Below are 57,671 nucleotides of genomic sequence, written 5' to 3'. Positions count from 1 at the left end.
GGTAACGTGTTAAACGATTCATGAATAATAGCTCCTTTTAATTAGAAAATTGAGGAATTAAATTTGGTTTAAAACCAAATAATGTAACCTTCTTTAGTTTAAAGGAAAAAATCTTTAATTATAGGCTTCGATTAACTTTTTATGGAAACGTGTTTTTGAGTAATTTGTTTTTGATATGCTTTTTAAACAACTTGTAGATGATAGGTGACGTATGTAATCGCATATCGAGAAAGAAAAGTGTAAAAAGGAAACACGACGTATCGATGTCGCACTTCCTTTCTACTACTCCAATTTACTTATATTTTTTTCGAATCGCTTTACTGAAACCATCTGCATCACGATTCCCGACGACGTAGAAGTCAACGCTCGCATCTTTCTTGTACAATTTCTTATTGATTGACATCTTATATGAACCATTACTGCGTGGCTTAGCCTTACCAAGTAGTTTCCATGATTTGCTCGACTTATGGTAGACGTAAGCTTCGACACGGACATCCTTGTTCGACACAGATCCGCTTACAGTCCGAGTCGTGCGTGTCAGTGTTTTTGTATCGACGGTTGCTGCTTTTGGAATGAACGTCCGCACCGTGAGATCGATTGGATCGAAGTCGTACGAAATCGGATCTTGTGGCTCTTCTGTTGTATCGCCATCATCCTCTCCCGGCTCGTCTCCTTCATCGCCGTCGTCATCATCATCACCTGGTTCGTCTCCTCCATCGTCATCGCCGTAAGAAGCGGCACGCGTTACGTAATACTCGTCCCAGCCATCGTCCATTCCATCATCATCGCCTGTGTAATCATCAACGCTTACGACTTCAAGGAAATAGTTCGGTGTGACGTCAGAAGAGCTGTCTTCGTCCTCCTCATCATAGTCATACTCATCGGAATCAGATTGATGGTAGTCGTAGAAATCCTCGCCGATCAATCCTTCTTCGGGTAACTCGATTGAATAGTTCCCATTCGTATCCGCTTTTGCATGAGCGACTTCTTGGAGATCTTCTTCCTCTGTGTCATCCGACTGTAAGACGACGATGGATCCGGCAGGTGCCTTTCCTTTTAGGACTTCCGTCCGTGTATGGATGTTTTTCGTTTCTACCGTGAATTCGTCCGTCGCCGCTTCAACAGGCGAAAGATAGACTGCGCTACTGAGACCAAGCGTCACGAGTGCTGTCCATGTCATACTTTTTTTCATCGTTAAACGCCTCCTTTTTCTGTAGTATAGCAAGGAAATTACTGGATATATTTTCAGTTTTAAATGATAAAGAAATGAGATTTTAAAAAACATCAATTTAGCGAAAATCAAAAATCCCTCTGTACTGAAACACATACAGAGGGAAAAGGAATCTTATTTTTTTGCTGGAACCTTGATGAGGGATGGTACCGGTTTAGGCACGTCTTCGAACTTTGCGAACAAGACGACGAGGTGTTCGTACTTGTCTGGCGTTACGACAGCCTGATTTCCTTGAATCGTCACGATGTCTGGATGAGAGGATGTCCAGCCGTCAATGGATTTTGCTCCAATGCCAAGAACACCACCGTAACTTTTTGGCAGAGATGCTGATTTTCCTAATGTGAGTGAATCGACGATCGGATCGACGATGCTTCCTAAAAGATTGAGTAAGCCACTTAATAAGGAGGTGCGAACGTCTTGTGTAGACAACGATAAGCTGCTAGATGTATTTCCGGTTGCAGCTGAAAGTGTGAATGGGGCTATCTTTGAAGTCACTAGCACTTTACCTAAAGTTGTCATCAAACTTTCGTTACTAGACGACCAATTAAGAGGTGAACCGTTCAACGATTTAGGTAACTTTAAATCGAGATACACGTTCAGCGTCGGACTAGCAGTAGCGATGCGGGCGAGATCTTCTTTAAGGATCAAACTGAGATTTCCGGCAATCGTTCCATTGAATGTCTTACTTTTTAGAACGCCGTTTTTTGTGATCCATGCCGTCAACGTAAACGCCTGTGAAGAAACTGCTGGGATGATAGTACCTGTATTTGTGATGGCATTGGTATTACTAGAGGTCCATGTGATCGGTAACTTATTGACTTCAGTCGGCAAGTTGAGTGGTAATTTCAAATCTGTTAGTGAAGAGAGGGAGAGATCTTTCACTGCCTGATTTAGTTCCGCTTCTAGAGTCCATGGAACTTCAATTTCAGGAAATGATTTTTCAGCAGTCACACCATCTTTCTCTACTTGAACCGTGACGACAATGTTTTTGGTCGTATCGCCTCGAACGATGACTCCGCTACTCGATAATACACCTGGATCATCAGACGAGAGGGATAATTTTACTCCTGTAGGAGGTTGAATTACTAGATTTTCTGTTAATTTAGTCGGAATGGTGAGGTTCTTAAGATATGACTCTAATAGATCCCTGACAGATAAACCTGCCTGTGGAACCACTAAATTAGAGAAGGTTTTCTGTAATGTGGAACTTCCTTTTTTAGCGGTTATTTTAAGTGAGACGAGCTCATCTTTAATACCTGGAATGACGATTCCATCGTTTGAAAGTACATTCGTTTTGTCTGAAGATAACGAAACTTCAATTCCGGTAGGTGGCTGGATATTAAGATTATCATTGAGTAAAGAAGGAATTGATAGTTGATCGAGATACTTTTGTAATACTTCGTTATCTGTCAATCCACGTTTCGGTACTGAAATGTTCTCAAATTGTTTCGAGAGCGATATCCCATTTTTCGAGGCGATGACAGTAATATCAGTCGTTCGATCTACGATATCGCGTGTCAGGATTCCGGTACTAGATAACAGCGAAGTAACGGAGGACTCGACACTAACGGTTATTCCTGCAGGTGGATTTAATGAAAGATCAGTTTCAAGTGATTTCGGTATCGAAACACCATTCAAATAGTTCGTCAGTTCTTCTGTGACTGTCAGAGGACGTGCGGGTACTGAGAGATTTGAAAACATCCTCGTCTTTGAAACACCATTCAGCATAGCTGTCACACTGACCGTAACAGTTTGAGCAGTGTCTGCTTGTTTAATAACGCCTGACGTTGCGACAATATCAGGTTGAGAAGAGGTCAGGTATACAGTCATTCCTTCCGGTGCGAGAGGCAACTGAATGTTTCGATTCAACGGACTAGCAATCTCGACTTGATCCAAATAAGTATCGATCAAGGCATCCGGTAACACCTCTTGTTTTGGGATCGTGATCAGTGGAAACTCCTTCTTACGAATGATTCCGTCTTTTGACGCCGTCACCGTCACGGAGACAATCTGATCAGTCAGACCGCGTGTCACGCTTCCAGTATTTGAGAGGATAGCTGTATTTGTTGAGAAGAGAGAGGTATCGATTCCCGGTGTCATCGGGGTTGGCAAGTAATAATCAGTTGTCAAAGGTGACGGGATTTCGACCGTTCTCAAGTAATCATCAAGCAGATCGGACGTCGCGTTTTCTTTCTTTGGAATGGTCAAGTTCGAGAAAGTGCGTAATTTAGTAACGCCGTCTTTTGTCGCAATGACTGTTAATGAGACGATCTTATCCGTTTGACCACGGATGATTTGTCCTGTATTTGACAGGATGGATGTATTGGTTGAAGAAAGTGTCGTTTGAATTCCTTCAACTGTCGGAAGACTTACGTCACGCGTCAACGTACTCGGGATATCGAGTTTGTTCAAGTAATCTGCTAACAGTTCGTCAATCGCCGTATCTCGTTTCGGGACTTGATAGTTCCAAAAACTACGTGTACGTGTCACGCCGTTTTTCGTCGCCGAAACAAGAAATGAGAGGGATTGATCGGTCAGTCCACGTGTCACTTTCCCCGTCGACGAGAGGACATCTGGAAGAGAAGAGGTCAGAGAAAGTGTCGTTCCCGTAGCGGCAGGTAAGACTAAATCCCTTGTTAAAGGATTTGGGAATGTCAGACGACTCAAGTAATCGTCTAAGAATAAATCCGTCGCATTGTCAACTTTTGGGACAGTGATATTCGAGTAGAGACGTGATTTTTCGAGACTACCTTTTGAAGCCTTTAACGTGAGTGTGACGAGTTGATCTGTCAGATCACGGCGTACTTTACCATCCGGTGTGACGATTTTTTCGTTTGAAGACACTAATTGGAATGTTATACCTTCTGCTTGCGGTAACTGAATGTCCTTCGTCAACGGACTTCCCAGTTTGAACTTGTCGAGAGTAAAGTCAATCAGCTCCTCATCCGTCAGGTCACGTTTCGGAATCGTGACGCCCGAGAAAGAGCGCGTTTCTTCAAGACCATTCAATTTTCCGACGATCGTGAACGCGACGTCCCGTTCTTGATCTGTACGAGTGACTTGTCCGGTAGGCGATAGATTGCCGTCTGTGGAGCGAATGCTAAACGTGGCCCCATCCATTTGTGGCAACTGAATATTTTGGAGGAGCAGATTTGGAATCGTGATTCCTGAAAGCAATGCCTTCAGGATTTTTCGTGAGTCGTCCGGTGCTGGAGGCGTGACGACGTTACGAATCGTCACAGTGGAAGGCGCTGCATTTTGCGATCCACTTAAAATCGAGACATCATAGCGTCCAATCGGCAACACATTCGTTTCGATCCGGAAGTATCCTTGGCGATCACGTTTCAGTGGATACATCGATACACGGTCTTTATCGTCGATCAGGTACAGGTGATGTGTCATACCTTTTGCCGGATAGAGGATCCGACCGGTGACAAGCAGTCGGCGACCACTTTCAAATGGCGTATACTTCACGTTTTCATGTTTGACATCTGAGACGCGCAATGTATTTTTTCCGGCAATCAAGACATTTCGTCCGACGGCTGTGTACTTCACGCTTTTCTTTCCGAAGGACGCTGTCGTCGTCCGTGTCCATTTGAGTGGATACGAATAGCGCTGTCCACCAGCGAAAATCGTCGATAGTCGTTCTGGAAGGTTGGCTGATTGATTTTTCCCGACCGTCTTAACAACGGGTGGAAGAATTGATTTCGGATAGTTTTTGATCGTAACGTACCAGTAGGCACTTTTAGACGTTCCCGAAACATTTCCTTTAATTTTTTGTTTTCGATTAATGATTTTTTTATCGAAGCGAACATTACTCCACTTTACGGATCGTTTTACTTTTTTTCCGTTCGCAAGTTTTACACGAACGGTCTTCGGTGGAGAAAGAGGTTTGACCGCAAACACGTCACCGCCATAGTGAACAGTTGATGCAGGACGGTATACTTTTTTGACGCTGCTTGATTTAGCGGCAGCAACGGATTGAAATGAGGCGGGGAAGGAAAGCAACAGACAGAGAAGAACGATGAGACTCTTTCGCATGACCAAACCTCCCTAGAAAATGTAGTGTCCAGGCAAATGATTGGCTCTCAGGTGTTGAAATTCCCTTGTTGTATGTAGACAAGAAAAGTAGAAAAATATGCGATGAACCTAATGAGAAGCTAGGTTCACCGCATATTTAGTTTAAACAGAAACGCACATCATTAACGTTTTGAAACTTTGATAATGATTGGAACTGGATTACTAAATCCTTCGAAGTTTGCATAGAGGACAACTACGTGATCATAGTCATCTCGTTTAAGCGTCAAGTTATTTCCTTGAATCGTTACGAGATCCGGATGAGAGCTACTCCATCCAGTGATTTTACGTTCTCCGATACCCAGTAAGCCAATACCGCCATACTTGTCTGGCAGTGTGACGGTATCTTGATTCCCAGTGAGACCATTGAGGACCGGTTTCAGAACATCTCCAAGTAAGTCAAGTAACCCACCGAGTAGACCGCCATTAGGGCGTTGAATAGCAAGATTCAACGTTTCTGACGTCCCTCCAGATGTTGCTGTCAGTGTGAATGGCGTTGAACTAGAGTCGTTCAAGATGGCACCTGTGCTACTTAATAACGATGGTGCACTCGAAGTCCAAGTAACCGCTGAACCATTCAATGAAGTCGGAAGGTTGAGGTTGTAACCGACGTTCAGCGTACCGACGCTCGACTTGATTTTAGCGATATCATTTTTAAACGATAGCCCCAGATTAGCTGCGACTGTTCCTGCGAATGTTTTCGTTTTCGTGATACCACCTTTTGTGACGCTTGCTTTGAGTGTGAAGTTTTGTAAGTTCAATGCCCCTTTCACGACACCGTCGTTCGAGATGACGTCCGGATTGTTTGAAGTCCATTGAACCGCAATTCCTTTCGAACTACTCGGTAAATTGACGTTACCCGTTAAATTCAATAGATTCAGATTGATTGCATTCAGCGCAGCATCTAGCTCTGCTGAAAGACTGAGTGGCACAAGAATATTCGTAAACGTCCGCGATTTCGTGATGCCGTCTTTAGAGACGTTAACCGTCACAGAAATCGTTTTATCGACATCTGGTGGAGTCAGAATACCTGAGTTCGATAAAATATTTGGGTCTGACGCACTGATTGATAAGTTTACACCAGCTGGTGGTGTGAGCGACAAGTTCGTTGTCAACGGACTGCTAATTGTCAAACCAGACAGGTAAAGATCAAGTAATTCATCTGTCGTTGCATCTTGTTTTGGAACCGTTAAGTTCCAGAAATCACGTGATTTCGTGATACCGTCTTTTGTGACCGAGACGACGATCGAGACCGTTTGATCCGTCATACCGCGTGTGACGACACCTGTGTCTGAGATGACGCTAGGTTTAGTTGATGTGATCGAGACTGTAGCACCCGGAAGTGCTGGAAGGACGATATTTTTCGTCACCGGACTCTTGATATCGAGTTTATCGAGATAATCTTGCAACAGGCTATCTGTCGCATTGTCGACTTTCGGGACGAGGATGTTCGGGAAGCTCTTCGTTTTCGTCAAGCTGCCTTTCGTCGCGCGTAACGTCAAGTCGACTTGTTTATCTTCCATTCCGCGTTTGACGATTCCGTTGCTTGAGACGACGGCTTCATTCGACGAAATCAGCGAGAACGAGATTCCTTCAGCCGTTGGTAATGTGATATTCGTTTTGAGTGGATTGGCGATTGTGAAGTTCTGAAGCGTGAAGTCGATTAACTCTTCATCCGATAAATCTTTTCGTGGAACGAGGATGTTCGAGAACGATTTGCTTTCCGTCACACCACCGAATGTCGCCTTGATCGCAAAATTGACGGTTTGATCGGTCGCGCCACGCGTGACTTTTCCGCTGCTAGAGACAGCTGAGTTGTCTGAATCGACCGCGAACGAGACACCATCGACTTCTGGGAACTCGATGTCACTTAATAGGGGGTTCGAGACGTTGATGACGAGAAGTAACTTTTGAAGCAGTTCCCGTTTTTGTTCATCCGTTGGTTCCGTGATCGGTTTTTTGATCGTAATCGTGACGGATTTCGTCTTTTTCGAACCCGACAGGATGTAGACCGTGTAGTCTCCTGGTGCGAGTTCCTGACTTGTCACGTAGTAGTGACCTTTTTTGTCGAGCTTGAGATACATCTTCGTGCTCTCACCTGTCTTTTTATCCGTAATGACGAGGTAGCTCTTCATACCTTTTGCTTCATAGAGAATTTTACCGGTTGCCCGGATCTTTTTCCCGTACGAGACGAGATAGTACTTCTGCATCGACTGAACGACATCTGATACTTTCAGCTTGGCAGCCCCGTAGATTTCGAGGTTGCGTCCGACTGTCGAATACGTCAGATTTTTCGTACCGAATGAAGCTGTTGAGACCTTACTCCATTTGAGCGGATACGAGTAGCGTTGTCCACCCTCGAAAATCGTTGAAAGACGTGTCGGCAAGTTCGCTGGTTGATTCTTTCCGACGGTCATGACATTCGGAGCAAGTACCTTCGCTGGATAGTTTTTGACTTTGACATACCAGTACGCATTTTTTGATGTACCGTAGACATCTCCCTTGATCTTCTGTTTTTTTCCGATGTACTTCTTATCAAAGCTGACCTTACTCCATTTGACGGATCGATACGCATACTTCCCGTTCGAGAGCTTGACCTTGACGGATTTTGGATACGTCAATTTCTTCTTGGCATACTTCACGCCCCCGTAGTGAACGAGATACTTCGGTGAGTAGACGGTCTTGACGCTACTCGAAGAAGCGGCAGAAGCACCCAATGGGGTCAACCCATAGGACAGAATGAGAAGAAGACTCAGAACAATTGCCAACCCTTTTTTCATCAATACAACCTCCTCTAAATCAATAGACTAAAGTGTGCATGGATGAACGTGCATCTCAGGTGTATAAAATAAAATTACCCTTTTATTATGGAAAATATGTAATATTTTTAACATAATTATATTAAATGGTATTTATTAGGCATCTAATATAGGTCAATTGACCTGAATCATTGGTATAGGTTAGTTTAAAACATGTAATTAATATTCAACAATTTAAGGAACATATACTCATAAAGTTTCAACGAATAGTAATTTTGGTCTAAATTTCAAATATATGACATACTTGTTTCTTTTATTTTCAAAAAGTACTAAATTCGGTCATCCAGTGTATGAATTGAGTGTTATTTCGAAATGAAGGTCATGAAAAAATGATAAAAATTGAATAAAAATGTAAAAATAAAAACTAAAAAGGAAAAATAGATAGAAAAAACCATTAAATCCATTATAATGAGATGAGGTATGAATGATGCATTCATGAAATGAATAGAAGAAAGAGGATGATTGAATGAAACGCATGACAACAACGGTACTTGCAGCAATGATCGCAGGCGCGACAGTATGTGCTGGAAGTGCATCGGCTGCTACGAAAGAGGAAACGAAGTATACGACGCAGTACACGAACTTAAAGACTGGTATGACGATGACGGAAGTAGCAAAAATCTTATACGGTAAAGATTACAAAAAACAACTGGTGAAGAAGAGTGGCAGTACGGTTTTGAAGAAACAGGCCGAGTCGACGGAAATCTCGTACGGTCAAAAAACGAAGTTCTACTACTTCACGAATGGCAAGAACGGAGATAGCGATACGTCACTCATCTTCATGACGAAAAAGAATAGTTCGGTCTATCGGTTGATCGGAAAATCGTTTGATATTTATCGTGAAAATACGAAGTCTGCCGCACGTGAAAGCACACGTAAGCTGGCAAAGGGCGCAAAGGTTAAAAAAGGAATGACAGCGAAGCAACTCGATGCGATTCTTTCTGGAACAGGACTTGGGGAGTGGACAGGAATCGAGGCGACGGATTGGTCGTCTATTCAATCGAAAGCGGACCTCGCTGCGATCGGTGCAGAGAAGTCATCTTATAAGACGTATGTTTTCCCGACTTCGACGGGTGGACGGAAGATGGTCCTCATGAGTTACGACTATAAGAAAAAAACCTTCAAAGTCGCAGATCATATGTCACTATGAATACATACAGGAGTCCATCTAGCAAAAGATGGACTCCTGTTGTCTAAGCAGGTCAGAAACTGATGCAATTGAGCAGATGAAACTACTTGGCTGAAGGAGGAATTCCCATGCAACACGACGAGTACTTGCACGAATATCTCATCTCACACCCGACGTTCGCAAAACCGACGATCAAAGCCTACCGTAGTGACGTCCGGCATATGGAACGTGCCGGTGTCTCGTGGTCGATCGCATCGCTCCAGCACTACTTCGATCAGATGCGTCTGAGCTATCAGCCGTCGACGATCCTGCGGCGGTTCCATGCCTTGCGCTCACTCGGGAATGTGCTTGTCCGAGCCGGGAGGTTGCAAAGGAATCCACTGCATGACGTGTCACCGATCACACATCAACGTTTTCCGGATGAGACCTATCATGACTTACAGGAGGGGCTGTCAATCGTCCGCAGCATCGAAGACCCGATGTACCGTTTGTTTTTCGAGGTGATTTGCCAGACCGGTCTCCGCTTCACTGAAGCACGCCTGTTATCCGTTACGGATATCGATTTCAAGACGCATACGCTATTCGTCCGCTACGGCAAGGGACGTCGTCTGCGGACGATTCCGATCGGGATGATGCTGTCGCATCGTCTCCTACATTTCCTCGGTGAGCGCAAAGAGGGCATTCTGTTTCAGTCCGTGACCGGACGCCATCTGCATGAACAGACGGCGCGTCTCATTCTCCGTGATGCAGCCTTGCGCTTGAGCGGTGCACCTCTCCGCCCGCATGCGCTCCGGATCGCATATGCGACCTATCTGCATCATGAAGGAGGTTGTACGATCGTTGAGATTCAGCGCTTACTCGGTCATGCGCATCCGACGACGACCGTCGGCTATATCCGGAGTCGTACGAACCGAATCCGGGAGGTCCTCAATACGTTGTCGGCTTGAGTCGGTTGACCGAGGCACGATCGATGTCGCTTGAAGGCAAGATATAGTGTTGGGTCGTCCGGACGTCCCGGTGACCGAGTAGACGCATGATCGTCAATACGTCCGTCTCATGTTCGTGGTAGAGCGTGGTCGCAAAGGTCACCCGAAGATCGTGCGGACGGAGAATCCGACCGAGCTGTGTCAGACTCGCTTCGCGTAACGTCGACCGAATCCGTTCAGCCGGGAAGCGACGACCCGTCTCCGTTGAAAACAATTCCTGCGAAGGGATGGATGTTGTCTCAAGATAACGCAATAAGACGCGATGCAATTCGTCATGTAACGGCAGGTGACGCATGCGTCCTCCTTTTCCGTGACGAACGAATAGTTGCTTGGTGTCCCAATCGATATCCGTCAGGCGTAAAGCATGTGCCTCGGCGAAACGAAGTCCCGTATGGAGCAGTAAGAAACAGAACGCGTAGATGGTCTCGTCCGTAATCCGTTCGAGGACGGACCGAACCTCATCGTACGAAAAGCGGGGGCGTCGACGGGCAATCGGAGGATGACGTTTCGTTTGCGCGAGGGGATTGTGTGCTAAGGCGCGTTCAGTGACGAGTTGGTCGAACAGTGTCGACAGGGCGTGGAGACGACGGGCGACAGTCGTCGAAGCATACGACGTTCGCAGTAAGGTGCCGTACCGTTGCATCGAAGGAACATCGATTCGGGTCACGTTGCGACACAGATGACGGACGTCGCTGCGGTAAGCTTTTTTCGTCAATGGACTGTAGGGTCCTTGTTCGATCAACGTTAATAATCGTTCTTCATAGAACACCATCATCCGAGCAAATACTCGACTTTCTTACGGAGTTCGGATTTCAAGGACCGGAGCCGGGCGTGCGAATATCCGAGCGTCTCTTCCGTCCCGTTCATCAAGGATTCAAGGAACGTGAACTCCGTCGCCGATAAGTCTCGCTTGAGTTCATTCATCAGGTAGGTGAACGACAGGTGCGGGGTACGCGGGCGTTCCGGTAAAGCGTCGGAGACGACTTCTGTTGCGAGCGTCCGGTTACGGGTCGCCAGGTAATCGAGCATCGCGCCTTTCGCGCGAATCCGAACGAAAGTGACGGTTAACGTCTTGCCATCCTCGATCGATTTCCAGAGTCGGAGCAAAGCGGCTTGCCGGCATTCATCTTGTTCATTTGGGTGGATCGACAGGCGAGAGAGCAGGGAGTTGATGAGGGGGAGCCAGTTGCGAAGAAGTTCATTCATCGGAGGGAGTCCTTTGACGAGATATGCATATCTGCTATGTATTCCGCGGTAGTTTCAGTATAAGTAGAGTTATCCTCGGCTTTCAACGTCACTTTTTTGAATCGTGCCAACGGTTTTCTCATCTTTTACGATACGTTCACTCTTAAATACAGAAAAAATCCTCTTCATTAATCGAGAAAAACCGCATGAAATCAGACGGCTGTATCGGATAACTCTACTTATCCTCGGACGTGTTCGAAAAAAGATTTATTTTTGGAAAAAGAAGGCAAATGTTGAGAATTTCATTATACTTATGAATAAGACGCCACTAAAAAGGAGAAACTACATATGAAAAAATTGATCGTCGGTCTTGCTGCGACCGTATTGTATTCTGCAACGTCGATCCATTCGTCGGCAGAAGTCAAAATTCCGTTCGTCACGTCACTCACTCCTTCATCTGCTTTTCAAGTCGTACCGGATGAGTCGCGTGTCTGGCGCTGGGGAACTTATGAAGCACCGCGACTCTTTGATTTCGAGCAAGCGCGTGATTTGCAGGTGCTATCGACTGAAGAAGGAGCACCGGTACAAGACTTTACAGTTTCGGACGATCAACAACGATTCGTCTTTGTGAAGGATCAAGTGCTTGAGGTACGTGACGCGACAGGAAACGTGCTACACGTCATCGACCAGATCAAGACACCTGCAGGAACGCTCCAGTCGTTCACTCGTGCTCGCTTCTTCCCAGACTCACATCTCCTTGCTGTGAGCGCGAAACAAGAGGGGGTCGAGCAGACAGCCGTCTACGATTTAGATTCAGCAACCGTTCGTTTTGTCCAGGAGACGACAGGAGCAAAAGCGATCCGGACGTCGACTGCTTATTTAGCGATCATCCGCGCGACAAGCGTTGACGTCTACGAGAAAGACGGAACGCTCGCAAAACGTCTCACGCATCCATCCGGCTACGCCGCCTATGAGATGGGACGCGAGGGCACACTCGTACTCGCGAAGGCGAATGACCGCCGTCTATATGTCTATGATGGAGCACATCAATTCAAGGAAAGTACCTCCTCGCAGTTCATCACGGGGATGACCGGAACGTATAAAGATATCGCGGTCGACGAAAGTGGGAAGTTCATCGGTGCCTTGTATACGGGACGGGACGGTTACTTCGCCTTGTTTGAGAAAAACGGTCACCGGATCGAGACATCGCTGGATCGGGATGATTCCGTCAGTTACTCGTCGGTGCTCGGCATGACGAAAGGAGCCCGCTACCTTATCGCGAATGCCGATGGTGGTGAGCGGACGAACATGTACGATGGTCGCCTGCTCGTCGAGCGACCGGTCGCGCTTTCGATCCCGTCTTCCTTCAAGGAAGTGAAGGTCGGATCACCTGAGCCGCTTCTTCTCAATGTCACGCAAGCAGACGGCAAGAAAAAACAAGTCGCGGCAAAAGTGAAGTGGGTCTCGGATCAGCCGACGATCGCGAGCGTCTCGTCCGGAAAACTGTATGGGAAAAAAGCAGGAGCCTACACGTTACGAGCATCCTACGGAGGCTACACTGCGACACTCAAAGGAAAAGTCATCCCGTTACCGAAGCTCTCGACTGTCTCCGACAGCAGTTGGTTGAAACGTCAAAAGCAGGCGATGCAAGAGAAGCAAGGGTTTGAAGGATCACCACGCGTCGGAGCTAGTTATGTCTCGTGGACAGGTACGTCCGGTAGCCTCGTTCAAACAGAAGAAAAGGTTCTCAACGGAAAGTGGAAAGGTCGTCACTTTGTAGCCCGTTATCCGCGCTTCGGCAGTCAAATCGACCGAATTGATCTCGTCACGCTCGCACCATCGCTTGAGAAACGGACGCTGACGAAAGCAGAAGTCAGCGCCGTGTTCGGGAAACCAACGTTCAAGGAAACGTATGCGACGTCCTACTCGCAACGCGTCGTCGAAGGCAAAACGACGCGCGCGACGTACGCGATTCGCAGCGTCTACGAATATCGGATCGGACAAGTGACGTGCCAGTTCGCCTTTGACGCGAAAGGAACGGCACGGTTGATTCATGTGAATTAAACAGATGGATGGATTTGGAAAAATGAAGGAGTTGTGTTAGGGTAACGGTAATCCACGACAAAGGAGGAACATCGAATGAAATGGATGAAAGGATGTATGGCACTACTACTAGTGCTTGTATTACTTGTTCCAATGACGGTTGATGCGAAAACGATGTCGAATGCCGCGTACTTGAAAAAACAATTCGCAGCAGCAGAAAAAGGAACCTTGATTGATGCAAAGGCAAAGCTGTATGATCGTTTCACGATTAAAGGAAAGGACGCCAGCTATGGGGTCGATCAGACCGATTGTTGTGTCTTCGGGAAGTTGAAAGGAACGTATCTGTATTCCGATTTTCGGTTTAGTGCGAAGTACCCGGAGCATGTCGGAGTCTTGATGACGTTACCGCAGCTCAACGACCGTAAAATTAAGCTGAGTGAGGTCAAACAGGCACTCGGGAAACCGAGTCAACACGAAACGCTACAAAAGGATGAAGTCCCAGCAAAGATGAGCTTCCAAATTAAAAAAGAAGAATATCTCCGATTCGAACAAAAGGGTACGTACTATTACAACGTAAGTAAAAAAGCCTTACTTTGGTTTGACTATGATACTAAAGGCTATGTCCGCGCATTTGGTGTTTCAGCGACGGATCGATGAAGGAGAGTACGCAATATAGAACACGTCATCAGTCTACCGGATGCCATCTATCGATGGTGTCTGGTAGCTTTTTTTGTAGTGAACGAGGTGAAAATAGGCTTATTTCTTGAAGGAATAGTTTCTTAAATAATTAATATGGTTAGCTTTATAAAGTAGTGAAAGAATGGTATATTTTTGAATAATCTATCAGTTATATCAACAAGGATGGTGTAAATTTTGAAAAAGAATATGATGAGGTATACGGTGATTGCAATCATCGTACTGTTTGTTGCTGCCATAGCCATTCGTTACATGTATCCGTATAGCGCTCTCAGCATCAACAAAAAAATTGAAGTGGATTCGGATCAAACAACGAGTCGTTATCACAACAACCTTCAAAAGTTGTCTTCACACGTTCCGACTCTGTCGGAAGATGAAGAATACAATGAAAAAATAAAGGCGCAGGTGGAGAACGTCCTCGCTTCTTCTGCATTAAATGAGAAAGATGTACGTAAAGCGGATGTACTACAATTATTGAATGACATGAACGGTTTAGTGAAAAGCATAGGACATCACGTCAGATATCAACCGGAGTATTTTAATGAAAAGCAGCGATCGTATCTGATTGCATTCAAAAATCATCTTCAAGCGAACTCCTATAATACGAATCAAATCATTGAAGACTCCTTTTCAAGCAACGATGAAATCGTCACTTCGATTCATGAGTTGTACAAAGGGATGAATCAAGACATCGAAGCCTTGTTACAACTGAGTTGAATCATTTTTACATCAAAGTAAAGCATCTGTGTCCATTTTAATCATGAGATTGAATAACTCAAAAACACCTCCACTTTTTAACCAAGCAGAGGTGGAGGAAACTCAATTTTATTGATATACGGATTTAGGGACATAAATTTCAGGTTGTCCCATGACATAAGGGGCAATCGCATATTCTTGGAAAATCACCTTTATACCGTTTTTAGTAAAGTAGAACTCAGATGTGCTCGATACATCAATATCACTCAAATGATCCACGAAATAATTCTCATTGTTTTTGAGACGATCATAAATGTATCGTTCTACCTTTTTCATTTGTGTGGAAGTTTTTAGTACGGATGTGATCCGTATTTCTTTTCCGGTTTTCAAAGAGTAATTGACACCGAATTTGTAGGTAGATCCATGTGCGCCACCAAGGTAAGTATGATTTTGCACGGTGAAGCTGAGATAAGAAGCATTATCTCCGACCCGTTTATACGAGCTATCGAAAGTGAAGTTACAAGTGGCGGGTAACTCCTTGCAATAATCCTTCTTTTTTTCTTGTTTTTCAAAGGCTTCTGTATCGAGATATGTTTGATAGAGAAATTTTGAATACCCCGTCAAATCGGCGTTGATCGTCTTTCTTACTGACGTAGTCAATCCTTTAGACACATAAGGATACTTCAGATTTTTTTTATCGTGTGCATACTTTGTAACGACGGTTGCTTTCGAAGCAGCATCGACAGAAATCGAGGTAGGCAACAAAAGGGATGTTGCAAGAAGTGGAAGAAGCAACTTATTCATAAAAAGCCTCCTAATTAAAATGATTTACAAATCCATCTAAATTATACAATGTTTTTCATTAAAGTCCTAATCTATTTAGGATGAATGAAAATTGATGAATTAAAAATGATTTCATTAAAAAATAGTGAAGTGAATAAATTGGCAAGAATGATATCCGATTGTTATTTTAGAATCCAAGAAAGGATTCAACACGATGACCCAGCGCTATACATTAAAAATAATCACTGAGGAAAGATAAGGGTGGCAGATCATCATTCTGCCACCCTTATCTTTGTGTAGCTCGACTTTTGAGTTAATCCTTTTATCCGTACAACTGCATTTGGTAAACAGTTTTTACATTTTTTATTTGATATTAAAATTAGATTCTAAAATATTCTGATGAAATATAGTAAAAAAGTTGAATGCATGTTAGTATTTTCTATGGTTATTTTTTACTATAAATAGATGACGAGTGAGGAGGACATCGAATGGCATGTGTGAACTGTTCGGATGCCGCAAGACGTGGACTGAAATTTTGTCCAAGTTGCGGTGATGCCCTAGAAAAACATGTAGAACACCCAGAACCTGTGAAAACAGAACGGGATGCGAGACCCGCGCGCTCTAAAAAAATGAGCAAGTCTGCGAAAGCAATTCTTCTGTCTGTCGTGTTAGTTGTCGTAGCAGGCGGGGCCTATTATGGACTCGCTACGCAATGGTTCACAGTTGAAGCGACGACGAATGAAGTACGTGACGCGATTCGCTCAGGTGACGCTGCGTTACTTGCTGAGCATACAGAATTTAATGGAAAGCCGATCGACCAAAAAATGGCACAACGCTTTTTAGATGCCTTGAAAGAGACGCCGGAACAAAAGAAATCATTCATGGATTATTTATTGATGGCTGGTGCGTCGATTCAAGCAGAAAACGAAAGTGACGTTCCTGGTCAAATCGTAGCAAACGGTCGTCAGCTCGGTATTTTCAAGGATTACCGACTCCGTCTGGATACGGTCAAAACGGAAGTCGTCAGTAATTTTAAAGGAACAAAGGTCACACTCGTGAATCCGGTCGGGACGGAAAGCAGCAAGGCGTCGGAAGAAGGCATCATGATGGACGGTGTCTATCCGGGATTGACCGATGCGAAGATTGCGTATGACGGTGAATATGGAAAAGAAACGAGTGAGGTCACGATCAACCCGTTGACGCTGGATGCGTCGGATCGCAAATTCGAAATCACGTTAAAAGGGGATGCAATCGAACTGGATCAGACCTATCCGGATGCCTATTTGATCGTTGACGGGAAGTCGACTTCTAAACAAGTGTCGGACTTGAAGAACTACGGACCGATCCCGAAAAACGGCATCAAACTCTCAGTCGAGAATGACTTCCCGTGGGGAGAAGAAACGTCAGATGAGATTCTCGTCAAACCCGATACGAAAAAAGCGACCTTCACATTCAAACCGTCTGAAGCCGTTTTAAACGAACTTCAGGGAGTCGTCGAAGCGCATGCATCTGACTGGGTCGATGCAGCGATCTATCAGGATACGAGTTACTTCTCGCTCGTTGATGATGCGTCATATCTCGCAAAACAACAAAAGAACTATGACGATTGGAGCCGGAAGGACTTGGAGTGGGACGGTGAATTCATGAACGCATCGATTGATCGTTCTTCAGCGAAGTTCGTCGAATATGGCGATACGGTCGGCATCGAAGTCATGGCGACGACATACATCCGGGGTGAAATGTACACACCGGATAGTGAATCACCAGGAAAATCGACCGCAAAATCCCTCTTCCGTTATCTCTTCACGTATACGAGTGGTGAAGATAGTTATGAAGAAGAGTTCCGAATTCAGCAAGCAACGAACATCAAATGAACATAAGGGAGGCTATACAGATGATGGATTGGCAATCAGTCAAATCACGTTTTCAAGGAATGACAGCAAAAGAATTACAGGAACAGGCCGAGCAAGCACGACGTGAGAAAGGGCGCTTGTTGTATGAAATCGGTGAGCGGCATTACATGAAGCTCCGAAGTGAAGGACGTCGTCAAGAAATCGAGGAGATTCTTGCGCAAGAAGTACTCGTATTTGGCGCCTTGTCACGGATCGACGAGATGGAAGTCGAAGCGGCTCAAAAACAATGCAAGTCATGCCGTACGACGCTTGAGCCGGGTGCGAAGTTCTGCGGAAAATGCGGTACGTCCGTCCCGCGCGAGAACGAACAAGCGAAAGTTGAATGCATGACGTGCCACACGCCACAACGAAGTGAGCAACACTACTGCACATGTTGTGGATCGGAAATGGGGCAACGTTTATGAAATATTGTTCGACCTGTGGACAAGCACATGCTCCGCACGCCCAGTACTGCGAAGTAGACGGAACACCCTTAGACAAGCAGGGTCGTCCTATCCGTTTTGAACAAGCTGCGCATTTCTGCGTCGGGTGTGGTACACAAATGGACGGTCGTTCGTCCTACTGTCCGAATTGCGGACATTCCCGACTTGTCGCAGCGACATCGGAAGAATCGCTCGTGGATCGTCTACCGGGCATGCACGATATTCGGCAAAAGCTAAAGTCGCAAGATTGGAATGTGAATCTTCCGTGGAAAGAGCGGGGACGAGCATTCTTATCGCGATTCGATCTATCACTCGGGAATCCGAGTCTTGCGATTGGTAGTATCACCGCTGTCATCTTTTTTGCTGCCATCATCGTCTTCTTATTCGTCATGCTGGGTCTTCTCAGCGATAATCCGGCACTCGAAGGAGTTAAGACGGTGCAACAAAACATGGGAGACGACTTTAGTACGTTCGGTATGTTCTTCTTCCTCGCATTCGTTGCGCTTGCTGGTCTACAACTGACATCAAGTGAAGACTTGAAGTCGCGCTTTCTGACGGAAGTGACAGGTAACGATACGGAATATTTCTCTGAAATTCAAAAAGCTGTCAATCAGCTTGATTTTCATATTTTCTCAGGGCACTTCTTGTTGTCCTTACCGGGGCTATTTCTTCTTATCGGAAGTGCCTGGTTACTCGAACGCGGTGGTGTCATCGGAATCAAGGCGACATCGTGGAATGAACGCATTGAACGTGCTGTCGTATTCGCCCTGACGTTATCAGTGATCACGCTGGTCGTCGGATTGTTTGCGACGGACTTCGGAATCTTCGATCTGCATCTGTTCGCTGGGATGATTCGTATTTTCATTCTATCGTTTGCTGGTGTCCTCTTATTCCAATTCATTGGTCAAACGAATCTCGACGGTTCTTGGCAGGTCGGACGGATTGCCGCGACGACGTTGATGAGCATCTACTTATTCGGTGTCCTTCTGACATCGTTCGGGCAACTGTATTACATTAATCAGATGGATGAACTGGACGAAGTCGAATTCGGTGAATCCGCAAGCCTTGTTCTGTTGAGTGGCGCATCTCCGTTTTACGCGATGTCACAAGCAGGACAAGTCGACTTCAAGATGACTATCTTGACGGAAGACTTCCATCTAGGTGCTGCCTTATATGGCGAAGACCGCTTAAGTGATCTTCAACGGCCGGTCGAAGAAGCCGGAGAAGCATCGAATCTCGGTCGCATTCAAGGAATCATCTACAATCAGATTGAAAATGGAGAAGAGCCGACACTCGATCCGAAAGTGACACGTTTCGATGAGACCGTGGATGCGGGACTATTGACACGCTTCGCACAAATGGCAGATGCCTCCACGTCGTTCGAAGAAGAACAACTTGTCAATTCAAGTGTCGCCCCGTACGGCTTGATTGCTTTGATTCTGATGTTCGTCATTCACGTCGGAATCGGTTTCCGCTGGATCCGGACGTTACCTGGTGTTGCAATTTATGCTGGTGTGTTCTTGGTCGGTGGACTTCTTTTAGCTTACTTCACACAAGCACGACTTGAAATTCAATGGGACAACGATTTATTAGCCGGTATCGTCGTCTCTACGTTGACATGGTGGAATGCGTTCATGCTCTTCCTCTTCCCGTTCCTCGGCGGATTGGCAGGGTATGGATTGAGCCGCTTCAAAGATACAAAAGGATGATTCAAAAAACGCTTGTCTCCGTTTTCGAAGACAAGCGTTTTATCATAAGGATTGTTTGGTCGTCTGTTCAAAGTCGATCGTCGAGTCCTGCTCGATTCCTGTATCGTGGAATGTCAGACTGCCGTCTTCATTAAACGTGATCTCTAAAGCTGACTCATAAAAGTAGAGCATCAAGCTGTTATCGGAATTAAAACGTCCGCTGTATGAATAGTCATCGAGGGGTTGTCCTTCATAATCACGGGCATCATGAACCGTCAATGTCGCCTCACGATTCGGACGTGTCACGACATCGATCGTCGCATCGGTATAATCTTGCTCGTACTCGCCTTGATTGCTCGTCGAGTAAGTATAGGTTCCTGCCACGTCACGAAACGCCTTCTCTACTTTATTAAGAGTCCGGTAGCGGCGTGCGGCTTCGTTCGCGAGTGCCGGGTCACCAAACGTCTGATTCATGACCCGTTCCGCGTAACGTACAGCATCTGTTGTCTGATTCATGAATAAAGCGGCTTCTAGGTCGTGAAACGCTTTTTGTTGTTGTGTCAGCGCAATCAGACGTTTGTCTGTCGCTCCTTCTGCACGAGCCTTTTCACGCCATTGTTGTTCTTCGTAAAGGTCTCCGGAAAGCGTGCTTTGAGCACTTTGCTTTAAGTAAAGATCCGCTGAATCCTTGTTACAGCCACTTAGTACGAGAGCTGTAAAGAGAAGAGGAAGTACACGTGACATCATGAGGTAGCCTCCTTCTTGAACGTTCGTTTAATCGATGTGATGTAATACAGTTCGTCATCGAACGTGATTTCATATTCGACGCTGGCACGATGAGATGGCTGGTTTTCCATATCGAAGTCTCGTCGATCGTATGTTTCGGTCGCCTCGACATGGAAGTGTGTTTCATCAATGGCTTTTATGACGTCGAACGTCATATTCTGTAAGGCGACGTGGCTCGTTGGACTTTCTTCTGAAAAGGCGAGTCGATTGCCGAAGGACTCGCGTTCGTCCTCCGTCAAATCATCGTCTCCATAGAACAAGTCGGCATACGGTATGTATTCATCGAGTGACGAGTCGTAGTATTCCCAGTCACCGCCCGTTTCGTTTCCGATCGAAGGAAGACGCTCGGCATACGTACTCAAAAAGTGGTATAGCGAATCAGGTGATGCCGTATCAAACGTGAGGAAATCCTCAAGTTCGTCATCTGTAAGCTGGTTTCGTTGAGTCGATGAGAAACCTTCCGGCAAGACCTGATCGACATCCGCAGCGGACCGCGTCAGTTCACTTGTTTTAAACAACGGTTGTGCAGCTTGATATTTCAAGTAACCGAACGTACCTCCACCGATACAAAGCATGAGAAGTAACAATCCGATGAACCATGATTTTTTAGATGAACGGGACCGCGTCCGATGATTCTTTTGACCACAGACCGGACAATAGATCATCTGGTCATTCATCGGGGTTTGACAATTCGAACAATGTGACACAAAAAAGCACTCCTTTCTTACCTTTGTCATTATAATGTAAAATAAAGATAAAAAATAACAATATTTTTAAAAAGGAGAGGGAATTATGGATCCATATGAACGATTAGGGATATCGCGTACCTCATCGATGAAAGAATTGGAGCAAGCGTACGCTGAAAAGTTAGAAGCGCATCCAGACGAATCTGAGGAACGGACGGAAATCGAACGAGCATACGTCGTCATCAAGTATGAGAAAAAACAAAAGAATAAGCGGAATAAGCGAACGGTTGGAATCGGAGCGCTCGTTCTTCTGCTCGCTGCCGGTGGAGGGACATATTTCTTCTTGAATCAGGAAGAGACACCTCAAGCGGTCGAGCGTAAAAAACAGAATGCTTCATTCGTCATTGGTGAGGAAGAGAAGAAGAGTGAGGAGAAGACGGATTCGAAATCGTCGCAAGATCCGGAAACACAGCAAAAACCAGACTCGAAGGCAGTATCGGAACAAGACTATAAAGATATCCAAGATATTTCGACACTCTTCTTCCGAGAACTCGAAGATGCATTGACAGACCGAAGTGTCAAAGGACTTTCCGTCAGCACCGATACGTACAATCAGACATTCCAAGGAAGCTTGAATGACTTAGTCACAGGCGGATACATCTTTGACGGAGAGCTCAGCGTCAAGGACATTCCTCAAAACGACATCACGATTAAAGGAGACCAAGCAACGGTCAAAGCGACGGTCGACTATTCCTCTCGGTCGTACCAACCCTATCTACATGAACGTCCGGAATCGAGTACGATCGTCTGGGAATTGAATCTCGTCAAGTCCGGGAAAGACTGGCTCGTCAATCAGCGGAAATCTCTCTCGGATTCAGCGGACGGTAGAGGGATGGAAGTCCGGGAGTCCGTCAAAGGAGATATCATCGATACGGTTCACCAGCATGCGAAGGAATGGGAGCAGGCATATATCGATAAAGACACGTCTGCGTTCACGTTATTCACGTCGGCTGCTTACTTGAACAAACAACAAAGTTATTATGCCAGCATGAACAAACGTGGTGTCTATTGGGAGGGATACCTCGATTCGGTCGAATATTCACCGGCATCGATCACGGTCAGCGAAAAAGCAACGGATTTATCGGCTACGGTCGAAGCACTCTGCTATTACGAGGGTGATTATTATCGAGAAGAGGATGATTCTCTTGAGGAGAGCGACCCAGGAGAAGACATCCCATTCAAGTATTATCTGAAATATGATGTGAAGAATGAACGTTGGTATATCATTGATTCACAACCACTGAAATCATTTAGCCAAAACGATACGACGACCTATTAAATCGGAGAAGAACTTCTCGTGAGAAAAATCGTAGTAGCATCGACACTTGCTCTTATGCTCAGCTCGAAGACGTAGAACTCCCTAATGCCCTAGGAGCGGTCATCTACAAAGAACATGATGCATCAGGAGCATGGAAATACAAAATGGCAAATGACTACAAATCAATCAGATAAAGTTTGTGAAAACGGTCGGGATCGACCGTTTTTTTCGTGCTTAGCTCTGCAGCAACGGTAACATTGCGAGAAATTGTCATGTCACGAAAGAATGATGATCTTTTATTTAGATATGTAAGAACACCATACTATTTGTATGGCATCGCATTAACAATAAATGGTTTTTTGGTGGTATAGTCGAATTATTCAGTCTTTCTAAATAGGACTTTTATAAAAATCATCAACGGGGGTACTTATGCTAAGTTTTAAAAATTCAACAACAGAAGTGAGTGACAGTGGAACAGATATTGCTATTTTATCAGTTGGAGCGACAGAACAATTTGGACCATACCTGCCAATGCATTTAGATACATTGATCGCAGAAAAATATGCCGAACACTATGGAGAAGTATTAAACGCTTATGTGTTACCAACTATTCCATTTAATACTTCAGAAGAACATGCCAATTGCAAAGGTACTATTACAGTAAGTCCAACAGTTTTAACAACAATGCTAGAAGAAATAATCGTTAATTTAACCAGACAAGGATTCAAAAAGTTCGTCCTTTGTAATGGACACGGAGGTGCATATTGGGAATCTTCATTCGTTAAACACATGAACTACAAATATCCAGAACTACTTGTAATTACTACATATCGTTATTTAGCGTGGGAAGAAGCGTTAGAAGAAGTAAATTTAGAAGGCCATAATGAGATGCACGCAGGGTTATTATCTGTTTGTGCTGCAATGTGGCTATGTCCGGAATTAGTTAAGCTGGAATCTATGGGTTCTGATGTGCCTCCAGAAAACAGAAAATTTGCTGACTATATGTTTTGGGATAAATTAACCGAAGATGGTTGTTGGGGTAAGTTCGATAAAGAAACATACTCTCCAAATCAACTAGCTGAAATTGGAGAAAAATTTTGGACTTCCTTTATTTCTAAAAGAGGTGAAAACTTGAAAGATATTCTCGAAGAAGCATATCTAAAAAAAATGAATTAAAGATTGCTACCGCACTTCGGTTTCGGTGTTTACGCATTCACTTCGTTTGCTGGCGTACTGAGGAACGTTGATCGCATTGATAGGAAGGATTCCGTTTTAGCTCACGTGAGATCGTAGACGGCTGTCGTCCAAGATGCTGAGCGATCTTTCTCATTAAAAAACCAATCTCTAGATAAGCTTCTATTTTGACTCTTTCTGATATTGTAAGATGAACATAGCTCATAACGAATCCTCTGTTGAAGTTTGTGTGGTAACTCGATTCTACACGAGGTCGTTATGAGTTTTTTTGTGTTTTTAGCTAGTTGTTACACTTAATATTACAATTCGTCTACGAATAAAGATGCTTTACTTGTTGCGCGAATGAGTACTGGCTATTGATTCATAAGGATCATGGCTATTCTAATGTAACTTCGAAAATCAAAAATATAGTCATGCACTTCCATTCGATCGAAGCATTCTTAAATATCGAAATAAGTCTTCTTCTTTTAGTGGGCGACTAAAGTAATAGCCCTGGAAGTAATCGCAACCTTCTCGAGCGAGCCAGTCTGCTTGTTCGATCGTCTCCACTCCCTCGATCAAAACTTCCATTTCCAAATTATGTCCGAGTTGAATCATCGATTGAACGATTGCTTGTTGATTCTTACCGTCAAATAATGAACTGATGAAAGAACGATCAATTTTTAACAACTGAATCGGTAAAGAACGGAGCTGTTTAAAAGACGAGTAACCGGTACCGAAATCGTCCAGTGAGACACGAATGCCCAGTTCTTGTAGTCGCGCAAGCTTATCATACGTCGTCGTCTCATACGATAAGGCGGCAGACTCCGTAATTTCGAGCTCTAGATACATGGGGTCCATCCCTGTCTCAGCAAGAATTGCCTCAACACGCATTAGAAACTTTTGACTTGCAAACTGTAGAGGTGAAACGTTGACGGCAATCGAGAACGGTCCAGGCGTGACATCTTGCCATGCCACCCATCGAAGGCAGGCAGTCCGTAACACCCAGTCACCGAGGGCATGGATTGCGCCAGTATTTTCAGCGACCGGAATGAATTCTGCTGGCGAGACAAAGCCGAGTTCATCGTGCGTCCATCGTGCTAAAACTTCAACACCTATCATTTGTTCCGTAGCCACCATGATTTTCGGTTGATAGACGAGCTCGAACGCTTCTGTTTCAAGTGCTTCAGTCATGAATTTTTCAATCTGTACGGTCCGTAAAATATCATTTCGATTCTCAATCTTGAACTCCTTAATCGTATGTTGTGCTTCATTGAACGAAGCGTGCATTGCTAGTTTTGCATACTCGATCAACTCTTGTGCGATTGTTGTGTCTTCCGGATAATGGCTAATGCCAGCTCGCATCGTAAGCGTGATGACCGTTCCATCAATATCAAACGGTTGCGATAAGGCGGCGTAACATTTCTCGGCTTTCTGTGTCGCGAGTTGACTCCGTTCGTCGCTGAGGATGACGAGAAATTCGGACGAATCGAGTCGCGCTAGGACATCTTTTTCATGAATCACCGATTGCAGTCGTTCTGCAATTTGAAGTATTAGGCTCTCTACACCTTGATGTCCGAGCATGTCACTGAGGAAACGCCAGCGGTCTACACTGAGTGCCAGACAGGAAATCGGAATTGCTTGTTTGATTTGTTCTTCAATGAACAGGGTGACTTTGTCTCGATTCGGTAAATCCGTCAACCGATCGTGAAAGGCGAGATACTCGAGCTGACGCTGAGATGATACTTGATCCGTAATGTTTCGGAAGAACCAAAGCGTCTGATTCAAGTTCTCTCCCTTGAGAGGATGATTGACGACTTCAAGAATACATTTGTCGACGTGTAGTATCTGACGCGTATGATTCGGAACATCGAGACATAGAGCAGAACTATGTTCGGTTAAATACAAATGACGTTCAGGAAAGAAATGATAGAATAGTGAATTTGCATATTGAATCGTTCCATCTGGATTCGTCGTTACGACACCGTCTTCGGTTGATTCAAGAATCGTCGCTTGGACGAGATCCCGCTTGCGTAGCTGGAGATCAAATAAAACAGAAGCGAAGAAGACAATGAACAAAAACAGAGTGACAACCGAAACAAGAGTCAAAAGCATTGTCGGTTCGATCACTTGATCACTCGTGAACGATGGAATCATACGAAATTTTAAACCAAGCATACCGACGTGATGCATCCCAAAAATTGCAATTCCCATGACAAAGGCAAAGAAAACTTTTGTCTGAATCATCATCTGTTGCTTCGCATATCGAGAGAAGAAGCCAATCCAGAGCGCAGTCCAAGAAGCTGCAATCGCAATTAAAATCGATAGCAAGACATATCCTAGGTGATATTGAAGCGTCATTCCTTGCAAAGCCGCAATCCCGACATAATGCATCCCTGCGATCGCACTGCCCATTAAAAAGCCACCGAGGACGAATGATTCACGGGACATCTGGCGTGAGACAAGATAAAATCCTAAAATACATCCAATCATCGCGATAATGACGGACAGAAAGACGAGCGGAAAAGAATAAGTGGCATCCTTCAAGGTACCATGTCCAAGCATCGCGACGAAGTGCATCGACCAGATGCCAAGACCTAAAATTGATCCACCGGCAATTAGCCAAACATGTTTTGAACGATTAGTTGCCGTTTTGACGCGACCAGCGAGCTCGATTGCGATGTAAGCGGATGTCGCTGCAATGAGATAAGACAACGTGATGAGTAAAAAGTCAGTATGAGAATGCATCGTGTGGGTTGGCATGATGGACGAAGTCACCTCGACAGAGTGGAATGATTAATCGAATTATAAAGGTGTAATCTAGATACCCTTTTTTGAGGGATCGTATACATGTTATCCAAATAATATTCTATTATTTGGATAACATGTATACGTCATGCGTCTTCTAAAAATGTATAAAAAAGTATCAAACTTATGAGGTTTTATCAAGCAATCATACAGGTGATGAGACGTTGATTATCCAAAGCATATTTATAGTTATGATGAAAGTGAGCTGACCGTGTAAACGATTCCATGATACGCTAGGGGACAGAAAAGATTGTCTAGAAAGAAGGAATTCCTATGCATATTCTTGTCATTGATGATGAGGCGAGCATCCGGCATCTCGTCAAACTACAACTTGAGCTCGATGGTCAGACGGTCGAGACGGCAGCGGACGGGTCAACGGCACTCGCATTGCAAGAGACGCAGACCTTTGATTTGATCGTCCTTGATTTGATGCTCCCGGATACGACCGGCTTCGATTTGATTCCCAAGCTGCGGAAGACGACACCTGATTTACCGATCTTGATGCTGACAGCACGTGATCAAATGAATGATAAGATCATCGGTCTGCAGCTCGGAGCGGATGATTATATGACGAAACCGTTTAATGGAACAGAGCTCGTCTTACGTGTGAAAAATCTGTTGAAACGTGTAAAGACGGTCGCACCACCCATGCCTGTCGTGACGGATCCCTTCTTATCGGTTGATCCGGAAGAACGCGTCATTCGTCTCGATGGTCAACCGTTGCCGCTGACGTACCGAGAGTATGCGTTGCTCGCACTCTTCCTGACCCATCCGAAACGGGTCTTCGAGCGTGACGAACTGCTCGAACAGGTCTGGGGCTTTGACTTCTCCGGTCAGACCCGTGCCGTCGATATTATGGTCCAGCGCTTACGGAAGAAACTCGGAGCGCAAGGGGAGCGGATCAAGACGATTTACGGTGTCGGCTACAAGTGGGTCGACGCATGAAGCTACGTCAAGTCATCACGGAAAACTTCGTTTTGCTCCTCGTTCCGGCACTGCTCGTTCTCTTCTTGATTCTTTATGCCTTCATCCAATCGAACCTCTATGAGAACGCCGTCGAGTCTGTCCAAAAACTGAGTCGGGAAGCAGAACTCTATACGACGAACTATCTCGCGAGCGAAGAAACGGACTCGCTCGCCGATACGGCTGTCCCAATCGCTTCCTACTTAGCAGACCGGTTTGACGCGCGCGTCCAACTGTTCGGACCGAATGCGGAACTACTCGCCGATTCGGAGCGCGATCAATTACCGCTTCTCGCAGGGGACATTGATCAAGCCTTAAAAGGAAAATCGAGTTATCTGTTCCTCAAAGAGACCGATGTTCCTGTACTATTCTTCTCGAGCCCGTTGTATGGTGAGACAGACGTCATCGGTTCAGTTCGCTTTCTCGTCGATCTCCGGACGGAAGCGGAACTGCTTCGACAATTTACCTATGTCTTCACCGGTGTGTTTCTGATGTTGATTGTGATTGCCGTTTGGACGGCCCGTCGAATGGCGAAGACGTTAATCGGACCAATCGACGATTTACGTAGCGTCTCGCATGCCTTGACGAAGGGGCATTATGCAAACGCACTTCCAGCCTATCCATACGAAGAACTGAATCGACTGGCAGCGGACTTTTCGACGCTTGCTGACGCGATTCAGCACAACATCGGGCAGTTGGAGCGACAACGAAATGATCAACAAACGTTCATCGATCACATCACCCATGAACTCCGAACACCGATGACGGCGATCATGGGCTATGTCGAGTTAATTCCGAAACTGCCGCCAGACGAAGCGGCACACTGTTACCACTACATCGAAGTCGAGAGCCAGCGCTTATTACGACTCGTCTCGCATAATCTCGAACAGGCGAAACAACAGCGCAACGAACGCCACGCGACGTCGACGATGTTCGCACTCGATGCCTTGCTCGCAGACGCCTTATTCATCATGCAACTGCGACTTGACGGACAAGGGATTCAAGTCGAACAAGATGTTCCTTCTATTTACGTGCTCGGACAACCGGATCAGACGAAGCAAGTCTTGTTAAATCTTCTCGAGAATGCCGTCAAGTACAGTGACGCGATGTCGGTGACGTTCGCAGCAGTCAGTACGGACACGAGCTTACAACTTCTCATGACAGATGACGGAATTGGTATGGATCCAGCTGTCCTTACCGAATGGAAGGAGGAGCAACATAGTCTGACGACGGCGAGCGGGAATGGACTCGGTCTACCGCTTTGTCGGCGTTTGATGCAGGAACAAGGCGGCGATTTTGCACTGGAAAGTGATGCGAGCGGTACACGTATCACACTCACCTTCCGATTAGCCGACCAAACATGATGTAATCGCTTACAAATGATACATTTACGAAACATTTCGACCGGATTTACGAAACAATTGCCCCGTAATCTAAGAATCAAGCAAGGAGAGGAATCATGAAAGCATCGACCATCGCCTATCTCTTCCTGATGGGGGTCTTGTTTGCCCTCGGTCTTCTTTTGCTTCAGCAGACGGTCTTCGGACGCTTACATGTCCTCGATGGACCAAAACGACTGAATGCTTCCGATGACTCGCTGCCGACGGAGTTGACATTACGTCACCGGGCATGGGGGGAGCAGACGGTAGAAGACGGAACGGAAGTCCAGCGTATCACGACGCTATTGAAGCAAATGAAGACGGTGACAAACGGGACCTGTCCAGCGGGTACGGCGACATTTAACGGGACGCTTCGTTTCTTAAACGGAACGACGTGGACGTTCTCGCTCGGGGAAAGCATGACACTGAATGGACAATGTGTTGCAAAACGTCCCAGCACCCAGACGACGACATTAAAAGCACGGTTCTTAAACGCTTACCACGAACCGGAACAGCTCGCGCGTCAGTTTGTTGAGGCGGAAGTCGTGACATGGTATGCAGGGGGACGGTCGCGTACTCTAACCGCACGCGAGCGTGAAGACGTCAAGCGTCGCCTGGCGCAAGCAGAGCCGATGACGGACTACGAAGAAGTCGGTCAGGCACTTGATGCGAGTCAGCGGCAGCCGCGCATTCTCAAGCTTCAACGGTTCAAGAATGAGCAGAATACGCGTGCCAATCTGCTGAACATCACCGTGTACGAGACATTGTTCAGCGTCCAGTACATGGATGATGACAATGGAAACACCTTCTATTTAAAAGGACAACTCCTGCCGACCGGGAAGGAGGCAGATCGATGAGAAAAGGAATGCTCTTCTTGCTGAGTATCATTTGTCTCATGAGCATTTGGATCGTCCGCAACAATGAACAGACGAAGCAGGGAACGGCTGCACGGGAAACCGTTCCGCATTTGACGGCGTATGTCTCCGCGAAAGAGGATATCGGTCGCGCCTTGCTGTCGTCATATTGTGAGCAGGCGGGTTGTACGTATGAGTTCGTGCGTCTCTCGACAGAAGAACTCGTCCGGCGTGTGACGAAGGAAGCGGATCATCCGCGCGCCGACGTCATCATCGGCGGAACGTGGGATGCCCACCAGACGCTCAAACAACGCGGCTTGTCGACACCGTTCCCAAGCGACATGGATCAAGCAGAACTGCAGGATCCGGATCGCTACTGGATCGGCTATGAAGTCGAACGCTTAGCGATCGTCATTAATACAGACGTTTGGAACGAGCGGTTCGGGGCGGCACCGTATCCGAAGACGCTCGCTGATTTGACGGCAAAGCGGTATCAGGACGAGTTGATTTTGCCGGATCCGAACCATTCTGGTACCGGTGCGACAATCCTGCAAGCGGTCTTTGACGGATACGGAACGAAGGCGGAAGATGTCTTACGCCAGTTAATCGAGCGAACACGACTATTCACGGCGAACGGCTTTGCACCGACGTCGTATGTCGCCAGTGGGGAAGCGATGCTTGGGGTCAATTTCATCGGGGATCAACAATCGCTGCGCGAAAAGTATTATCCGGTCAAAAGCATTCCACTCGATACGTACTCGATCAACGCGATTTCAAAGCTGAAAGGACGGACGCAACAAAAGCAGGCGAACGCCTTCATGCGTTTCGTGCTCTCAGCAGACGGTCAGGCCATCTTGCGGAAAGTCTCGTTTGGTACGCCGACCTATGCGATCGCGAAGACACAACCGATCCAGCAAAACGTCGGACAGGATATCGTCGCCGATTACCGGGACTATCTCCGTCGATTCAATCAGCTCCAGGACAAATGATGCGAAGACTCTGATTCAGATAGGGGAAATGGAAGATGGGCTTCTTCAGCATCAAAAAATTGCCGAATGCCGGCATACCAATCGAAGTACAACGCAAACAATGGTTACAACAATTCTTAAAGGCCTTTTTAGTCGTCTTCTTCTCATACATGGCGATGTATCTCATCCGGAACAACTTCAAGGCAGCGCAACCGCTCTTGAAAGAGGAACTCGGCTTTACGACGACGGAACTCGGATATATCGGCTTCGCCTTCTCGATTACATACGGAATCGGGAAAACGTTACTCGGTTATTTCGTTGACGGGAAAAACACGAAACGTGTCATCTCGTTCTTATTGATCTTATCTTCTCTAATTGTCACCGCGATGGGACTGTTGATGAGTGCCGGTGGAAGTCCAGTCGGTCTCTTGATGGTTTTATGGGGACTCAGTGGGTTCTTCCAATCGGTTGGAGGACCGTCGTCGTACTCGACGATTGCTCGTTGGACACCGTTTGAAAAACGCGGACGCTACCTCGGCTTCTGGAACGTTTCGCACAACATCGGTGGAGCGATTGCCGGGGGTCTAGCCCTTTGGGGAGCGAACGTCTTCTTTAACGGCAGTGTCGTCGGGATGTTCATCTTCCCAGCTGCGATCGCGCTCGTCATCGGGATCGTCGGTCTGTTCATCGGGAAGGATGATCCGGAGGAACTCGGGTGGAATCGGAGTGAAGAGATCTTCGAGGAACCGATCGAACCGGAAAATATTGCTGCAGAAAGCATGACGAAATGGCAAATCTTCAAGACATACGTTATCTCGAACCCCTGGATTTGGACGCTCTGTATCGCGAACGTCTTCGTCTATATCGTCCGGATCGGGATTGATAACTGGGCGCCGCTCTATGTCACGGAACACTTGCACTTCAGTACGGAGAGCGCCGTCAATACGATTTTCTTCTTTGAAATTGGTGCGTTATGCGGCAGTATGATTTGGGGGTACGTATCCGACTTACTCAAAGGACGCCGGGCGCTCGTTGCCGCGATCTGTCTTTTGCTGACGGCCGTCGCGGTCCTCGGTTATCGTTACGGTACGAGTGAACTCATGATTTATGCGTCATTGTTCGCACTCGGTGCGCTCATCTACGGACCGCAGCTCTTGATCGGTGTCTCGGTCATCAGCTTTGCACCAAAACAAGCGACGACGGTCACGAACGGGATGGTCGGAACGTTCGGTTACTTGTTCGGTGATTCGATCGCAAAAGTCGGTCTCGCAAAAATCGCTGATCCGGAAACGAATGGTCTAACGATCGGTTCCGTTACGTTGCACGGTTGGAGTGACACGTTTGTCATCTTTAATGCTGCGTTACTGTTCGGTTTGATCGCCCTCGCCATTGTCGCCGTCGTCGAGGAGAAAAAGATTCGCCGTCTTGGACTTCTGGAACGCCAAGCGGACAAACTAAGTTCATGAATATGGACAGCCTCTTGATTAAAAAGGGGCTGTTTTTTGTTGCTCATATTTAAGGTCCAAAAACTTCGGATGACGTTCTTATATAAAAAATATCTTTTGTGCATGTTTTGTCGCAGACAGGGAAGCACTAATACTATCGAAGTTGATCGTTGTGCCTGTTTGAAGAGAGGAGTTTTTGTATGTCTGAATTATCCGGTTTCCCGTCATCGTATTGGAAAGCATCATCTGCTGGTGTATCGTATCCGCCCCTTGAGACAGACACAAAACATGATGTCGTCATCGTTGGAGCTGGCATTGCCGGTTTAGTCACCGCTTTGCAACTCGCAGAACGAGGGTATGACGTGGGTGTTATTGAAGCAGAAGAGGTGGCAGCTGGTACGACTGGATATACGACGGCAAAGGTGTCGTCTCAACATGGTCTCATCTATGATCAATTGATCAAAAGTGTAGGAGAGGACAAAGCACGACTTTATTATCAAGCAAATGAAGAAGCCATTACGTTTCTTCGTCATCAAGTCGAACGTCTTGATCTAGCGTGTGAGCTTGAGACCCAAGACGCGTATCTGTATGTCTCTTCTTCAAAAGAGAATGCGATGGATCGTGAAATCAAAGCGTATGCTCGTCTTGAGATAAACGGTGGCGATGCGACAGATGAAGTACAGAAAAAGTTGCCGTACACCGTGAAGCGGGCGGTCGTTCTGCGCGATCAAGCACAGTTTCATCCCGTCAAGTACTTACAGAGCTTAGCAGAACATTTCGTCCGACAAGGTGGGACGCTGTATGAAAAGTCACGGGCGACGACGATTGAAAGTAATCGAACACCGACAATCGTCCTTGAGAATGGACATCGTATTGAAGCTAAGAAGGTCGTGATCGCAACCCATTTTCCGTTTCATGATTTCAAAGGATTATATTTTTCGAAGCTTGAAGTTCATCGATCGTACATCGTTTCAGGATTCGTCGACGATTCGTTTCCTGACGGTATGTTCATGAGTGCCGATCAACCAAGTCGTTCTTTACGACACACACGTACTTCGGACGGTCGTCGATTAGGACTGTTTGGTGGTGAAAATCATTTATCGGGTCACGAAACGGAAACGATGGCACGTTATCAGCACTTAGCAGATTTTGCGACGAACGCCTTTCAAGTGGAAACGTTCGACCGATTTTGGTCGGCGCAGGACTTAATTACACTGGATCACATCCCGTATGTCGGTCAAATGACAGCAGATGACCCGAACGTCTTTGTCGCAACCGGATTTGCAAAATGGGGCATGACGAATGGTATTGCGGCAGGACTGTTACTCAGTGATCTTTTAACTGGGACACCGAATCGGTTTCGACATCTGTTTGATCCGACGCGATCAAAACTTAAAGCAGTCGACGCGACCCAATTCATCAAGAATAACGCGGATGTCGCGATCGAACTCGTAAAAGGGAAAGTATCAAAAGCACATCGTGACGCAAAAGATCTTCAGCCTGACGAAGGAGGACTTGTGCGGCATCATGGAAAGACAGTCGGGGGATATCGTGATCCTGCCGGAAGGCTTCATCTCGTTTCAACGACGTGTACCCATATGGGATGTGATACGAAGTGGAATGCAGCCGAACGCTCATGGGACTGTCCGTGCCATGGTTCGCGCTTTGCACACGACGGGGCAGTGATGGAAGGACCTGCTGTTAAACCGTTAAAAAAGAGGGAAGAGTAAACAATATGCTCGTTGAAGTTTCTGAGAGAGGCAGATCGGAAATAATAAAAGATGCTGAAATATGAAAAAGAAAACAGGCGACTGTCTGTCTTAACAGAGAATAGTTCGGAGAACGGGAAAAAGGAAGTGTGAATCATGCTGTATACGATGACTTCGACATTACCGGCACAACATGGGGGACGCACGAAGTCGCTCCTCAGTCGAATCGCAATGATCGAAAAACACCTTGGCTATGCGACAACGATCCTTACAACCAACTATGATGCAGCATACGATCGTATCGTAAAAATCTTTAGAGAAAAGAACATTTTAAGCGAGACGACGCAAATCGAGAATATCTACGAATGGCTCTCCGGAAATCGATTATATGAAGCTACGACACCGCTTGTGAATTCCCGGGAAATCGAAGGATTACGAGCTGTGCAGGTAGACACAGACACAGTCCGGTACTATGACGGGAACACATATGTCTTATACCGGAAGTACCATGAAGCGAGTGATCAGCTGTCATTTGAAGATTTCATGAGTCCTGCATCGAAAAAAAAAGTCGAACGTTGGCAATATAACGATAACGGTCGATTGCATCGCAAGATTCGATACTCACCAAAAACGCATAAAAAAATTCATGAACAGTTCTATGATCAAGAAGGTCATATCTACTGCGAAAAACATTATGAGGAACAAAAACGGAATAAATTGATTTCGATTCAAACCTACCAACTTGGACGTCCTGTCCATACCTTTCAGACTGAAAAAGATTTATTTCTCTACTACTTCAATCATCGTTTGACGGATGGAGATATCGTCTTCAACGATGCGCGACTTCTCGACTGGTCATTGCTCAACTGTCAGGTACGGACAAAAAATATTCTCGTGTTCCATAATTCTCATTTGGAATTAGATCAGCAACGAATCAAAAAATCTTACCAAACCGCTCTCGAAGGATCGGATCGTGTGGCAAAATATCTCGTCTTGACGACACATCAAAAAGACGAGATTCAAGCGCGTTTTCCGATACCGGATGATCAGTTCGCAGTCATTCCGCACTCGATCAAACCGGTCGAAATCGACCGGACGCATGTAGAGGATCAATTCTGTTTTATCGGACGCTTTGGAAAACAAAAGCAACTCGAGCACTTGCTCCGCAGTTACGCAATCTTCAAACGATCGGGACATCCGACGAAGCTTGCGCTGTATGGCGCGGATGAGGATGGACAACTAGCATTGATGAAGCAGATGATGTATTTACTGAATATCGAGGAAGATGTTCTCATTCACGACTTCACATCGACACCGGACCAAGTCTTCGCTGCGTCCCGTGCGTCGTTATTGACGAGTCGCTTTGAAGGATTCGGACTAACCGTCATGGAAAGCATTAATGTCGGCTGTCCTGTCATTGCTTACGACGTTCGGTACGGACCGCGTGAAATCATCGAAGATGGTCAAAATGGTTACCTCGTCCCTGAAGGAGACGTCACGGGATTCGCAGAAAAGATGGTCGAAATCGTCGAACGACCACTCCCACATGTGCGGACGAAACCTGAGTTATATGAAACACAAGGCATCGAAAATTACCGCAACCTGATGAACTGGCTGCACACTGAATGATCGAAGGAGCGAATGTCATGAAAAAACCAATCAAAAAAGCCATTATTCCAGCTGCGGGGCTCGGCACACGTTTTTTACCGGCAACAAAAGCCATGCCGAAAGAGATGTTACCGATTCTCGATAAACCGACGATCCAATACATCGTGGAAGAAGCCGCTGCCGCAGGAATCGAAGATATCATCATCGTGACCGGGAAACACAAGCGTGCGATCGAGGATCATTTTGATCATCAATATGAACTAGAAGCCGCACTTCAGGCGTCGGGAAAAACGGAGTTACTTGAAAAGGTATGTGCTTCGACGAATCTGGCGAATATCTTTTATGTTCGTCAAAAAGAACAGAAAGGACTTGGTCATGCGATTTGGACGGCTCGTCAATTCATCGGCGACGAACCATTCGCCGTCTTGCTCGGTGATGATATCGTCGAATCGGAGACGCCGGCGATCCGGCAGTTGATGGACGCCTACGAAGAGACCGGTCAGTCCGTCATCGGTGTCCAAGAAGTCGAACCGAAAGAAACACACCGCTACGGAATCATCGATCCGCTCGATAAAGAGGGACGACTTTATCCGGTCCGCCGATTCGTCGAGAAACCGGAGTCCGGGACGGCGCCTTCGAATCTTGCCATCATGGGTCGATACGTCTTGACGGCGGATATCTTTGATTACTTGGAAAACCAGTCGGAAGGCGCTGGGGGCGAGATTCAATTGACCGATGCGATCGAACGGTTGAATGCGGACCAAGCGGTCTATGCGTTTGATTTCGAGGGGAACCGTCATGATGTCGGTGAGAAACTCGGTTTCGTCAAGACGACGATTGAATATGCGATGAAGGATCCTGAAATGCATGAAGAATTAAAAGCGTTCCTGAAACGATTCCAGTGAAGCAGACGTGTACGCCCGAGGGGGTGTACACGTTTTTTGATTAATTATAAACAGCAAAAACTCCACCTTATACGTCGGACGATGTGTCCTCTGTAAGGTGGAGTTCGCGTAAGCGTCGAACTCTTTATAGTAGATGACTTGCAATCCGAACGATGTTTCGTCCCGATCGTTTTGCTTGATAGAGTGCTTGATCCGATAGTTCCATCGAGTGCTGGACAGGGATGCCGCGTTTTCCGGAAGAGAGTCCGATTGATGTCGTGACGTGAATCGAAGAGCCGTCTAGCAAACGGAACGTATGCCGTTCGACTTCCTGACGGATCCGTTCAGCGATGGTAGTCGCTTGTTCTGCCGTCAAATCGGTCAGGAGCACGATGAATTCTTCGCCACCCATCCGGGCGACTAAATCTTCTGGGCGTGTATTGCGCTCTAAAATTTTTGCGAACTGTTCCAACACGGCATCACCATTAGAGTGACCATATTGGTCGTTCACTTGTTTGAACTGATCCAAATCAAGGATGATCAAGTGATAGGTCGAAGATTGACCGGCGAGTGTCTTGGCACGTAATTCCCATGCCCGCCGATTAGCAAGCCCCGTCAACGCATCATACTCCGCTAAATGTTGATAGACCTCGAGCTGTTTTCGGTGGCGTTGCTGCAGCGGCAACAGATAGAGGAATATCCCGTACATCAATAACGTGAGACTTACATGAAAGACGATCGTGGAAAGCGTTCGATCCGGTAGGAAGAACAAAATGGCACTTCCGATCAGAAGATGCAGCATACCTAAGCGTAGAGCGAGATATGTCTTTTGCCGTAAAAGTAATGATAGAATCACGATTCCTGCTGATGCGAGCAGTACAGCATAGCCATTTGCATGGATCGCTAGATGGATAAGCGTGATGATCGCTACACCGATAAATGACTCTTTTTCTCGGTGATAGGCCAGTAAAACAAAAGGAATGACCTGCCAAATCAAAGATTGTGATGAAAACAAAATATCAATGGTCAGTAGGTAACTACCGAACCAGATTATAAGAATCAAGGTACCGATGAATTCACTATTTCTACTACGAATCAGTTGGTATGTGGCTAAAAGGAGATACGTCAGGGCGAATATCATGGACCCTTGAATCATCCAGTTTTGAATCATATATAAGACATCCAATCTATACAAATAGTTTTCTAAAATATATAATTAAAAACAAGTAGTGTCAAATACTGTATATCAGTATTTGACATAATAGATTTCTATCGAGACAAAAAGGACCATTTTCCTCAGATTTTAGAGGGAAATGGTCCTTCATCTTCGAAGTAAAGCATATGCCAGATACTTGACAAGTGATGGGATTCACTGTCATTTTATAAGGTGGTATATGAAAGGGTTTAGAATTTATTGTAATTCAAATCGACGTTTGATTTCATGTGAAGGAATCCATTCTTTTGAGCGAGTGTCGCACTTTTTGTTCCTTGTACAGAAGAAATCGTCAATGTTTTGATGTCTTGAGATTGACTCAATTTTTGGAGGTCTGTCATCCGATCCTTTGACCACTGATCGTTGGCGACCGTTGAATAATTGAAGTTCTCCCACATGATGCCGTCGACATAAGGATACGTATGATATTTCAACGTTCCGAATCCCCAGTTTTGGATCAGTGATAGAGACGCATGTTTTGTTTTTAGTGATTTTAAGAAGTTTGTCATTCCTACCCGTTGTTGTTCAAGAACGGCAGGCTGGTCGGCATGTTCGTTATCGATGTTACCGACTGTATCGAGGAAAACGCCATCTAGTCCTTTTTGGACGATTTGTTTCTCGACTTCTTTCATTAAAACAGCTTGGTAGTGCTTCGATGTAATATCCGTTAAGTACGAATCCCATTCAGCGTAATGAATACGCTGACCATCGCGATGGAAAAAGTCTGACTCGACGAGTTGTCCCATCAAATCCGTATTCCAGTTGTCTGCTTCCATCGTGTTGATGTAGCCGTATACTTTTGTACCGTTTTGTTGGATCTGTTTAATTTGTGCAGCGGAATAAAAGACGGGTTCGATGATCATGACATCGTATTGTTGCATCTTTTTGATTTTCGCTGCTGACGGTGCGTCGTAGTAAACTTTGTACGACTTCGCATTGTCCAATGGATTGGATTTTTCTGCTTTTGCGTCTAGTGACGACATGAAGAACACTCCTAATAAAAGAATGCACAAAATAGACGTCATGCGCTTGAGTGAGATAATACCCATGTTGATAGCCTCCTGATTAATTATCAGAGAGCGGCCGCGGCATTGCAGACTGGCGATCGGTATCCGTAGATCGACGACCCATGTCTTTGCGCCCTTACTTTTCAGTAAGTTTGCCCTTCTCGATATGAAATTGTAGTGTTCCAACGATACATTTCTTCCATCTTCATACCGATAAAAAACAAAAGGAGTGAATAAAATGATATATACTCAGCACCGGCAAGGCATCAAGTGGATTGAGATGATCGTTAGTATTCTTATTATCGGCACTTTAGACTATATGTTTAACCTTTCGATCTTAAAATGGACGATTGATCCGCTTATTTTTTATATTTTACTTTTTTCTCTCCGTTATGGACTCCTCGGAGCATTCGCGAGTTTCCTGTTTACGATGATTTATCACCTGAGTTCTCTCGCCTGGGCGGGAGAAGACGTCTTACTCTTCGTTTATGATCGTGGCGAATTGTCATGGATCATTTTGCACTTCTTAGTCGCGATTTCATGCGGCATGTTCAGTACTTCTTTCCAAGAACGTTATCTATCCTTACGCTTACGACAAGAGGAAGTGACAGAAGAGAACGAACGGTTGCGCGATACGCTCGAAAAATTGCGCGTTGCGCAAGAGGCAATGCGTAACAAAGTGCTTGAATCCAATCACACGTTGACGAACATTTACCGGATCGGAACAGAACTTGATCAATCCGTCGCGGACATCGTACGCGATAAGCTGTTGCAAATCTTACAGGATTCCTTCGATGCGAAGGAAATCGCGATCTATCACGTTGATGCGTCACGTCGTACGCTTCGTTTGCATATTCGTTTTGGTGATAAGGAACTGTTGCCGCAAACGATGTTCATCGATCCGGAACAAGGCATCTATCAACGGATGTTCCAGAAACAGGCGATTGCCATCCGGACAATTGATGAGACAGATGTCCCGTTACTGATTGCACCAATCCGTTATGACGGACGCATCCAGGAAGTCGTCGTCATTCAATCGATCGCCTTCGAACGTTTGACGAACTATGAGATGCACGTCATGCAATTGATCGTCGATTGGACAGGGTCGCGCATCGAGAAAGCAATGTTGATGGAATGGATCGAGACGCGTCATGAATTGATTGAAGGCACGCGTATCTTTAAACGGGAGCACTTCGAGGAGAAAGTGAAATACCAAGAATATCGACGCGAGCATTATGGTCAGCCGTATAGCCTCGTACAGCTTGATATTCGCAATACACCGTTTTCTCTGATTGAACTGGAATTGATCTTGCGGCAATCGATGCGTGAAATCGACCTGATCGGTTTTGATGAAAACACTGAGCATCTTCAATTCTTATTACCCGGAACACCTCAAGAACATGCGAACCGATTCCTCGAACGAATCAAGGCTGTGTACGTTCAAAAAGGAGGGCGTGTCCAATGACGGCACTCCTGCTCATGCTTTACGTACTTCATCTTTTTCTCATCGTGTTGGCTTATCGTGTACTCGTCTTTCGATTGCCGGAGCAAGAGCGAGGGATCTTAACGTTCGTGTGCTTGTTCAGTGCCGTCCTACCACTTCTCGGTGAAGTACTAGGGGGACTGGCTTATCTGATTTCCCGTCGTTTTGCTTCTTCCGATACGTTACTGGATTACGATGAATATGTGCAGTTCGACGTGATGAATCTTGAAGGACTTCAACAGCAAGCTGCAGACAATATGGAGATGGTTCCGATCAAGGAGGCATTGAACATGGATGCGAAACGCCGGAAGCAATCGATGATTCATTTGACGACATCGTCCTTGAAGGAGACTGGGAAGTATTTGCAATACGGACTTGATCATGATGACTCGGAAACCGTCCACTACGCAGCGACGGTCCGAAATTCCTTATTTGACCGTTATGAAGCAAATCTTCGGCTACGGGAACAACAACTCAATCCGGTAGACGTGACGACGTATCATCTGTTCATTCAGGAATGTAAAACCTTCCTCGACAGTGGTCTATTAGATGAAGGCGGTATCGGTCGACTCGATGAGCGACTTCACCTCGTGCTAGAACAAATGCGCGCTCTCTATCCGACGGATCTCGTCCGGATTGAAGCGGAAGCGGAAATGGCGATACGTCAAGGCGAAGAGGAAAAAGCGATTTCCTTCTACGAAGAGATGATTCAGATCCATCCGACGTTGCCAGACGGATATTTAGCGTTGATTCGTTATTACTTTCAACGGCAGGACTGGACTTCGATCGGTCCGGTGCTCCATCAGTTAAGAACAACAGTAGCAGAAGAGGATATTCCAGAAGAGCATCGCTTCATATTGGAACGTTTGGAAGGAGGAGACCAATGAATAAGAAACCTTATGGCTATCTCATTGGATTATTTGTCGTCTTATTCGTGACGATGGGCATCGTACAGCTGTTTCGTCTCGATTATCCACATCGACTGATTCCTTCTGAAAAAACGAAGGTCCGTTCATTCGAGACAGCAAACACGAAAACGACTGAAGCAAAAGGGGAGGCACTTCGTGTCTACTTGCTTCAAAACGATAGCGACCTGTCAAAAGGCGCAATCGAAAATTTCTCGTACGCATTGAAATATGCGAAGATCGATCACCAACGGATTCGTACGTCAGACATCAAGACGCTTCAACCGAGTGACCGGACAGTGCTTGTCTTATCCGGTGAACATACGAAGGAATGGCCGTACGAGACCATTCGGAAATTCGTCCAACAAGGCGGTCGCTTGTACATCGCCGGTCGATTCATTGATCCGAAATGGGGCGACTTAGTAGGGGTAGAACGCTTTGGTGATTTTAAAGAGGATGTTAACGGGATGACATTCAAAAAAGATTTATTTCCCGGGTATATCGATTTACCGAAGACTTCTACTTTGTTTGTCCATAGTATTGCGGATGTGACGTTAAAAGATGCCGACGTCAAAATCGAGGCTGATGGGAATCCGATCTTATGGACCCATGAATACGGAAAAGGAGAGGTCTTGTTCTGGAATACTTCTTCGTTACTCGAAAAAAACTCGCGTGGTCTACTCGTCCAGTCCCTGTCATTACTGTTTCCGACATTCGTCAGTCAGCAAGTCGCTGTAAAGCTAGCGCACTTCGATGATTTCCCGGCACCCGTACCAGATGCCTCCAATCCAGCGATTCAGAAAAACTATGATTTGACCGTTAAAGATTTCTTTGCAGAAGTCTGGTGGAAAGACATGCAACGGGTCGCGAAGGAACAGGATGTCATTTATTCCGGATTCATCATCGGAAGCTACAAGAATGCGATTTATGATACGGAAAAACAATTGATTGAAAACATTCGTTTTCCGATGCTGAACTTCGGACGCGGATTATTGAAGATGGGTGGAGAACTTGGTTTACATGGATATAACCACCAACCACTCATCATTAACGGGGAAACGATGGATCCGAGTCTCGGATATATCACTTGGGAGAACCGTAAGCAGATGATGAAAGGTATCGAAGAAGTGAAAACGGCACATCAGTATTTCTTCCCGAACGAGCAATTGCGCAGCTATGTACCACCTTCGAACATCATTGGTCCGACCGGTTTATCCGTCTTAAATGAAGCATTTCCGGATGGATTAATTATCGCGTCTCTTTATATTGGAGACCCATCAAAAGGAAGTTACATTCAGGAGTTCGAACCAGATTCGACCTATAAGAATCTCTATAACTTCCCCCGGATCACAAGCGGATACAATGAATCTCCTGAAGATATGTTTGTCTTAGCAGATGCCGTCGCGAACTTCGGACTTGTCTCGCACTTCATTCACCCGGATGACGTCCTCGATGAACGACGCTCAAAAGGACAAGGGTGGCCGACGATGGAACGTTCGATTGAAAAGATGTTCAAAACGATTCATACGGATTATCCGTATCTCGAAAGTATGACGCAGTACGATGGCTACAAAAAAATGAAGCTGTATCAAGAATCGAAAATCGATGTTCGTTATTCTAAAACAGCGATTGAGATTTCAGGTAGTCAAATGCTCCTTCCTTCGAAGATGGTCGTTCGTGTCAATGAAGGAAAACTGGAGACCGGGTCCTTCGCGTACGGGCAAGTGCGAAAACTTGGAGATGCGAACGATTTATACGAAGTAGAACTCAAGAAGAACTTCGCGCGCATACCGGTACTGGAGGGATCCCAATGAAGATTGGTTTAGTGTTAGAAGGGAGTTACCCTTATGTCAGTGGTGGCGTCGCTAGTTGGGCACATATGTTGATTCAACAAATGACAGAGCATGAGTTTGAACTGATCACGATCACACCTACACGCATGACGGAAGCAGAGTTCCGTTACACGCTTCCCGCGAACGTCGTTGGTGTGACGAACCTTCCACTCGATCAAACCCATGAGACGCGTCCGCTAAAACAGACATTGACGCCGGAGCAGGAAGAGGATATCAAACGATGGATGCGATTCCAAGCGACGAACACGTCGATTTTCCCACTCTTCGGTCAGGCGATCGGAACATCGACGCAATTTTTCTCAAGTCGTCTCTTTTTTGATCTCGTCAAGACGAGTTACCGGGAAGAACGACAAGCTGGCTCCTTCATCGATTATTTATGGATGTGGCGTAGCATGTATGCGCCTGTTCTGGAACTGCTCCAAGCCGACTTACCGACCGTCGATTTGATCCATTCCGCGTCGACGGGATATGCGGGACTCGTCGCAGCGGCGATCAAACAACGCCAACACGTTCCGTTCGTCCTAACGGAACACGGGATCTACTCCCGTGAACGAGAAGAGGAGCTCGTCCAAGCGATGTGGATTCCACAAGAATACCGCATGCACTGGGTGCAGTTCTTCCATCACTTATCACGCGAAGCCTACGCTGGGGCGGACAATATCATCACGCTCTTTGACCGAAACGGTGAATTACAGCGTGAACTTGGAGCACCTGCCGAAAAAATTCGCGTCATCCCGAATGGAATTGATGCGACAGGACTTGCTGCGTTAGGACATACTCCAAAGCAAGATGTACTTCGGATCGGCGCAATCGTCCGCATTGTTCCAATCAAGGACATCAAGACGATGATCCATGCCGCGAAGGTTTTACAGGAAATGCACGTTCCATTTGAAATGACGATCATGGGTCCGCTTGAAGAGGATCCGGAATACGCCCGTGAATGCCAAGACCAAATCGATCTCTTTGAACTATCAGAGAGTGTGAAACTCGTCGGAAAGGTCGATATCCGGAGCTATCTGCCATCATTTGATGTCTGCTTGTTGACGAGTATTTCCGAAGGTCAACCACTGGCTGTCCTAGAAGGCATGGCTGCAGGGATACCGTGGGTCGTCACTGATGTCGGTGCATGTTCCGAGCTGATCAACGGACGTGAGGATGATCCTTACGGTCCGGCTGGATTCGTCGTGCCACCGGTCAATCCTCGCCGGATCGCAGAACGGTGTGCCTGGTTCCAGTCACATCCGGAAGAAGCGATTCGCTTTGGACGAAATGGGAAAGAACGCGCACTTGCGTATTACCAGACGCACCGCTTCATCTCGGAGTATCAAACATTGTATCAAGAGAGGGGTGTGACGTATGGCGGGCATCGGGTTTAAGCTTCAAAAATTGTTTCAAGAGGACTATTTCTCATCTCGGTTAAAGGCATATGCTTTCGCTGGACTCGTCACGTCCGGTCCATGGCTCATCGTCATCTTGACGATTGCTGTGACCCAGTGGCTGACGACATTCCTGTCGATTGCTTCTTTTGAAGAACGGACGACCTTCAATCTGGTCGTCTCATACAGCTTCATTTTTTCACAAGTGTTGCTCGGTATTCAGCAACTCGTCGTCACGCGCTATTTGGCGGACTGTTTCTACGAGAAACGATATGAAGATCTGTTTCCTGCATTTCTAGGTATGACGAAGATGACGATGGCGTTAGGCAGTATCGCCTTTCTCATCTTCCTCAGCTTCTCAAAACTTCCGTTCTTGTTGAACGGGCTGATCTTCATATTGTTCATGACGATCAATTTGATCTGGGTGCATTTCCTATTCTTAAGTGCCGCGAAGTTCTATCAGGCTGTCGCATACAGCTTTTTGATTGGCGGTATCGTAGCTGTCGGATCGGTCTTACTGATTGATCGGTATCTGATGGAGTATGTAACGGGTATCGTGACACCAAGTCTTGCCTTAACGGCAGGTTTCACATTCGGCATGGTCATCACGTTATTCGGTCTATTCACCTCGATGTTGTTGACGTTCCCGCAACGCGGGACGAAAAATCAGTTTACCTACTTGAGTTATTTTGATCGTTACCCGGCGCTCTTTTGGACGAGTTTTCTCTACAATATCGGGGTATGGGTCGGGAACTGGGTCATCTGGTTCTCTGACGGCGGTGCTGTTCATCTCGGGACATTCCGTTATCATCCGTTATACGATACGGCGATCTTCTTATCCTATTTGACGGTCATCCCGACGATGACGATCTTCGTCGTTTCCGTCGAGACGCGTTTCTATGAACGGTATCGCATCTTCTATGGATACGCGAACGAGGGCGGAACGCTGGATCAAGTTGAAAAAGCGCGGGACGCGATGTTACTCGTCTTACGACAGGAATTACAACGATTGTTTCGAAATCAAGGATTGTTTACGCTGTTCACCTTATTGTTCGCCTCGACGTTGCTCGGTTACCTCGCATTACCTGAAGCAACGATCAGCATTTTCCAAATGACGACGATCGGTGCGTTCTCGAATGCGATGGTTCTCGTCTTGACTCTCTTGTTACTGTATTTTGAAGATCAAAAAGGAGCGGCATGGATTTCATGCGTGTTCTTCTTATCTAATGGGATTTTAGCTTTGTTGATCGCGCCGTTCGGTTTTTCCGGATACGGTCTCAGCTTCGCGATCGGATCAACTTTGACGTTTGCGTTTGCGCTCATGCGACTCATCCATTATGTCTCGGATATTGATTACCATACGTTTTGTCGGATGGTGTTACCGCCACGCTCGATGCGTTTTACGCGATGGAGTGAACGATTGAATCGTTCGTGGATGTGAAGCGGTTAAAGGTTCTTTTGAGTAGATCAATAGCATGTAGGCTAATTTGAAAAGGCGATCCATTTCCGAATTCGTATCGGAAGTGGATCGCCTTTTTTGATTGCAGGTAAAACGATTTATCCTACCTATTATTTTTGATACCCGTCTGGATTTTTAGATTGCCAGCGCCAAGCATCCTTACACATATCATACAAGTCTTTCTCCGCCTTCCATCCGAGGAGGCGTTCTGCTTTTGAAGCATCCGCATAACACGATCCGACATCACCCGGACGTCGTGCCGTGATCTTTCGATCGATTTGCAGAGACGTCGCATCTTCGAACGTCGCGACGAGTTCAAGCACACTTGTCCCTTGTCCCGTTCCTAGATTGAATGCCTCGATCCCGGAATGATCATGATAGAGTGCCTTGATATGTCCTTTCGCTAAGTCGACGACATGGATATAATCGCGGACACCCGTACCATCATCCGTATCGTAATCATTTCCGAAAATTTGAAGGGTGTCGAGTTTTCCAGCAGCAACTTGTGTCACATATGGCATCAAGTTGTTCGGAATACCGTTTGGATCCTCACCGATCAGACCGCTCATATCGGCACCAATCGGGTTGAAGTAGCGGAGTAATGTGATATCCCACGTCGGATCAGCGAACGCGATGTCTTCAAGCATCTGCTCGATCATCAGTTTCGTCGCACCATAAGGATTCGTCGCGGAGCGCGGAGCAGATTCGGTGATTGGTGTCGTCTCCGGCACACCGTAGACGGTCGCAGATGAACTAAAGACAAGTTTTTTGACATCATGTCGGTCCATCACTTCGAGTAGGACGAGCGAACTGATCAGGTTGTTTTGATAGTAGAACAACGGGCGTGATACCGATTCACCAACCGCTTTTAAACCGGCAAAATGAATGACAGCATCAATCGAATGGTTTTGGAAAATCCGTTCGAGTGCCGATTCATCCCGCACGTCCGACTCATAGAATGTGACCGTCCGGTCCGCGATGTGTTCGACACGTTCAAGGGCACTCCGATGACTGTTACTTAAATTGTCGACGACGATGACTTCATGACCCTCTCGTAGCAGTTCGAGACAGGTATGGCTGCCGATATAGCCAGCGCCTCCTGTTACTAAAATGTTCATAGGATACCCTCCGTTAAATTCCATTATTTATCTAATAATAGCATAAAGAGAGCGGTTTTTTCTTGATTTTGCTTTACATCCGTTTTGTTAGACGAATCAGCTGAATACGCGACTCGGACTCGATGATCTGTAATTGATAATGGGTGCTTATGCGCAGTCGTCCCGCTGTATTCGTCCGCTGGAACGTCCCAAGACGCGCCAACTCTTTTTGGGAAAGGCGTGGGCTCTTCCAATCGATGGCGTATGCGCGATCATCGATGAGGTGTACGGTGAATGACTCATACGTCCATGTTTCATCTACAGCCGTTTTGATTTTCTGTTTCGGTGATCCGAGACCGACCCATGTCGTAGCGGGATCATCCAATAGATCGGTCGCTCGTGTTTGTTTCGGAAGCGTCATATATGCGTCCGTCCATTTCAACAACGCCTGATCCGTCATCATGGAACCAATCGTTTTTTCGGATAGGTCGCTTGCTTTCATATATGCCTGCGTCCGGTCAGGGAGCTGGATACGCGCACGATCCTTGACGATATCGAGGACAGGGAATGCATCACCAAAGTCGGCGGATTGAAGAATGGTCGAGGAATCAGGATGACGATAAATCGGACTCGATTTCGTGGAGACGAAATGATAGATTACGTCTTTCTTCGCCCATGTCTGATATCCCCATGTAGCAAGCGCACCAATACAGAAGCAAGCGAGCGCGAGGAGGACGAGTCGGCAGGACAAGACTCGCTTTTTCGGTACTGCATTGGGCGTCGTCTGTTCGAGCGGCATCTCGTCTCCTTCATCTAGTAAAGGAACAGATGTAAGGAAACCATAAAAGTCGGCGATGCTCTCGTGTGGATGACCGTCCAAAAATCGTTGCCACTCTTCTGGACGAACCGTATCTTGCTGAAACGGTCGCGAGGGTGCTATCCCTGTCAGATGAAGGCAGGTCGCCTGAAGCGAAGAAGAGGAAGACAAGGACAGCAGGATTCGTTCATGGAGACGCTTGATATCAACTTCCGTGTGAGAGGTATAGAATTGTAAAGCGGATAAGGCGCGATGCATAAGGCATCCTCCTTCCTTCTAACGTCAGGATATGTATGAATTTTCCGTTTCCTTTTATGATATCATTTTTTATGGGACGACGAATGAGAAAAGGGGGAACGATGATGATCGATATTCATAATCATCTTTTGCCGTTGATCGATAAGGGAGCGACTCATGTCGAAGAAACGATCCGCATGGCACGGCGTGCTGCTGCGGAAGAGGTGCGCCGAATCATCGCAACACCATATGCGACGCATGCGACAGCAGAAGAAGTCCAATTGATCGTAGCAGAGCTGAATGTTTTACTGGCCCAGCGACAGATTCCTGTCCTCGTCTATCCGGGACAACAGACGCGTTTGACACTCGGATTGCGTGATGCGGTCAACCAAGGGCACGTCTTGACGTTAGCGGATACCGCCTATCTGTTAATCGATTGCCCCGACGATCCGCTACCGGTCTATACGGAAGAAGTCATGACCGGATTAATCGAAGACGGGTATTTGCCGATCCTTGCGCAACCGGAAGATAACGCAGAACTTCTCGAGCATCCTGAACGTCTGGTCCAGCTAATTGAAAAGGGCGTGCGTTGTCAACTGGCGACACACAGTATTCTCGGTCATCACGGAGAAGAAAAGAAGCTATTTTGTCAGCGTGCCATTCAAAAAGGATGGGTACACTTCATCGCATCCAACGCTAAAAAAGCAACAGACCATCTTCATCTTATGCCGGCGTATCAACAGATTGAACAGTGGTCTGGAGCGAATGTCGTCGATCGATTAAAATGGAACGCTGAACAAATCTTGGTATCACCGCCAATTGTCTAATACATGACAGTGAGGATGACTCAACAGTCAGTCTCTACAAAGGTAAGGGTGGCAGAGTGATGATCTGCCACCCTTACCTCATAACAAAAAGAGTGACGCGTCATACGCCACTCCTACAGGAAAATGCGTATGTTTGCGCTATCAGGGACAAACAAGCCCCAATTTCATGCCTGAATAAGGCAGGAAAACTGACTTGAGTCTCGCCTGAGGAAAGGGCGTGAAAAGACGCGTCATTCTTTTTTGTCAGCCTTATTTTTTAAAAAACTTTTCTAATAAATCAAAATCCTGAAAAATATATGATATGATATCATTACTTGGTACTAAAAATATTCAAGCGATTAATCAATATGGGCATGATTACGTTCGAATCTCCGAGGACATCGTCACGTACGCCGCTCAATTCTTTCATTTTTTAGGCATCATCATCATTAGCGTCGTGAACGCTGGAACAACCCGAGGAGGAAGTAATACATGAGTAAAGAAAAAATCGCACAGCTGCGCAAACATGTCTCGCCTTTTGAAAAGGCAGACATCAAGGCCAGCATCCGACAGATGATCAATACGATCCTGCCGTTTCTCGTCATTTGGTTTTTGGCGTATCAAGCACTTCACGTGTCAGCCTGGCTCGCAGTACCGCTTGCGATGATCGCTGCGGGATTCGTCGTGCGGATGTTCATCATCTTCCACGATTGTACACATGGTTCGTTTTTCAAAAACAAAAAAGCGAATGCAATCGTAGGAACCATTACAGGTGTGCTAACGCTATTTCCATACGAAAAGTGGAAACGAGAACATGCGATTCATCACGCTTCAAGCGGTAACTTGGACAAGCGGGGCGTCGGTGATATTTGGGTAATGACAATCGAAGAATACATTGCGTCATCGAAATGGACGCGATTGAAATATCGACTCTATCGGAACCCGCTCGTCATGTTCGGACTAGGTCCGTTGCTCTTGATTTTAGTGACGAGTCGTTTCAACCGAAAGGATGCACGGAAGAAAGAGCGTCTTAACACATATCTCATTAACGGATCACTTGTCGTTTTATACGGTGTCTTGATTTACTGGATTGGCTGGCAAGCATTCTTGATTATCCAAGGGACGACGATGTTCACAGCGGGCGTACTCGGTATCTGGTTATTTTATGTTCAGCATACATTCGAGGATTCCTACTTTGAAGATGAAAACGAATGGGATTACGTCAAGGCTGCGATCGAAGGTAGTTCATATTACGAGCTGCCAAAAGTATTACAGTGGGTGACAGGAAACATCGGTTTCCATCATGTCCATCACTTGAGTCCGCGTGTACCGAACTATCATCTAGAGAAAGCACACGTCTCGACACCACCGCTTCAAAAGGCGACGACGATCGGTTTGTTCTCTAGCTTAAAATCTTTACGCTATAAACTATACGATGCAAAAAATAAGACGTTCGTCACGTTCCAGGACATCAAGCATCTCCTGCGTGAACCAAAACCGTCATCACTTTAAGTCTGTAGCACTTTATCTTTTTTGAGATAAGGTGCTTTTTGCTTTGAAATCACAAGAAGTTGACCGATAAAGAGTAAGGAATGGAAAAATATAGGCACGACAAAATTGAAAATGTTACTCTAAACTAAAGAATAAAGAGAAGAGACATATAGAAAGAAGGACTGGCATGAAAGGAAAAATATACTTCTGGCTTTTGTTTTTAAATGCGATTGCGACAGTAGGGGCACTGGTCTACCTGTCTTTTGAACTGGGCGCTTTGGGCCTTGTCTTAATGGGGCTAACGATTGTCTGGCTCGCCTGGAAAATATTACGACTCTTTTCCTCGGTGATCCGATTGCAACAAGAAGGCATTGAGGTAACCGAATATCGTTTTCCGGAACTATATCATGATATCGCGTCGTTATCGGAACGTTTGAATTTAAAGACACCACGCATCTATATCGTCGGAGACGACGTATCGCCGATTAGAGGCGTGAGTCTGTTCCGAACGAACGTGTTTTTTTTACCAGAGAAAGCCATGCGGGAGCGAAATGAGTTCGAACGAGTTCGGGAGTTGCTTCGTCTGAAGCATAATGACGAGGAAAAACGTTTCGCATTACTATTAGGCAGTTGGATTCCATTTTTAAGACCGGCTTATTTACGAACGATATCCTTATACCGGGATCGTCAAGCCATGCATCTTGTAGACGATCCAGATAGTGTCATGCAGAGTATTCTAAAAGAAAACGGACGGTATCGATTGATCGATGAAATCGATGTAACAGCATATTTAGCTGAAAAGAGGCAGATTACGCTAGCTGAAGTCGTTAGCGAAATGGTCTACACGACACCGACGACAGACAGACGATTGATTGAATTAGGCTGGATGTCACGCGAGACTCCTACTGGGCAGCATGCTGTTCGATTCTTGTTGGTAGCATCGAGTATAGTAGCATTCGTTTTGATTGGCTGGAGTGTCCAGAACGTTTCGTTTTCAAATGAAACCGCAAAAGCTGTCGTCACGTCATCGGATGAGTCAAAGGCGAATGGATTGCAGGAAACGAAGTTGATGGCTGCGATTCAAAAGGGGACGTTGGAAGAAGTTCAGAAGGAGTTACCGGACGGAGATATGAAAGCCGTGGATGCAGATGGTGATACAGCACTTCACTATTTAGGGTATCGCAAGTCAAGTGAAGGACTGAAGGAAATCTTTGATACGTTACTTAAGCAGGGAAGTGATGTGGACGCAATCAATGACTTCGGAGAACGTCCGTTCATCACAGCAGTATATAGTAACAATAATGAATTAGTAGAACTGTATTTAAAGAACGGTGAAAATATCAATCAGCTTGATGATCAAAAGTACACACCTTTACATCATGCGGTGGAAGGGGAAGGCGTTCAAACCGTGAAAGTATTGCTAGAACAAGGGGCAGACGTCTCGATTAAGAATAAGGATGGTTTGACGCCTTTGATGTTGGCACAGCAATATGAATTAGACGACATCATTCGATTGTTAAAGCAACATACGTCTCAAACGTTATAAGAAAAATGCTCCTCCCGAAATCGGGAAGGAGCATTTTTTATGAACTTATTTACCTTGAAGAGCTGGATCCACGTTAAGGATTCGTCCTTCAATTTTATAATCGATTGTTTTCTTCGAAATCGCGTAGTCGCGGAATGTTTCCCAGTCAGAGAGACCGAGGTCTTTCACACGTCCTGATTTATACGCATCTTCAAATGGTGTCAAGAAGTCGCTTCCTTTAGCAGTGAAAGCGTTTGTAGCAACTGTGTACGTTTTGGCTGGATCAATGGCCTCTTCTACACCGCCATCTTTCGTAATCGTCATTTTCGTAACACGTTGTCCCTTCGCTTTTGAACCATCGTACTCAAGTTTCATACCTGATACTTGTAAGAATCCACCATTTTCAAGTGGTGCAAGTCCAACACTGATTTCAAAGAGATCTTTAAGTTGTGAACCGTTCATTGTCACGAGTGCAAGTGTGTTACCGAATGGTAAAGTAGTTAAGATTTCACCAGTTGTAAGTGGACCTGCATCGATCGCGGCACGAATTCCACCACTGTTTTGAACAGCGATGACGGTTTCTGGGTTAATTGATTTCGCTTTTGCAAGCATACCGTCCGTAATTAAGTTTCCGAGAGCTGTTTCACTATTTCGAACGCTCACTGTGTTAGTGCCACCAGTACGTGGGTTTGGAAGGGCAGATACAATATTAACCCCAACTTCTTGGTTTTTGATTGCTGTAATTTTATCCGCGTAAGGTTTGAGAATAGCAGCGGCTCCAGGATCTGCTGCATACGGTTTTACTTCAATCGTCGAACCACTGTATGATTTGACTTTTCCTTTGTAATCAAACGTTACGTTGACATCTCCAAGGAATTCACTATATTGAGAAGCTTGGGCGATGACTGTAGGCTCTTTTTTCTTTGTTTCTTCACTCGCAGGAATCAATACTGGTTTAGTAAGATTCGTATGAGTATGACCACCGATAATGACATCGATACCATCAACGTTTTGTGCAAGCAATGGATCGTTATCAATTTCAGAATTATCATCGTAACCGATATGTGTCAACGCAACGATTTTATTGATACCGCGTGCTTTGAACTTATCAACGGTCGCTTGAGCGCTTTTGATATAGTTTGAGAATGCAATCGTACCAGGGCTTGAAATACCAACTGTTTCTTCTGTCGTCAAGCCGAAGAAACCAACTTCTTCACCGTTGATTTTTTTGATGACACCTTGGTAGATCCGTCCATCTTCCGGACCAGACGTGATTGTTTTCTTTTGCATCCCGTTGAAGAGCGGATTTTTACTGAAATCAACGTTTGCTGTAATGAATGGGAAGTCAGCGCCAGCAACGAAGGCTTGTAAAGCAGCACCTTGATCTTGGTCACCCAAATCAAATTCATGGTTACCGAACGTCATCATGTCATATTTCATGTAGTTCATGAGTTCGAGATCAGCTTGTCCTTTGAACTCGTTGAAGTAGAGTGATCCTGAGAAGACGTCACCAGCATCAAGAAGAAGCGACGGTGTACCTTCGGCGCGGTAAGCGGCACGACGCTCTTTAATGACAGTCGCACGTTTTGGAGCGTTATCGAGTGCAGCGTGTGTGTCGTTCGTATGGAGCAAGGCAAGGCTGAAATCATCTGTATTGATGTCACGGACGATGATTTTTGCTTTTGTCGTGACCGTTTTGCCTTTATGCGTCAAGCTACCTGTCGCATAGTAAGTACCTGACTCACTCGTATCAACTTTGCTCCATTTGATTTCTTTATCGTAGACTTTGCCGTTAGCGTAAAGAACAGCTAGTTTTTTAGGAAGGACTGGTTTTTGATCGACTGAAATCACTTGTTCCTTAACGGACTCAATGATTTTGATCACATAATTCTCGACGTGAATCTTTACTTCGATTGGGAGCTTTTTCTTACCATATGTGCCATGAACCGTTTGGTAGCGATTGAAGATGTGCTTATTGTATGCACCCCATGAGATTTTTTCTCCCTTGTATGTAGCCGGAAGTTTAACAGGCTCACCCTTCGTGAAAGTGAGAGACTTCAATTTGACCGTCTTGACTTTGACATGTGTTGCAGCAGATACGGTCGTTTGTGCAGCCGGCACGATTGCCGATGTCGTCAATGCGACAGCTACTGCTGCCGCGTAAAGCGGTTTTGATTTGTACATAAATAAAAATCCTCCCTCGAGATGATATGAGGTCAACCAGCGATCGGTAACCTCTTCTTCTACTATAAATGCTTAACGGACAATCGTGTCATGAACCTTTTGTAAAATGCGTAAATTCTTAGGTCCGACGACAATACAACTCTAGCAAGTCGTTTGTTTTCTTCTACCTGAAAGAAGAAAAGATAAATGATTGCGCTTACATTATATCTTGTTCCTCCTTCAAAAGAAACGTAGATTATAATAGATTGTAGGAAATTGTCCTCATTTTGAGAGAATCGCGTAGTAAACATTTTCAAAAAAATGTATAATTTACTATATGAAAAATATGCGATGGGGAGGCGGGAGTACGAATGGATGAAAAGATACGTAGGAGTCTACTCGTAGGTATACTTTGTATAATGGGAATCTTGATTATATGGGGGCTCGCCTCTCCACCGACGACAATTGAATTTCCTAACTTTACACATACCTAATCCTGTGAATGGATCGGCAAGGAGTCCTTGTCGATTTTTTTGTTTCAACGGGAAAGCTACAGTTTGGTGTCGGTTCACGCTATACGTTGACACGCTTTTTACGGATGGCTAGAATTGATTAAGTGTACTTCGTGTATACACAATTGAAAGATAAACGAGGAGGGATGGATAATTAGACATGATATATCATGTCGATCGGAGGAATGTTCGTTTGAGGAATCGCGGACAGAACCCGTTTTTTGTTTGAATTTGATCCAGAATTCATTGAATTACAAATACATGCACCATGAAATCGGAAGGAACTTACACTTATGTTGAAAGAAATGAAAAGTATCATCCGGGAACAGGTTGAAAACTTTCCTTTGATTCGCCGGCTCGCGCGATATGAAATTAAGTCCGCACACGCAGAACAACGCCTTGGCCTCTTATGGGAACTCCTCAATCCGGGTCTCCAAATTTTCATCTACTGGTTCGTCTTTGGTGTCGGTCTTCGGGGAAATGAAAATGTCGATGGAAACATTCCATTCATCGTATGGCTTCTCTGTGGGATCGTCGTTTGGTTCTTTATCAACGATGCTTTATTACGTGGATCGAACTCGATCAATAGTCGACTTGCGATGGTGACGAAGATGCGTTTCCCGATGAGTGCCATTCCGTCATACGTTATTTTGTCACGGATGTATCAACACTTCGCAATGCTTGTGATCGTATTCATCGTCATCCTCGCAAATGGGATTCCGATTACATGGAAACTACTTCAGTTGCCTTATTACATGATTGCGACATACATTTTCGTCTACGCATTTTCACTTTGTTTTTCAACGCTCATTACGCTCGTCAAAGATATTCAGCTCTTCTTGCAATCGATGATGCGGATGCTTTTTTATATGACACCGATTCTTTGGAATATTGAGCGGTTCCCGGACGCCCTGCACGGTGTCCTTCGCCTGAATCCGGTCTACTATCTCGTCGAGGGATACCGGGCGAGTCTGCTCGGAGGACATTGGGTCTGGCAGGAATGGCCAACTGGACTGTACTTCTGGAGTGTGACGCTCCTCTTGTTCACAGCCGGAACATTCTTGCATATCAAGTTCCGTAAATCATTCACTGAGCTCGTCTAAGGGAAGGAAATCGCCATGTCTATGATTAAACTCGACCATGTCACGAAACGCTTCGACATGGTTACGACTACGAAAGAAAAATTCAAGCTCTTGTTCAAGAATCAAAGCAAGAGCGTTAAAACATTCACTGCACTGCGAGATATCTCGCTTGAAATCGGCTCGGGTGAAGTCGTTGGACTCGTCGGAATCAACGGTTCCGGTAAATCTACACTTTCGAACTTGATTTCAGGCATCATCTATGCAAACGAAGGAGACGTCGCCATTAATGGTGAAGTCGCGATCATCGCCGTCTCACAAGGATTAAAGAATGTCCTGACAGGGCGAGAGAACATTCGCTTGAAGTGTCTCATGCTTGGGATGGATGATGCGGAAATCGAGCGTCGGATGCCAGGCATCATCGATTTCGCTGATATCGGTGACTTCATCGATCAGCCGATCAAGAAGTACTCGAGTGGGATGAAGTCGCGCCTCGGCTTCGCGATCGCGGTCAACGTCGACGCCGACATTCTGATCGTTGACGAAGCCCTTTCCGTTGGTGACCAAACCTTCTATAATCGTTGTATCGATAAGATGAACGAGTTCAAGGATGAAGGAAAGACGATCATCTTCGTCAGCCACTCATTGTCACAAATCAAGAGTTTTTGTGAACGCGTCATTTGGCTCGAATATGGTCAAGTACGACTCGACGGAACAACCAAAGATGTTTTACCGGAATATAAAAAGTTTCTTGCGGAATATAAAAAATGGTCGAAAGAGGAGCAACATCAATTTCGGCGTGACCGTTTAAAAGCACAAGCTGCTAATGCTCGTTCCGGGAAACAAAATACGGATTCAGAGGAAAACATCAAACATCCGGCATTGATCTTATCTGCGCTAGGTATTCTTGTACTTGCAGCAGGAAGCTTAATGGTCGTTGATGAGACGCCATCTTTGGCGAATTTAAGCGACGCTATCTTAAATTTCTTTTGATTCTCTGCGCCAGGTACCAATCGGTATCTGGCTTTTTATATCATGTAAGTAGGAATTAGTAAAAGGAGTGAAGAATGCTAAAGGAGAGTGGAAAAAGAAGGAATCATCGCAAATCAAGAAATGTAATCAAAAAAAAACGGAGTTCAAGACTCCGTTTTCATCAGGTTTGTGAACGATCCATATAGGTTTTGACGCGCGGTGCTTCATACGTTGCAAAACGTTCTAAAAGACGTTCAGCATCTGACTCGACGATCAACATTGTACGGTGTTCGGGAATCAAGAATCCTTGACGTTCCATCGTATCGAATAGGGAAATCAAGGGATCATAGTAGCCATCAATGTTCAGTACACCACATGGCTTTTCATGAAGTCCAAGCTGTGCCCAAGTGAAGACTTCAAAAAATTCTTCCATCGTTCCTGGACCACCCGGGAGAATGATGAATCCATCAGAGAGCTCTGACATTTTGGCTTTTCGCTCATGCATCGAGTGGACGAGATGCAGTTCGGTTAGTCCAGGATGCGCAAGTTCTTTTTCCTGAAGAAAGTGGGGAAGAACACCGATTGCTTGACCTTTAGCAGCGAGCGTAGCATCTGCGACTGCGCCCATCGTTCCAACGCGTGATCCTCCATATACAAGTCCGATGCCGCGCGCGGCGAGCGCTTGACCGAGTTTTCCTGCCGCCTCTCGAAAGAGTGAATCGGCACCATCTTTGGAACCACAAAATACAGCAAGTCTATTCATGAAAGAACCTCCTTCGTTGTTTCCACCATAGCATATTCGACGATGGGAAGGCAGAATGGAAAGGAGATCGATATGCGACCACGTACAATTGTTTGGCTCGTCCTAATCATCGCAGCAATCAATTTAGGACTTGGGATATGGATGCCCGATACATCGACTCGGACGACAATTAGTTCGATACTACTAGGCGTGATTGTAGTACTCGGTATCTTTTACGTCATTGCGTTACGACAATCATCTAAATAAAAATGCTCGTTCGACTCATATGAGTTGAGCGAGCATTTTTATTTAGATTTGAAAAAATAAAGCGATGGAATATTCAAAAGAATCTATTTTCATACACAAATTCAACACTTTGATGGATAGTTTGTAAAAAAAGGACAGTATTCAGGACATATGATACGTGTCAAAAGTAATGGTTATAATGAATAATGTGTAAAATAACATAAATATTCGTATTCGAATATTTGGAGGGGGTCTAAGGATATATGATGTTGTTACAAAGCCAGACGAAAAAAATTAGGAGGTTATTTATATGAACTTGAAAAAGAAACTAGGTTTAGCAATTGCTGCTTTATCATTGACTGCTACTTTCGGTGTAAGTGCTGCAAATCAAATTGGACATAAAGACGTAGCAATCGAACGAATTCCACTTGAGTACTCA

44 protein-coding genes, 1 pseudogene and 1 riboswitch are annotated in these 57,671 nt (G+C 45.7%); of the genes and pseudogenes, 29 read left to right on the top strand and 16 right to left on the bottom strand.

All coding sequences use genetic code 11. The annotated features are described in order from the left end of the window. Nucleotides 1-292: 292 nt before the first annotated feature. The 3 genes from ASF99_RS13160 to ASF99_RS13150 form a co-directional block, all read right to left on the bottom strand. The gene (locus ASF99_RS13160) at nucleotides 293-1,192 is read right to left on the bottom strand and encodes a hypothetical protein (protein ID WP_055969226.1); all 900 of its coding nucleotides are present in this window, start codon (nucleotides 1,190-1,192) and stop codon (nucleotides 293-295) included. A 153-nt stretch (nucleotides 1,193-1,345) separates the two neighbouring features. Next, nucleotides 1,346-5,272, bottom strand: coding sequence for an immunoglobulin-like domain-containing protein (locus ASF99_RS13155; protein ID WP_055969223.1), 3,927 nt, complete (start codon nucleotides 5,270-5,272; stop codon nucleotides 1,346-1,348). A 161-nt stretch (nucleotides 5,273-5,433) separates the two neighbouring features. Next, nucleotides 5,434-8,088 carry an immunoglobulin-like domain-containing protein gene (locus tag ASF99_RS13150; protein ID WP_055969220.1) on the bottom strand — a complete coding sequence of 885 codons (2,655 nt, stop codon included), beginning with the start codon at nucleotides 8,086-8,088 and terminating at the stop codon, nucleotides 5,434-5,436. A gap of 505 nt (nucleotides 8,089-8,593) precedes the next feature. Here ASF99_RS13150 and ASF99_RS13145 point away from each other — a divergent pair. Continuing rightward, complete coding sequence (locus ASF99_RS13145) at nucleotides 8,594-9,277, top strand: hypothetical protein (RefSeq protein WP_055969217.1); 684 nt, start codon at nucleotides 8,594-8,596, stop codon at nucleotides 9,275-9,277. 107 nt (nucleotides 9,278-9,384) lie between these two features. Next, nucleotides 9,385-10,203: a tyrosine-type recombinase/integrase gene (locus tag ASF99_RS13140; RefSeq protein WP_055969216.1), complete on the top strand. Its 819-nt coding sequence runs from the start codon at nucleotides 9,385-9,387 to the stop codon at nucleotides 10,201-10,203. Here the strand turns inward: ASF99_RS13140 and ASF99_RS13135 are convergent. Together ASF99_RS13135 and ASF99_RS13130 are read right to left on the bottom strand one after the other, a co-directional pair. Next, nucleotides 10,184-11,017 carry a tyrosine-type recombinase/integrase gene (locus tag ASF99_RS13135; protein ID WP_055969214.1) on the bottom strand — a complete coding sequence of 278 codons (834 nt, stop codon included), beginning with the start codon at nucleotides 11,015-11,017 and terminating at the stop codon, nucleotides 10,184-10,186. The two genes, ASF99_RS13140 and ASF99_RS13135, sit on opposite strands and share 20 nt — an antisense overlap. Beyond that, nucleotides 11,014-11,448 carry a sigma factor gene (locus ASF99_RS13130; protein ID WP_023469451.1) on the bottom strand — a complete coding sequence of 145 codons (435 nt, stop codon included), beginning with the start codon at nucleotides 11,446-11,448 and terminating at the stop codon, nucleotides 11,014-11,016. Before ASF99_RS13130 ends, ASF99_RS13135 begins: the two co-directional genes overlap by 4 nt. Before the next feature lie 327 nt (nucleotides 11,449-11,775). Between ASF99_RS13130 and ASF99_RS13125 the strand changes: the two genes are divergently transcribed. The 3 genes from ASF99_RS13125 to ASF99_RS13115 all read left to right on the top strand — a co-directional run bounded on the left by ASF99_RS13125 (nucleotide 11,776) and on the right by ASF99_RS13115 (nucleotide 14,883). Further along, nucleotides 11,776-13,491 (top strand): hypothetical protein, encoded by a 1,716-nt coding sequence (locus ASF99_RS13125; RefSeq protein ID WP_055969211.1) that lies wholly within the window; start codon nucleotides 11,776-11,778, stop codon nucleotides 13,489-13,491. Nucleotides 13,492-13,566: 75 nt separating this feature from the next. Continuing rightward, the gene (locus ASF99_RS13120; protein ID WP_055969208.1) at nucleotides 13,567-14,127 is read left to right on the top strand and encodes a hypothetical protein; all 561 of its coding nucleotides are present in this window, start codon (nucleotides 13,567-13,569) and stop codon (nucleotides 14,125-14,127) included. 243 nt (nucleotides 14,128-14,370) lie between these two features. Then, nucleotides 14,371-14,883 carry a hypothetical protein gene (locus tag ASF99_RS13115; RefSeq protein WP_055969205.1) on the top strand — a complete coding sequence of 171 codons (513 nt, stop codon included), beginning with the start codon at nucleotides 14,371-14,373 and terminating at the stop codon, nucleotides 14,881-14,883. Between the two features lie 108 nt (nucleotides 14,884-14,991). Here ASF99_RS13115 and ASF99_RS13110 read toward each other — a convergent pair whose 3' ends face one another. After that, nucleotides 14,992-15,666, bottom strand: a complete 675-nt coding sequence (locus ASF99_RS13110; RefSeq protein WP_055969202.1) for a DUF3298 and DUF4163 domain-containing protein — start codon at nucleotides 15,664-15,666, stop codon at nucleotides 14,992-14,994. A 467-nt stretch (nucleotides 15,667-16,133) separates the two neighbouring features. Between ASF99_RS13110 and ASF99_RS13105 the strand changes: the two genes are divergently transcribed. From ASF99_RS13105 to ASF99_RS13095, 3 genes are read left to right on the top strand one after another with little or no spacing between them, the layout of a single operon-like run. Continuing rightward, the gene (locus tag ASF99_RS13105; protein WP_035395987.1) at nucleotides 16,134-17,519 is read left to right on the top strand and encodes a TcaA 3rd/4th domain-containing protein; all 1,386 of its coding nucleotides are present in this window, start codon (nucleotides 16,134-16,136) and stop codon (nucleotides 17,517-17,519) included. Nucleotides 17,520-17,539: 20 nt separating this feature from the next. Then, the gene (locus tag ASF99_RS13100) at nucleotides 17,540-17,962 is read left to right on the top strand and encodes a zinc ribbon domain-containing protein (RefSeq protein ID WP_035395989.1); all 423 of its coding nucleotides are present in this window, start codon (nucleotides 17,540-17,542) and stop codon (nucleotides 17,960-17,962) included. Beyond that, nucleotides 17,959-19,689, top strand: a complete 1,731-nt coding sequence (locus ASF99_RS13095; RefSeq protein WP_055969199.1) for a zinc ribbon domain-containing protein — start codon at nucleotides 17,959-17,961, stop codon at nucleotides 19,687-19,689. Before ASF99_RS13100 ends, ASF99_RS13095 begins: the two co-directional genes overlap by 4 nt. Nucleotides 19,690-19,731: 42 nt before the next feature. On the opposite strand, the gene ASF99_RS13090 is transcribed toward ASF99_RS13095, so the two are convergent. Continuing rightward, the gene (locus ASF99_RS13090; protein WP_055969197.1) at nucleotides 19,732-20,415 is read right to left on the bottom strand and encodes a hypothetical protein; all 684 of its coding nucleotides are present in this window, start codon (nucleotides 20,413-20,415) and stop codon (nucleotides 19,732-19,734) included. Then, on the bottom strand, nucleotides 20,412-21,161 hold the full coding sequence (locus ASF99_RS13085; protein ID WP_055969194.1) for an LITAF-like zinc ribbon domain-containing protein: 750 nt from the start codon (nucleotides 21,159-21,161) through the stop codon (nucleotides 20,412-20,414). The genes ASF99_RS13090 and ASF99_RS13085 overlap by 4 nt, the downstream gene beginning before the upstream one ends. Nucleotides 21,162-21,246: 85 nt before the next feature. Here ASF99_RS13085 and ASF99_RS13080 point away from each other — a divergent pair, with 85 nt between their 5' ends. Further along, on the top strand, nucleotides 21,247-22,479 hold the full coding sequence (locus ASF99_RS13080) for a hypothetical protein (RefSeq protein ID WP_055969192.1): 1,233 nt from the start codon (nucleotides 21,247-21,249) through the stop codon (nucleotides 22,477-22,479). A gap of 408 nt (nucleotides 22,480-22,887) precedes the next feature. Further along, entirely contained in the window at nucleotides 22,888-23,634 is a 747-nt protein-coding gene (locus tag ASF99_RS13075; protein ID WP_055969189.1) for a creatininase family protein, read from the top strand. Nucleotides 23,635-23,680: 46 nt separating this feature from the next. Here ASF99_RS13075 and ASF99_RS17125 read toward each other — a convergent pair. Together ASF99_RS17125 and ASF99_RS13070 are read right to left on the bottom strand one after the other, a co-directional pair. Beyond that, nucleotides 23,681-23,857, bottom strand: a pseudogene (locus ASF99_RS17125) (helix-turn-helix domain-containing protein); the annotation flags it as partial. Between the two features lie 206 nt (nucleotides 23,858-24,063). Beyond that, nucleotides 24,064-26,394 (bottom strand): bifunctional diguanylate cyclase/phosphodiesterase, encoded by a 2,331-nt coding sequence (locus tag ASF99_RS13070; protein ID WP_235515941.1) that lies wholly within the window; start codon nucleotides 26,392-26,394, stop codon nucleotides 24,064-24,066. Nucleotides 26,395-26,712: 318 nt separating this feature from the next. Here ASF99_RS13070 and ASF99_RS13065 point away from each other — a divergent pair, with 318 nt between their 5' ends. The 8 genes from ASF99_RS13065 (at nucleotide 26,713) to galU (ending at nucleotide 36,270) form a co-directional block, all read left to right on the top strand. Then, on the top strand, nucleotides 26,713-27,384 hold the full coding sequence (locus tag ASF99_RS13065) for a response regulator transcription factor (RefSeq protein WP_055969186.1): 672 nt from the start codon (nucleotides 26,713-26,715) through the stop codon (nucleotides 27,382-27,384). Further along, nucleotides 27,381-28,766 (top strand): HAMP domain-containing sensor histidine kinase, encoded by a 1,386-nt coding sequence (locus ASF99_RS13060; protein WP_055969183.1) that lies wholly within the window; start codon nucleotides 27,381-27,383, stop codon nucleotides 28,764-28,766. Before ASF99_RS13065 ends, ASF99_RS13060 begins: the two co-directional genes overlap by 4 nt. A 95-nt stretch (nucleotides 28,767-28,861) precedes the next feature. Beyond that, entirely contained in the window at nucleotides 28,862-29,638 is a 777-nt protein-coding gene (locus ASF99_RS13055; RefSeq protein WP_055969180.1) for a DUF3919 family protein, read from the top strand. Continuing rightward, on the top strand, nucleotides 29,635-30,624 hold the full coding sequence (locus ASF99_RS13050; RefSeq protein ID WP_055969177.1) for an ABC transporter substrate-binding protein: 990 nt from the start codon (nucleotides 29,635-29,637) through the stop codon (nucleotides 30,622-30,624). Before ASF99_RS13055 ends, ASF99_RS13050 begins: the two co-directional genes overlap by 4 nt. Before the next feature lie 35 nt (nucleotides 30,625-30,659). Then, nucleotides 30,660-32,069: a hexose-6-phosphate:phosphate antiporter gene (uhpT, locus tag ASF99_RS13045; protein WP_023469436.1), complete on the top strand. Its 1,410-nt coding sequence runs from the start codon at nucleotides 30,660-30,662 to the stop codon at nucleotides 32,067-32,069. 179 nt (nucleotides 32,070-32,248) lie between these two features. Next, nucleotides 32,249-33,778, top strand: coding sequence for an FAD-dependent oxidoreductase (locus ASF99_RS13040; RefSeq protein ID WP_055969174.1), 1,530 nt, complete (start codon nucleotides 32,249-32,251; stop codon nucleotides 33,776-33,778). 135 nt (nucleotides 33,779-33,913) lie between these two features. Then, on the top strand, nucleotides 33,914-35,386 hold the full coding sequence (locus tag ASF99_RS13035) for a glycosyltransferase (protein ID WP_055969171.1): 1,473 nt from the start codon (nucleotides 33,914-33,916) through the stop codon (nucleotides 35,384-35,386). Between the two features lie 17 nt (nucleotides 35,387-35,403). Continuing rightward, nucleotides 35,404-36,270: a UTP--glucose-1-phosphate uridylyltransferase GalU gene (gene galU, locus ASF99_RS13030; protein WP_023469433.1), complete on the top strand. Its 867-nt coding sequence runs from the start codon at nucleotides 35,404-35,406 to the stop codon at nucleotides 36,268-36,270. Between the two features lie 124 nt (nucleotides 36,271-36,394). On the opposite strand, the gene ASF99_RS13025 is transcribed toward galU, so the two are convergent. Next, nucleotides 36,395-37,420, bottom strand: a complete 1,026-nt coding sequence (locus tag ASF99_RS13025) for a GGDEF domain-containing protein (RefSeq protein ID WP_055969168.1) — start codon at nucleotides 37,418-37,420, stop codon at nucleotides 36,395-36,397. 233 nt (nucleotides 37,421-37,653) lie between these two features. Then, nucleotides 37,654-38,445, bottom strand: a complete 792-nt coding sequence (locus tag ASF99_RS13020; protein WP_235147602.1) for an endo alpha-1,4 polygalactosaminidase — start codon at nucleotides 38,443-38,445, stop codon at nucleotides 37,654-37,656. A gap of 106 nt (nucleotides 38,446-38,551) precedes the next feature. After that, nucleotides 38,552-38,636: riboswitch (cyclic di-GMP riboswitch) on the bottom strand. Nucleotides 38,637-38,707: 71 nt separating this feature from the next. Here ASF99_RS13020 and ASF99_RS13015 point away from each other — a divergent pair. From ASF99_RS13015 to pelG, 5 genes are read left to right on the top strand one after another with little or no spacing between them, the layout of a single operon-like run. Then, complete coding sequence (locus ASF99_RS13015; protein ID WP_023469427.1) at nucleotides 38,708-39,934, top strand: GAF domain-containing protein; 1,227 nt, start codon at nucleotides 38,708-38,710, stop codon at nucleotides 39,932-39,934. Further along, on the top strand, nucleotides 39,931-40,839 hold the full coding sequence (locus ASF99_RS13010) for a hypothetical protein (protein ID WP_055969165.1): 909 nt from the start codon (nucleotides 39,931-39,933) through the stop codon (nucleotides 40,837-40,839). The genes ASF99_RS13015 and ASF99_RS13010 overlap by 4 nt, the downstream gene beginning before the upstream one ends. Further along, complete coding sequence (locus tag ASF99_RS13005) at nucleotides 40,836-42,671, top strand: DUF2194 domain-containing protein (protein WP_055969162.1); 1,836 nt, start codon at nucleotides 40,836-40,838, stop codon at nucleotides 42,669-42,671. Before ASF99_RS13010 ends, ASF99_RS13005 begins: the two co-directional genes overlap by 4 nt. Then, the gene (gene pelF, locus ASF99_RS13000; protein WP_035396020.1) at nucleotides 42,668-44,086 is read left to right on the top strand and encodes a GT4 family glycosyltransferase PelF; all 1,419 of its coding nucleotides are present in this window, start codon (nucleotides 42,668-42,670) and stop codon (nucleotides 44,084-44,086) included. Before ASF99_RS13005 ends, pelF begins: the two co-directional genes overlap by 4 nt. Next, nucleotides 44,067-45,527, top strand: coding sequence for an exopolysaccharide Pel transporter PelG (gene pelG, locus ASF99_RS12995; RefSeq protein WP_055969159.1), 1,461 nt, complete (start codon nucleotides 44,067-44,069; stop codon nucleotides 45,525-45,527). Before pelF ends, pelG begins: the two co-directional genes overlap by 20 nt. 128 nt (nucleotides 45,528-45,655) lie before the next feature. Here the strand turns inward: pelG and galE are convergent, their stop codons facing one another. Both galE and ASF99_RS12985 read right to left on the bottom strand, forming a co-directional pair. Next, nucleotides 45,656-46,663, bottom strand: a complete 1,008-nt coding sequence (gene galE / locus ASF99_RS12990; protein ID WP_035396028.1) for a UDP-glucose 4-epimerase GalE — start codon at nucleotides 46,661-46,663, stop codon at nucleotides 45,656-45,658. Between the two features lie 73 nt (nucleotides 46,664-46,736). Beyond that, nucleotides 46,737-47,717, bottom strand: a complete 981-nt coding sequence (locus tag ASF99_RS12985; RefSeq protein ID WP_055969156.1) for a hypothetical protein — start codon at nucleotides 47,715-47,717, stop codon at nucleotides 46,737-46,739. 104 nt (nucleotides 47,718-47,821) lie between these two features. Between ASF99_RS12985 and ASF99_RS12980 the strand changes: the two genes are divergently transcribed. From ASF99_RS12980 to ASF99_RS12970, 3 genes are all read left to right on the top strand, one after another. Next, nucleotides 47,822-48,523: a tyrosine-protein phosphatase gene (locus ASF99_RS12980; protein WP_055969154.1), complete on the top strand. Its 702-nt coding sequence runs from the start codon at nucleotides 47,822-47,824 to the stop codon at nucleotides 48,521-48,523. Nucleotides 48,524-48,994: 471 nt separating this feature from the next. Further along, nucleotides 48,995-50,014 carry a fatty acid desaturase gene (locus ASF99_RS12975; RefSeq protein ID WP_023469419.1) on the top strand — a complete coding sequence of 340 codons (1,020 nt, stop codon included), beginning with the start codon at nucleotides 48,995-48,997 and terminating at the stop codon, nucleotides 50,012-50,014. A 166-nt stretch (nucleotides 50,015-50,180) separates the two neighbouring features. Continuing rightward, nucleotides 50,181-51,539, top strand: coding sequence for an ankyrin repeat domain-containing protein (locus ASF99_RS12970; protein WP_055969151.1), 1,359 nt, complete (start codon nucleotides 50,181-50,183; stop codon nucleotides 51,537-51,539). A gap of 45 nt (nucleotides 51,540-51,584) precedes the next feature. Here ASF99_RS12970 and ASF99_RS12965 read toward each other — a convergent pair whose 3' ends face one another. Continuing rightward, complete coding sequence (locus ASF99_RS12965; protein WP_023469417.1) at nucleotides 51,585-53,702, bottom strand: 5'-nucleotidase C-terminal domain-containing protein; 2,118 nt, start codon at nucleotides 53,700-53,702, stop codon at nucleotides 51,585-51,587. Nucleotides 53,703-54,486: 784 nt separating this feature from the next. Here ASF99_RS12965 and ASF99_RS12960 point away from each other — a divergent pair. Further along, nucleotides 54,487-55,296, top strand: coding sequence for an ABC transporter permease (locus ASF99_RS12960; protein WP_023469416.1), 810 nt, complete (start codon nucleotides 54,487-54,489; stop codon nucleotides 55,294-55,296). Between the two features lie 15 nt (nucleotides 55,297-55,311). Beyond that, entirely contained in the window at nucleotides 55,312-56,265 is a 954-nt protein-coding gene (locus ASF99_RS12955; protein WP_035396040.1) for an ABC transporter ATP-binding protein, read from the top strand. A gap of 160 nt (nucleotides 56,266-56,425) precedes the next feature. Here the strand turns inward: ASF99_RS12955 and ASF99_RS12950 are convergent, their stop codons facing one another. Next, the gene (locus ASF99_RS12950) at nucleotides 56,426-57,007 is read right to left on the bottom strand and encodes a TIGR00730 family Rossman fold protein (protein WP_035396042.1); all 582 of its coding nucleotides are present in this window, start codon (nucleotides 57,005-57,007) and stop codon (nucleotides 56,426-56,428) included. Between the two features lie 72 nt (nucleotides 57,008-57,079). Between ASF99_RS12950 and ASF99_RS17470 the strand changes: the two genes are divergently transcribed. Further along, the gene (locus ASF99_RS17470) at nucleotides 57,080-57,253 is read left to right on the top strand and encodes a hypothetical protein (protein ID WP_023469413.1); all 174 of its coding nucleotides are present in this window, start codon (nucleotides 57,080-57,082) and stop codon (nucleotides 57,251-57,253) included. The last annotated feature ends 418 nt before the right edge of the window (nucleotides 57,254-57,671 follow it).

Source organism: Exiguobacterium sp. Leaf187 (assembly GCF_001423925.1).
GTDB lineage: Bacteria > Bacillota > Bacilli > Exiguobacteriales > Exiguobacteriaceae > Exiguobacterium_A > Exiguobacterium_A indicum.
Note: the sequence above shows the minus strand (reverse complement) of the source record. Positions and strands in the feature narration are given on the sequence as shown.

Bases quoted from the DNA above. Each gene is read 5' to 3' on its own strand.
- ASF99_RS13080 (WP_055969192.1), top strand. From the start codon at position 21,247: ATGGATCCATATGAACGATTAGGGATATCGCGTACCTCATCGATGAAA.
- ASF99_RS13110 (WP_055969202.1), bottom strand. From the start codon at position 15,666: ATGAATAAGTTGCTTCTTCCACTTCTTGCAACATCCCTTTTGTTGCCT.
- ASF99_RS12965 (WP_023469417.1), bottom strand. From the start codon at position 53,702: ATGTACAAATCAAAACCGCTTTACGCGGCAGCAGTAGCTGTCGCATTG.
- ASF99_RS13010 (WP_055969165.1), top strand. From the start codon at position 39,931: ATGACGGCACTCCTGCTCATGCTTTACGTACTTCATCTTTTTCTCATC.
- ASF99_RS13145 (WP_055969217.1), top strand. From the start codon at position 8,594: ATGAAACGCATGACAACAACGGTACTTGCAGCAATGATCGCAGGCGCG.
- ASF99_RS13060 (WP_055969183.1), top strand. From the start codon at position 27,381: ATGAAGCTACGTCAAGTCATCACGGAAAACTTCGTTTTGCTCCTCGTT.
- ASF99_RS13040 (WP_055969174.1), top strand. From the start codon at position 32,249: ATGTCTGAATTATCCGGTTTCCCGTCATCGTATTGGAAAGCATCATCT.
- ASF99_RS13130 (WP_023469451.1), bottom strand. From the start codon at position 11,448: ATGAATGAACTTCTTCGCAACTGGCTCCCCCTCATCAACTCCCTGCTC.
- ASF99_RS17470 (WP_023469413.1), top strand. From the start codon at position 57,080: ATGCGACCACGTACAATTGTTTGGCTCGTCCTAATCATCGCAGCAATC.
- ASF99_RS12950 (WP_035396042.1), bottom strand. From the start codon at position 57,007: ATGAATAGACTTGCTGTATTTTGTGGTTCCAAAGATGGTGCCGATTCA.
- galU (WP_023469433.1), top strand. From the start codon at position 35,404: ATGAAAAAACCAATCAAAAAAGCCATTATTCCAGCTGCGGGGCTCGGC.
- ASF99_RS13025 (WP_055969168.1), bottom strand. From the start codon at position 37,420: ATGATTCAAAACTGGATGATTCAAGGGTCCATGATATTCGCCCTGACG.
- ASF99_RS13050 (WP_055969177.1), top strand. From the start codon at position 29,635: ATGAGAAAAGGAATGCTCTTCTTGCTGAGTATCATTTGTCTCATGAGC.
- galE (WP_035396028.1), bottom strand. From the start codon at position 46,663: ATGAACATTTTAGTAACAGGAGGCGCTGGCTATATCGGCAGCCATACC.
- ASF99_RS13155 (WP_055969223.1), bottom strand. From the start codon at position 5,272: ATGCGAAAGAGTCTCATCGTTCTTCTCTGTCTGTTGCTTTCCTTCCCC.
- ASF99_RS12955 (WP_035396040.1), top strand. From the start codon at position 55,312: ATGTCTATGATTAAACTCGACCATGTCACGAAACGCTTCGACATGGTT.
- ASF99_RS13020 (WP_235147602.1), bottom strand. From the start codon at position 38,445: ATGTCGTCACTAGACGCAAAAGCAGAAAAATCCAATCCATTGGACAAT.
- ASF99_RS13055 (WP_055969180.1), top strand. From the start codon at position 28,862: ATGAAAGCATCGACCATCGCCTATCTCTTCCTGATGGGGGTCTTGTTT.
- ASF99_RS13005 (WP_055969162.1), top strand. From the start codon at position 40,836: ATGAATAAGAAACCTTATGGCTATCTCATTGGATTATTTGTCGTCTTA.
- ASF99_RS13100 (WP_035395989.1), top strand. From the start codon at position 17,540: ATGATGGATTGGCAATCAGTCAAATCACGTTTTCAAGGAATGACAGCA.
- ASF99_RS13135 (WP_055969214.1), bottom strand. From the start codon at position 11,017: ATGATGGTGTTCTATGAAGAACGATTATTAACGTTGATCGAACAAGGA.
- pelG (WP_055969159.1), top strand. From the start codon at position 44,067: ATGGCGGGCATCGGGTTTAAGCTTCAAAAATTGTTTCAAGAGGACTAT.
- ASF99_RS12970 (WP_055969151.1), top strand. From the start codon at position 50,181: ATGAAAGGAAAAATATACTTCTGGCTTTTGTTTTTAAATGCGATTGCG.
- ASF99_RS12975 (WP_023469419.1), top strand. From the start codon at position 48,995: ATGAGTAAAGAAAAAATCGCACAGCTGCGCAAACATGTCTCGCCTTTT.
- ASF99_RS13120 (WP_055969208.1), top strand. From the start codon at position 13,567: ATGAAATGGATGAAAGGATGTATGGCACTACTACTAGTGCTTGTATTA.
- ASF99_RS13125 (WP_055969211.1), top strand. From the start codon at position 11,776: ATGAAAAAATTGATCGTCGGTCTTGCTGCGACCGTATTGTATTCTGCA.
- ASF99_RS12985 (WP_055969156.1), bottom strand. From the start codon at position 47,717: ATGCATCGCGCCTTATCCGCTTTACAATTCTATACCTCTCACACGGAA.
- ASF99_RS13015 (WP_023469427.1), top strand. From the start codon at position 38,708: ATGATATATACTCAGCACCGGCAAGGCATCAAGTGGATTGAGATGATC.
- ASF99_RS13065 (WP_055969186.1), top strand. From the start codon at position 26,713: ATGCATATTCTTGTCATTGATGATGAGGCGAGCATCCGGCATCTCGTC.
- ASF99_RS13095 (WP_055969199.1), top strand. From the start codon at position 17,959: ATGAAATATTGTTCGACCTGTGGACAAGCACATGCTCCGCACGCCCAG.
- pelF (WP_035396020.1), top strand. From the start codon at position 42,668: ATGAAGATTGGTTTAGTGTTAGAAGGGAGTTACCCTTATGTCAGTGGT.
- ASF99_RS12980 (WP_055969154.1), top strand. From the start codon at position 47,822: ATGATCGATATTCATAATCATCTTTTGCCGTTGATCGATAAGGGAGCG.
- ASF99_RS13090 (WP_055969197.1), bottom strand. From the start codon at position 20,415: ATGATGTCACGTGTACTTCCTCTTCTCTTTACAGCTCTCGTACTAAGT.
- ASF99_RS13070 (WP_235515941.1), bottom strand. From the start codon at position 26,394: ATGCCAACCCACACGATGCATTCTCATACTGACTTTTTACTCATCACG.
- ASF99_RS13075 (WP_055969189.1), top strand. From the start codon at position 22,888: ATGCTAAGTTTTAAAAATTCAACAACAGAAGTGAGTGACAGTGGAACA.
- ASF99_RS13160 (WP_055969226.1), bottom strand. From the start codon at position 1,192: ATGAAAAAAAGTATGACATGGACAGCACTCGTGACGCTTGGTCTCAGT.
- uhpT (WP_023469436.1), top strand. From the start codon at position 30,660: ATGGGCTTCTTCAGCATCAAAAAATTGCCGAATGCCGGCATACCAATC.
- ASF99_RS13035 (WP_055969171.1), top strand. From the start codon at position 33,914: ATGCTGTATACGATGACTTCGACATTACCGGCACAACATGGGGGACGC.
- ASF99_RS13140 (WP_055969216.1), top strand. From the start codon at position 9,385: ATGCAACACGACGAGTACTTGCACGAATATCTCATCTCACACCCGACG.
- ASF99_RS13150 (WP_055969220.1), bottom strand. From the start codon at position 8,088: ATGAAAAAAGGGTTGGCAATTGTTCTGAGTCTTCTTCTCATTCTGTCC.
- ASF99_RS13105 (WP_035395987.1), top strand. From the start codon at position 16,134: ATGGCATGTGTGAACTGTTCGGATGCCGCAAGACGTGGACTGAAATTT.
- ASF99_RS12960 (WP_023469416.1), top strand. From the start codon at position 54,487: ATGTTGAAAGAAATGAAAAGTATCATCCGGGAACAGGTTGAAAACTTT.